This is a genomic window from Saccharopolyspora sp. NPDC002376 (assembly GCF_053593195.1).
On sequence record NZ_JBSFBZ010000009.1, the window covers coordinates 57672 to 115342 of the forward strand.

General features: G+C 69.2%; 44 protein-coding genes. 26 read left to right on the forward strand and 18 right to left on the reverse strand.

The genetic code is table 11. The annotated features are described in order from the left end of the window. Nucleotides 1-11 precede the first annotated feature (11 nt). Nucleotides 12-662, forward strand: coding sequence for a Uma2 family endonuclease (locus tag ACWCO2_RS09200; RefSeq protein ID WP_450127203.1), 651 nt, complete (start codon nt 12-14; stop codon nt 660-662). Here ACWCO2_RS09200 and ACWCO2_RS09205 read toward each other — a convergent pair whose 3' ends face one another. After that, complete coding sequence (locus ACWCO2_RS09205; protein ID WP_450127204.1) at nt 663-1244, reverse strand: peptide deformylase; 582 nt, start codon at nt 1242-1244, stop codon at nt 663-665. Between the two features lie 346 nt (nt 1245-1590). On the opposite strand from ACWCO2_RS09205, the gene ACWCO2_RS09210 reads away from it, so the two are divergent. Together ACWCO2_RS09210 and ACWCO2_RS09215 are read left to right on the forward strand one after the other, a co-directional pair. Then, nucleotides 1591-1854: a DUF3263 domain-containing protein gene (locus tag ACWCO2_RS09210; protein WP_270954470.1), complete on the forward strand. Its 264-nt coding sequence runs from the start codon at nt 1591-1593 to the stop codon at nt 1852-1854. Beyond that, the gene (locus tag ACWCO2_RS09215) at nt 1854-2525 is read left to right on the forward strand and encodes a LytR C-terminal domain-containing protein (protein ID WP_450127205.1); all 672 of its coding nucleotides are present in this window, start codon (nt 1854-1856) and stop codon (nt 2523-2525) included. Before ACWCO2_RS09210 ends, ACWCO2_RS09215 begins: the two co-directional genes overlap by 1 nt. Nucleotides 2526-2714: 189 nt before the next feature. Here ACWCO2_RS09215 and ACWCO2_RS09220 read toward each other — a convergent pair whose 3' ends face one another. The 5 genes from ACWCO2_RS09220 to moeA all read right to left on the reverse strand — a co-directional run bounded on the left by ACWCO2_RS09220 (nt 2715) and on the right by moeA (nt 10645). Then, nucleotides 2715-4919 (reverse strand): AAA family ATPase, encoded by a 2205-nt coding sequence (locus tag ACWCO2_RS09220; RefSeq protein ID WP_450127206.1) that lies wholly within the window; start codon nt 4917-4919, stop codon nt 2715-2717. Nucleotides 4920-5237: 318 nt separating this feature from the next. Next, nucleotides 5238-6170 carry a CDP-diacylglycerol--serine O-phosphatidyltransferase gene (gene pssA / locus ACWCO2_RS09225; RefSeq protein ID WP_450127207.1) on the reverse strand — a complete coding sequence of 311 codons (933 nt, stop codon included), beginning with the start codon at nt 6168-6170 and terminating at the stop codon, nt 5238-5240. After that, the gene (locus ACWCO2_RS09230; RefSeq protein ID WP_450127279.1) at nt 6167-6883 is read right to left on the reverse strand and encodes a phosphatidylserine decarboxylase; all 717 of its coding nucleotides are present in this window, start codon (nt 6881-6883) and stop codon (nt 6167-6169) included. The genes pssA and ACWCO2_RS09230 overlap by 4 nt, the downstream gene beginning before the upstream one ends. A 503-nt stretch (nt 6884-7386) precedes the next feature. Continuing rightward, nucleotides 7387-9336, reverse strand: coding sequence for a M48 family metallopeptidase (locus ACWCO2_RS09235; protein WP_450127208.1), 1950 nt, complete (start codon nt 9334-9336; stop codon nt 7387-7389). 64 nt (nt 9337-9400) lie between these two features. After that, nucleotides 9401-10645 carry a molybdopterin molybdotransferase MoeA gene (moeA, locus tag ACWCO2_RS09240; protein WP_450127280.1) on the reverse strand — a complete coding sequence of 415 codons (1245 nt, stop codon included), beginning with the start codon at nt 10643-10645 and terminating at the stop codon, nt 9401-9403. Between the two features lie 182 nt (nt 10646-10827). Between moeA and ACWCO2_RS09245 the strand changes: the two genes are divergently transcribed. The 5 genes from ACWCO2_RS09245 to ACWCO2_RS09265 all read left to right on the forward strand — a co-directional run bounded on the left by ACWCO2_RS09245 (nt 10828) and on the right by ACWCO2_RS09265 (nt 16393). Further along, complete coding sequence (locus ACWCO2_RS09245) at nt 10828-11511, forward strand: TIGR00266 family protein (protein WP_450127209.1); 684 nt, start codon at nt 10828-10830, stop codon at nt 11509-11511. A 429-nt stretch (nt 11512-11940) separates the two neighbouring features. After that, the gene (locus ACWCO2_RS09250) at nt 11941-12144 is read left to right on the forward strand and encodes a cold-shock protein (protein ID WP_270952855.1); all 204 of its coding nucleotides are present in this window, start codon (nt 11941-11943) and stop codon (nt 12142-12144) included. Between the two features lie 131 nt (nt 12145-12275). Then, nucleotides 12276-13514, forward strand: coding sequence for a protein kinase domain-containing protein (locus ACWCO2_RS09255; RefSeq protein ID WP_450127210.1), 1239 nt, complete (start codon nt 12276-12278; stop codon nt 13512-13514). Nucleotides 13515-13741: 227 nt separating this feature from the next. Continuing rightward, entirely contained in the window at nt 13742-15376 is a 1635-nt protein-coding gene (gene groL, locus ACWCO2_RS09260; RefSeq protein ID WP_450127211.1) for a chaperonin GroEL, read from the forward strand. 354 nt (nt 15377-15730) lie between these two features. Beyond that, nucleotides 15731-16393: a copper homeostasis protein CutC gene (locus ACWCO2_RS09265; RefSeq protein WP_450127212.1), complete on the forward strand. Its 663-nt coding sequence runs from the start codon at nt 15731-15733 to the stop codon at nt 16391-16393. 174 nt (nt 16394-16567) lie between these two features. Here the strand turns inward: ACWCO2_RS09265 and ACWCO2_RS09270 are convergent, their stop codons facing one another. Continuing rightward, nucleotides 16568-18829, reverse strand: coding sequence for an ATP-binding protein (locus tag ACWCO2_RS09270; RefSeq protein ID WP_450127213.1), 2262 nt, complete (start codon nt 18827-18829; stop codon nt 16568-16570). Between the two features lie 142 nt (nt 18830-18971). Between ACWCO2_RS09270 and ACWCO2_RS09275 the strand changes: the two genes are divergently transcribed. Both ACWCO2_RS09275 and ACWCO2_RS09280 read left to right on the forward strand, forming a co-directional pair. Further along, nucleotides 18972-20129, forward strand: a complete 1158-nt coding sequence (locus ACWCO2_RS09275) for a MalY/PatB family protein (protein ID WP_450127214.1) — start codon at nt 18972-18974, stop codon at nt 20127-20129. Between the two features lie 168 nt (nt 20130-20297). Then, nucleotides 20298-22307, forward strand: a complete 2010-nt coding sequence (locus tag ACWCO2_RS09280) for a beta-N-acetylhexosaminidase family protein (RefSeq protein ID WP_450127215.1) — start codon at nt 20298-20300, stop codon at nt 22305-22307. On the opposite strand, the gene ACWCO2_RS09285 is transcribed toward ACWCO2_RS09280, so the two are convergent. Both ACWCO2_RS09285 and ACWCO2_RS09290 read right to left on the reverse strand, forming a co-directional pair. Continuing rightward, nucleotides 22308-22538 (reverse strand): PspC domain-containing protein, encoded by a 231-nt coding sequence (locus ACWCO2_RS09285; protein WP_450127216.1) that lies wholly within the window; start codon nt 22536-22538, stop codon nt 22308-22310. A 302-nt stretch (nt 22539-22840) separates the two neighbouring features. Next, a complete protein-coding gene (locus ACWCO2_RS09290) occupies nt 22841-23398 on the reverse strand; it encodes a suppressor of fused domain protein (RefSeq protein WP_450127217.1) in 558 nt (185 codons plus the stop codon). Nucleotides 23399-23518: 120 nt separating this feature from the next. Between ACWCO2_RS09290 and ACWCO2_RS09295 the strand changes: the two genes are divergently transcribed. The 8 genes from ACWCO2_RS09295 to ACWCO2_RS09330 all read left to right on the forward strand — a co-directional run bounded on the left by ACWCO2_RS09295 (nt 23519) and on the right by ACWCO2_RS09330 (nt 32323). Continuing rightward, entirely contained in the window at nt 23519-23782 is a 264-nt protein-coding gene (locus ACWCO2_RS09295; protein ID WP_450127218.1) for a hypothetical protein, read from the forward strand. Nucleotides 23783-23826: 44 nt separating this feature from the next. After that, complete coding sequence (locus ACWCO2_RS09300; RefSeq protein ID WP_450127219.1) at nt 23827-24720, forward strand: AAA family ATPase; 894 nt, start codon at nt 23827-23829, stop codon at nt 24718-24720. Nucleotides 24721-24797: 77 nt separating this feature from the next. Then, entirely contained in the window at nt 24798-25874 is a 1077-nt protein-coding gene (locus ACWCO2_RS09305) for a vWA domain-containing protein (protein WP_450127281.1), read from the forward strand. Between the two features lie 139 nt (nt 25875-26013). Next, nucleotides 26014-27132, forward strand: a complete 1119-nt coding sequence (locus tag ACWCO2_RS09310) for an XdhC family protein (RefSeq protein WP_450127220.1) — start codon at nt 26014-26016, stop codon at nt 27130-27132. Nucleotides 27133-27477: 345 nt separating this feature from the next. After that, nucleotides 27478-28044, forward strand: coding sequence for a (2Fe-2S)-binding protein (locus ACWCO2_RS09315; protein ID WP_450127221.1), 567 nt, complete (start codon nt 27478-27480; stop codon nt 28042-28044). After that, nucleotides 28041-30473, forward strand: a complete 2433-nt coding sequence (locus ACWCO2_RS09320) for a xanthine dehydrogenase family protein molybdopterin-binding subunit (protein WP_450127222.1) — start codon at nt 28041-28043, stop codon at nt 30471-30473. Before ACWCO2_RS09315 ends, ACWCO2_RS09320 begins: the two co-directional genes overlap by 4 nt. Beyond that, nucleotides 30470-31324 (forward strand): FAD binding domain-containing protein, encoded by an 855-nt coding sequence (locus ACWCO2_RS09325; protein WP_450127223.1) that lies wholly within the window; start codon nt 30470-30472, stop codon nt 31322-31324. The genes ACWCO2_RS09320 and ACWCO2_RS09325 overlap by 4 nt, the downstream gene beginning before the upstream one ends. A gap of 204 nt (nt 31325-31528) precedes the next feature. Then, nucleotides 31529-32323, forward strand: coding sequence for an SRPBCC family protein (locus tag ACWCO2_RS09330; RefSeq protein ID WP_450127224.1), 795 nt, complete (start codon nt 31529-31531; stop codon nt 32321-32323). A 313-nt stretch (nt 32324-32636) separates the two neighbouring features. Here the strand turns inward: ACWCO2_RS09330 and ACWCO2_RS09335 are convergent, their stop codons facing one another. Beyond that, the gene (locus ACWCO2_RS09335) at nt 32637-33623 is read right to left on the reverse strand and encodes an o-succinylbenzoate synthase (RefSeq protein ID WP_450127225.1); all 987 of its coding nucleotides are present in this window, start codon (nt 33621-33623) and stop codon (nt 32637-32639) included. A gap of 257 nt (nt 33624-33880) precedes the next feature. Here ACWCO2_RS09335 and ACWCO2_RS09340 point away from each other — a divergent pair, with 257 nt between their 5' ends. Beyond that, nucleotides 33881-34084 (forward strand): hypothetical protein, encoded by a 204-nt coding sequence (locus ACWCO2_RS09340; protein WP_450127226.1) that lies wholly within the window; start codon nt 33881-33883, stop codon nt 34082-34084. Nucleotides 34085-34107: 23 nt separating this feature from the next. Here ACWCO2_RS09340 and ACWCO2_RS09345 read toward each other — a convergent pair whose 3' ends face one another. The 3 genes from ACWCO2_RS09345 to ACWCO2_RS09355 form a co-directional block, all read right to left on the reverse strand. After that, entirely contained in the window at nt 34108-34701 is a 594-nt protein-coding gene (locus ACWCO2_RS09345) for a suppressor of fused domain protein (protein WP_450127227.1), read from the reverse strand. Nucleotides 34702-34959: 258 nt separating this feature from the next. Next, on the reverse strand, nt 34960-36621 hold the full coding sequence (locus ACWCO2_RS09350; protein ID WP_450127228.1) for a DNA repair helicase XPB: 1662 nt from the start codon (nt 36619-36621) through the stop codon (nt 34960-34962). A 259-nt stretch (nt 36622-36880) separates the two neighbouring features. Then, the gene (locus ACWCO2_RS09355; protein ID WP_450127229.1) at nt 36881-41509 is read right to left on the reverse strand and encodes a DUF6531 domain-containing protein; all 4629 of its coding nucleotides are present in this window, start codon (nt 41507-41509) and stop codon (nt 36881-36883) included. A gap of 393 nt (nt 41510-41902) precedes the next feature. On the opposite strand from ACWCO2_RS09355, the gene ACWCO2_RS09360 reads away from it, so the two are divergent. The 3 genes from ACWCO2_RS09360 (at nt 41903) to mdlC (ending at nt 45321) form a co-directional block, all read left to right on the forward strand. After that, nucleotides 41903-42616 carry a hypothetical protein gene (locus ACWCO2_RS09360; RefSeq protein WP_450127230.1) on the forward strand — a complete coding sequence of 238 codons (714 nt, stop codon included), beginning with the start codon at nt 41903-41905 and terminating at the stop codon, nt 42614-42616. A gap of 248 nt (nt 42617-42864) precedes the next feature. Continuing rightward, the gene (locus ACWCO2_RS09365; RefSeq protein ID WP_450127231.1) at nt 42865-43503 is read left to right on the forward strand and encodes an LppU/SCO3897 family protein; all 639 of its coding nucleotides are present in this window, start codon (nt 42865-42867) and stop codon (nt 43501-43503) included. A gap of 219 nt (nt 43504-43722) precedes the next feature. Next, complete coding sequence (mdlC, locus tag ACWCO2_RS09370; protein WP_450127232.1) at nt 43723-45321, forward strand: benzoylformate decarboxylase; 1599 nt, start codon at nt 43723-43725, stop codon at nt 45319-45321. A gap of 66 nt (nt 45322-45387) precedes the next feature. On the opposite strand, the gene ACWCO2_RS09375 is transcribed toward mdlC, so the two are convergent. The 4 genes from ACWCO2_RS09375 to ACWCO2_RS09390 form a co-directional block, all read right to left on the reverse strand. Further along, entirely contained in the window at nt 45388-46320 is a 933-nt protein-coding gene (locus ACWCO2_RS09375) for an ABC transporter ATP-binding protein (protein ID WP_450127282.1), read from the reverse strand. Between the two features lie 24 nt (nt 46321-46344). Continuing rightward, nucleotides 46345-47160, reverse strand: a complete 816-nt coding sequence (locus ACWCO2_RS09380; protein WP_450127233.1) for an ABC transporter permease — start codon at nt 47158-47160, stop codon at nt 46345-46347. Nucleotides 47161-47270: 110 nt separating this feature from the next. Next, entirely contained in the window at nt 47271-48038 is a 768-nt protein-coding gene (locus tag ACWCO2_RS09385) for an ABC transporter permease (protein ID WP_450127234.1), read from the reverse strand. 210 nt (nt 48039-48248) lie between these two features. Then, the gene (locus ACWCO2_RS09390; protein ID WP_450127235.1) at nt 48249-49472 is read right to left on the reverse strand and encodes an ABC transporter substrate-binding protein; all 1224 of its coding nucleotides are present in this window, start codon (nt 49470-49472) and stop codon (nt 48249-48251) included. Nucleotides 49473-49820: 348 nt separating this feature from the next. Between ACWCO2_RS09390 and ACWCO2_RS09395 the strand changes: the two genes are divergently transcribed. Genes ACWCO2_RS09395 through ACWCO2_RS09410 form a run of 4 tightly spaced genes read left to right on the forward strand, consistent with a single transcriptional unit; the run spans nt 49821 to nt 54823 of the window. Beyond that, a complete protein-coding gene (locus tag ACWCO2_RS09395) occupies nt 49821-53048 on the forward strand; it encodes a sensor histidine kinase (protein WP_450127236.1) in 3228 nt (1075 codons plus the stop codon). A 20-nt stretch (nt 53049-53068) separates the two neighbouring features. Beyond that, a complete protein-coding gene (locus ACWCO2_RS09400; protein ID WP_450127283.1) occupies nt 53069-53476 on the forward strand; it encodes a roadblock/LC7 domain-containing protein in 408 nt (135 codons plus the stop codon). Nucleotides 53477-53508: 32 nt separating this feature from the next. Continuing rightward, nucleotides 53509-54246 carry a DUF742 domain-containing protein gene (locus tag ACWCO2_RS09405; RefSeq protein WP_450127237.1) on the forward strand — a complete coding sequence of 246 codons (738 nt, stop codon included), beginning with the start codon at nt 53509-53511 and terminating at the stop codon, nt 54244-54246. Next, entirely contained in the window at nt 54227-54823 is a 597-nt protein-coding gene (locus tag ACWCO2_RS09410; RefSeq protein WP_450127238.1) for a GTP-binding protein, read from the forward strand. Before ACWCO2_RS09405 ends, ACWCO2_RS09410 begins: the two co-directional genes overlap by 20 nt. 390 nt (nt 54824-55213) lie before the next feature. Here the strand turns inward: ACWCO2_RS09410 and ACWCO2_RS09415 are convergent, their stop codons facing one another. After that, on the reverse strand, nt 55214-57466 hold the full coding sequence (locus ACWCO2_RS09415; RefSeq protein ID WP_450127239.1) for a helicase-associated domain-containing protein: 2253 nt from the start codon (nt 57464-57466) through the stop codon (nt 55214-55216). Nucleotides 57467-57671: the final 205 nt, after the last annotated feature.

The window sequence follows — 57671 nt, forward strand, 5'->3', positions numbered from 1 at the left end:
CCGTTAGGCTCGTGACCAGGGTGATCGCAACATTGTCAGGGGTGGTGAGTACGGTGTGTTACGACATCGATACAGGAGGTGACCGCGCTATGGCTGCCGCCCCGGCGTTCGAAACCGCCACTTGGGAAGAATTGGTCGAGGTTTGGGAGAACATCGACCTTCCCAATGCGGCTTGGCGCGCGGAGATCATCGAAGGAAGGATTGTGATGACGCCGCCGCCGGGATCCACGCATAACCTGATTGCGGACCTTGTTCACGGAGAACTGCGGATGGCGGTTCCCAAGGATTGGGCCATCTTTCAAACCTTCGGAATCAAGATCCCGCAGCGCAAGAGCTTGTGCACGCCTGATGTCGTGGTGATTCCTCGGTGCGACGTTCCCAAGGGACGGAGCTCGCTCTCTGCGGACAAGGCGTTGATGGTCGTGGAGATCACGTCACAAGGCAACGCAGACGATGACCGCACGAGGAAACTCTGGGGTTATGGGCAGGCGGGCGTTCCCTTGTACCTCTTGATCGACCGCTTTGCACTGGATGGTCCGACGGTGACGCTGTTCTCGCAGCCGACTGATGGTCGCTACCTTCACCAACATCGCGTCGCTTTTGGCGAACCGGTCGAGTTGCCCGAGCCGTTCGGCTTCACCTTGGACACCAAGGACTTCTGATCAGTCTTCGTCTTCGGCGAAGGGGTCGCCGTGTTCGGCCGGGTCCCAGGAGAGGCCGGGGACTCCCCATTCGTTGCGCTTGATCATCTTCTTCGCGGCTCGCTTGTGGCGGCCCATCAGGCGGTCCAGGTAGACGTAGCCGTCCAAGTGGTCGGTCTCGTGCTGGAGGCAGCGGGCGAAGAATCCGGTGCCCTCGACCTCGATCGGCTTGCCGTCCACATCGGACCCGGTGACCTTCGCCCAGCTCGCGCGGCCGGTCGGGTAGGACTCGCCGGGCACCGACAGGCAGCCCTCCCAGTCCTCGTCCGGGTCCGGCATCGACTCCGGGATCTCCGAGGTGGTCAGCTCCGGGTTCACCATGACACCGCGGTGCTGGACGCCCTCGTCGTCGGGGCAGTCGTACACGAAAAGCCGCAGGTCGACGCCGATCTGGTTGGCCGCGAGCCCGACCCCGTTCGCGGCGGCCATCGTCTCGAACATGTCCTCGACGAGGGTGCGCAGCTCCTCGTCGAAGTGCTCCACCGGGCGCGTGGGATTGTGCAGCACCGGGTCGCCGTAGACGCAGATCGGGTGAACAGCCATGAGCGGGACTTTATCGGTAAGCCCGGCCGTCGGTTCGGGGTGCTCTTTTCCGGTACCCGCTGGTCCGATCAGCACCCGTCGCGAATCTGGGCATGGTGTAATCAGGGGCGGAATCACAACCATGTGATTCCGCGAACGCGCCGAAGGCCCGGATCGCGAGGCGAGGAGTCGGATGGACGCCGCCCAAATGCTGACCGCGCAGGAGATCGCTCGTCAGTGCGAGCAGTTGGCCCGCCTGCAGGAACAGCAGAGATCGCCGGAGGGACGGCGTTTGCGGCTGGCGGAACCACCGGTGCCTGAGCCCGCCGCTGAACCGGTCGTTGCACCCGAACCGGAGCCGGAGCCGCTGCCGACCGGGGCGCTGACCGACCGGGAGCGCGGGGTGCTGGCCTTCGAAGCGCAGTGGTGGAAGCGGTCGGGCGCGAAGGAGCAGGCGATCCGGGAGCTGTTCGACATGTCGGCGTCTCGGTACTACCAGGTGCTGAACGCGTTGCTGGACAGTCCTGCAGCTTTTCGGGAGGACCCTATGCTGATCAAACGGCTGCGCAAGGCACGGGCGGCTCGGCAGCGCGCACGGGCCGCTCAACGACTGGGAATCGAGTTGCACTGATGACTTCAGGGGAATCCGCCGGACCCGCCAAGGCCAAGATCGTCGGCTACGGATTGATCGGGGCCGGTGTGATCGCGGGCGCCATCGGCGTCGCCACGCTGTTCTCCGGCGGCGACACGTCGAACTCCGCTCAACAGCTGCCCCCCGAGCCGGGGAACTACCCTGCGAAGTCGTCGCTGGTGCAACCGCCGCCCCCGGTGCCGGGCGGCTCTGACCTGGAGCAGAAGCCCGAAGACCAGCAGTCCGCACCGCTGCCGCCGACCGGCGAGAACGGCCAGCCGCCCGGGCAGGACGGCCAGCAGCCGCCGCCTCCGCCGGGACAGCAGCACCAGCAGCGCCCCGGCACGCCGAACGGTTCCGGTCAGGGAACTGAGCAGATCGTGGTGCGGGTCTACAACAACAGCACGATCAGCGGCCTGGCGAACCGAGCCGCGGAGGACTTCCGGAAGGTCGGCTACGACGTGCCCGAGGTGGGCAACTACTCGGCGGGCCTCATCCCGACGACCACGGTCTACTTCCGCCCGGGCACCCCGGAGGAAGCGCAGGCCAAGGACGTCGCAGCCCGCTTCGACGCCCGCGCGGAACCCCGCTTCGACGGCATCCAGGACGCCACACCCGGTCTGATCGCGATCATCACCAACGACTACAAGGGCCCCTCCGCCGCGAAGTAACCCCGGATCGAGTGCCTGGTGAAGGGCACCTTCTAGCAAGCCCACCCGTCGCCCGACCACCGGCCCCCAAGGAGGCGCTTCGCGCCACGGTGCCCACCCGTCGCCCGACCACCGCCCCCCAAGGAGGCGCTTCGCGCCACGGGGTTGAACTGCCTGAAGGTGCCCTTCATCGCGTTCAGGACCGCTCGATCAGGGGCGGTGGGATTGGGCGTAGGACTCGAGGGTTGCGAGTTGGGCGGGGTCGAGGGACGGGCGGACCGCGGAGCGGGCCTTGGCCAGGTGGATTGCTGAGACCTCGGCTGCGGAGAGGGATTCGCGCATTGCCGTAAGGGCTGCTTCGCGGATCAGGGCTGCGCAATCCGCTGCTGAGTAGCCGTCCAGGTCGGCTGCTAGGGCCGGGATGTCCACATCGGACGCTAGTGGGGTGTTCTTGGCGGCTGCGCGAAGGATTGCTTCGCGGGCTTCGGTGTCTGGTGGGGGGACGTAGACGAGGCGTTCTAGACGGCCTGGGCGGAGTAGCGCTGGGTCGACCAGTTCTGGGCGGTTCGTTGCGCCGAGGACTACGACGTCGCGCATCGGCTCGACGCCGTCGAGCTCGGTGAGCAGGGCGGCGACTACGCGGTCGGCTACGCCGGAGTCCGAGGACTGACCACGGCGGGGTGCCAGTGCGTCGACCTCGTCGAGGAACACCAGTGCTGGGGCGGCGTTGGCGGCGCGGAGGAACAGTTCGCGGACCGCTCGCTCGGACTCGCCGACCCACTTGTCCATCAGTTCTGCGCCTTTGACCGCGAGGACGTTGAGCCGTCCGCTGCCGGCCAGGGCTCGGACCAGGAACGTTTTGCCGCAGCCCGGTGGGCCGTAGAGCAGGACGCCGCGCGGGGGTTCCACGCCGAGGCGGGTGAAGGAGTCCGGGTATTGCAGCGGCCAGAGCACCGTTTCGGTGAGGGACTGCTTGACCTCGGTCATGTCGCCGACGTCGTCGAGGGTCAGGCCGCCGGTCTGCAGGTTGTCCGATGTGGACATCGAGATCGGACGGACCGAGGCCAGTGCGTCCAGCAGGTCCTGCTGGCGGATGCGTGCGTCGGCGACGTCGTCCTGGTGGCGCAGTGCCGCGCCGACGGCGGCTTCCCGGCACAGTGCGACGAGGTCCGCGACGACGAAGCCCGGTGCGCGCTCGGCGACCTCGGACAGCTGCACGTCGTCGGCCAGCGGGGCGTTGCGCAGCAGCACCCGCAGCAGGTCGGTTCGGATGGCGTCGTCCGGGAGTCCGAGCGTCAACTCCCGGTCGACGACGCCGGGTTCGCGCAGCCTGGGGTCGATGGCCTGCGGCTGGGAGCTGGTGACGACCACGGCGAGCCGATCGGTACCGATCGCGCCGCGGATCGCGTCCAGCGCAACGGTGGCCAGCGGCGGCGGCTCGGTGCCCGGCAGCAGGCTCTCCACGTCGGTCAGCAGCAGGACTCGGTTGCCTTGGGCGCTGGTGGCGCGGTCGATCGCTTCTTGCAGGCGCTTCGCCGCCATGCCCGGTTCGAGCGCCGCGATGCTCGGTGCGGCGAGTTCGACCAGCTCGGCGCCGATGTCGGCGGTGACCGCCCGGGCCAGCGTCGCCTTGCCGACGCCGGACGGACCGCTGAGCAGCACGCCTAGGTGCGGTTCGGCGCCGAGGCGGCGCAGCAGTTCAGGCTGGTCGAAGGCCAGGCGCAGCCATTCGCTCAGGCGCTTCGCGGTGTCGCGGGAGCCGACCAGATCCGCGACCGGCACCGTCGGTTCGGTGGGCTGCTGCACTGGGGCGGGCGGTGCGGCGGGGACGGGCTGAGCGGCGGGTTGCGGGCTGCTGCCGTCGCGCCATTCGACCACTGTGGACGGTTGGACGGCGACGGCTCCGGCCGGTTCGGTGGCCGCGATGGTGATCAGCTCGTTGGTCCAGGTCAAGCCGATGGCGTTGGACAGCTTGCGCCGCACCTCGCCCGCGTTCGCCGTGGCGCTCGGCGCGACGTCCTGCGGCAGCAGCGAAACGGTGTCCCCGGTGCCGAAGACCTTCCCGGTCAGCGCCAGCCGCAACGTTTCCGGCGCAACGGTGGCCCGCGCGATCTGAGACCCGGAGACGACCACCCGCTTCGCAGCGGTGACCTGCACCGGGGAGACGACGACCTCGGCACCTTCAGCGAGCCCCAGGTTCATCAGCGCAACGTCGTCGAGCAACAGCACGCCGGTCGGGCTACCGGCCTCAGCCGCAGCGGCGAGCGCCACAGTCGCCCGCGCCCCGGTGAGCTGCACGGCGTTCCAGGGCCTCAACCCCAACGCATCGAGGACTTCGGGGTGCAACCGCACCACCCCGCGTCGAGTGTCCTTGGCGGAGGGAGAAACCCGAGCGGTCAACGCAATCGACGGCACCCCGCGAGCTTAACCGCGCCACGGCCCGAGCACGGCCATCCCACAAGCGGGTCTCGGAACCGCCAGATCACCCCTGAACCACCGGCCTCGCGCCGCGGAGGAACGGTCCCCTTCACTCCGCCGTGCGCACCAGGAACCACAGTTTCAATTGAAACTGTAAATCCCACCCACGGCGGATCACAGTTTCAATTGAAACTGTGGACCTCCGGTGTGTCGGGCGCCGGACACACCGGAGGGTGTGGACAACTGGGGTTCGTTGTGGAGAACTTGCGCGATTTCAATGGAAATCAGACATCTGATTTCCATTGAAATCGCGGGTCAGCGGTTGGTGTCGTTGCGGTGGCGGCGGAGCTCGAGGCGGCGCCAGCTGCGGCGGGGGCCGCTCGGGTGGCTGGAGCGGCGGCGGACCCGGCGCGCCGCGCCCGCCACGCTGCGGCGCAGCGGCGGGCGGAGGCCGATGCGGCGCTGGGTGCGGCGGCGGATCGCGCGCCGCTCGCGCGGCGGGGCGCTCCACGCCTCCGGGTGTTTGGCCAGCCAGTTGTGCCGGTAGATCGCGTACGGCACGTGCAGCAGGTAGAGCGCCATGGCGATGGCCAGCGAGAACAGCGGGAACATGATGATCCCGGCCGCCAGCAGCGCCACCAGCACCAGCAGCGGCGCGACCGCTCGCGGCGGCACCTTGACGGTCTTCAGCGACAGCGTGGGAACCCGGCTGACGGCCAGCGCGGCGACCAGCACCATCCAGATCATCACCACGTTCTGGTCCGCCCACCAGCCTTCGTAGCCGAAGAGCGCGGTGAGGGTGATCGGCAGCAGCGCGAGCAGCCCGGCCGCCGGGGCGGGCACGCCGACGAAGAACTCCTTGGCGTACGGGGGCTGCTCGGCGTCGTCCAGCAGCGTGTTGAACCGCGCGAGGCGCAGCACCATGCACACCGCGAAGATCAGCGCGGCGACCCAGCCGATCCGGTTGTCCTGCAGCTGCCAGGCGTAGAGCGTCAGCGCCGGGGCGACGCCGAAGGACATCGCATCGGACAGCGAGTCCAGCTCGGCACCCATCTTCGACGTGGCGTCGAGCAGGCGGGCGATCCGCCCGTCGAGGCCGTCGAGCACCGCGGCGACCGCGATGGAGGCGATGGCGCCGGGCAGGGCGCCGTTGAGGGCGAACTGGACCGCGGACAGTCCGGCGCACATCGCCAACACGGTGATCGCGTTGGGCAGCAGCCGGACGCCGGGTGTGGTTCGCATGCTCATGAGTTGCCCTGGGGGAGTTCGGCGAGCGCCGTCTCGCCGCCGATGGTGCGCTGGCCCGGCTCCACCAGGATCCGGCTGCCGACGGGCACGTACAGGTCGACCCGGGAACCGAACCGGATCAGTCCGTAGGTGCTGCCCGCGCGCACCTCCTGGCCCTCGTCGACCGAGCAGACGATGCGGCGGGCCACCAGGCCGGCGATCTGCACCACGGCCACCCGGGTGCCGTCCTCGCCGCGGATGACCATCGAGTTGCGCTCGTTGTCCTCGCTGGCCTTGTCCAGGTCGGCGGAGAGGAACTTGCCCGGCCGGTAGGCGATGGTCTCGATCTGACCGGCGAGCGGGATGCGCTGGACGTGCACGTCGAAGATGGTCAGGAACGCGCTGATCCGGACCATCGGCTCGTCGCCGAGGCCGAGCTCGGCGGGCGGCACCGCGGGCTCGATGTGCGAGACGGTGCCGTCGGCGGGCGCCACCGCGAGGCCTTCGCGGCTGGGCGTGGTGCGCTCCGGTTCGCGGAAGAACCACGCGCACCAGGCGGTCAGCACGCCGCCGACCACGCCTGCGGGACGCCACTTGCGGCGCAGCAGGAGAGTCGCGGCGGCGGCGCCGAGCACGAACGGACGTCCGGCCGGGTGCATCGGCGGGATGGTGTCCCTGGCCAGCCCGGCGAGGTGGGCCAGCGGGTTCTTCTTCGGTTCTTTCGCGGTGCTCATCGCGGTGCTACGCCCCTGCTTCGGCGGGTCCATGGTGCGGCCGCGCGGTCGCTGGTCCCGCAGGTGTACGGGGCCGTTGACCGGTGCCGTGGTCGGTACAGCATCGCGGACGGCCCGGGCCAACCGACGCCAGGGGGCGTCGTTGATCAAGAACAGCCTAGCTGACCTGCGCATTTGCGCGCTGAGATGTTACCGCCCATGAGATGCCGCAGTCATCCGGCGAGTGCGGAGAAGCATCAGAGGCCGATCGGCGCCTCCCCGTGGACGCCGAACGGCCCCTGATGTGCGGGTCCGTGCGCCCCCCGACGGCGCACGGACCTCAAGTGTCCGCTTCTCACCGGGCAAGCAGTGGTGGATCGGAGCGGACGTCTAGGAGATGCATGTGGGCGACTGTTCGTTACGCGACTTTCAGTGTAATTGAGGTCACAGAAAGTCCGTAGCCGCTTTCGGAGGACCTATCCGGGCAGTTGCATGACGCGGAGTGATCAACTTGCCGTCGTCGCTCACTCGATAGCGGCAAGGGGTTCCTCGACGTTCATCCGCGCGCCCATCAGCTCCCCGAGCCCCCGGTACGGGTCGTCGTGCTCGACGCCGTCGGCGCTGCTGCGCAGCACCAGCTCCGTTTCCCCGTCCACATCGCGCACCAGGTCGTCGTCCAGTTCGGACACCGCGTATTCGTCGAGGTAGAGCTCCAGCGACAGCGACCAGCCGGCGCGCTCCTGGTCGAGTCGGGCGCTGGCCACGTCGCGGCTGTCCACCCACTGCGCGCCGGAGCGCTCGCGGAGTTCGCCGATCGGCGTCGCCGCCAGCTCTCCGAGCTGCTCCAGCTCCGCCTCGCGGAACCGGGCCAGGGTGCCGGCCAGCAGCCGCTTGGTGGTGCTCGCTGAGCTGGGCAGCAGCACCAGGCCGCGGTCGGTGACCAGCAGGTCGTAGCTGCTGCCCGCGCACTGCACCGGGCTGATGATCCCGGCCAGCTCGGGTTCCGGCTCGGCCGCCGGGCGTCGCGCGTGGTGCAGCGGCACGCCGAGGTTGACCAGCGCCCGGTGCAGGCCGGGGATCAGCCGCGGATCGGCGACCGCCGGGCGCACCAGCCGGTCGGCGTCCAGCGGCTGGCCGTTGGTCAGCCGGACCGGCGACGGGCCGCCCCAGTCCAGCTCGTGGTGGGCGCGGCGCGCGCAGATCAGGGCGTCCACCGCGGTGCAGCCGAGCAGGTCGACCAGGGTGTCCTCGGCGGCCTGGTCGACGAGCTCCGGGCTCAGGCCGGGGTTGAGCACCGGGTTGATCAGGTCGCGGCCCTGGCCGCGGTGGATGGCGGCCAGCACGCCGGCGATGGACGGTTCCACCGGCAGCCCGCTCTGCTCCACCGCGGAGCTCAGCAGCGCTGCCTGCTCGGCGACGTGCGCGGCACCGGCCTGCTGGGCCAGCTCCGGCCACGGCATCCGCTCGCCGAGGCCGTCGACCATCAGCCGGTCTTCCAGCTCCGGCACGCTCTTGCGCGGGCTGCGCAGCATGGCGAATGCGGGGCGCTCGTCGAGTTCGCGATCAGCGGTCTTGAGCCGCTTCATCGCCTCGACGCGGCGGCGGGTGCGGCCGTCGGCCTCCTCTGCGATGGTCTGCTTGGCACGCTCGGCCAGCTTCGGCTTGCGCGTCGGGTGCGACATGAACTTGCGGAAGCCCAGCAGCACGTCCGGCGCGTGGCCGATCGAGGTGGCCATGCTCAGGTAGTCGTCGGAGTACTCGCGCCAGCCGATCTCGACGGCCACCGACTTGCGCAGGGACAGCACGGCGGTGCGGGTCCCGGCTTCCCGGACGGCGACCGCGCCGGCGGCCAACTCCAGGTCGTTACCGGTGGTGGCGGCGATCGCGGTGAACAGCCGCGCGTAGCCGGTGAACAGCCACTTGGTCGGACCGCCGGTGAGACCGGCCGCGGTGCGCTCGACGCTGGCCGAGGTGCGGTGGGCGAGCGCGGTCAGCTTGTTGCGACTGGTCAGGCGACCGATCTCGTGGGCCACCACGGACCGCAGCTCGCTGACGTTGAGCGCCGCCAGCAGCGGCAGACCGAGCTCCAGGTACCGGGCCTTGGTGCGCAGGCCGAGCAGGGCGGTGTGCTCGCGGACCGTGACGGTCGGCTCGGAGGTGATTCGGATCTCGTCGGGTTTCGGCGCCTCGGCCGAGGTGGCGATGGATTCGGCCATCCGCCACAGCTGCGGCTGCTCGGAACGGTCCAGCGCCACCCCGCGGATCTGCGTCCGCGAGCGCAGCACGGCGCGCCAGCCGATCGCGAACAGCGCGCCGACGACCAGCGCCGCAGCGGCGGCTTTCAGCCCGCTGGTGTGGTCGTAGCGGAAGGTGACGGCAGCGATCGCGAGCAGGCCGAGGACCAGCGCGATCGGGGCGACGAAGAAGGCGGTGTGCAGCGCCAGTGCTAGGGCGGCGCGCCAGGGGCCACGCACTTGCAGAACTCCGGAGGGGGTGGGCGGGGGTGGTGGTGCAGTCTTCGCGAACAGTCTGGTTCAGTCAATCCAGCAACATCACGTCCACTGTGGACCCGGCGGCGAGTTCGGTGATCTGCTCGGGGATCTCGAGCAGGCAGTTCGCCTTCGCCAATCCAGCGAGCAGGTGCGAACCGGGCGCGCCCTGCAAGCTCACCGATCCGGTGGCCGGGTCGTACTGGCCGCGCCGGTACTGCCGCCGATCGGTCGGTGCGGTGAGAGATTCGGTCAGCGTCGCTCGGCGCGTCGGCCGCTGCGTGGCCAGGTGTCCGGCGGCGGCGCGCAGCGCGGGGCGCACGAAGATCTCGAACGACACCATCGCGCTGACCGGGTTGCCCGGCAGCGTCACGACGGCCACCTGGTCCCGGTAGCGGCCGCAGCCCTGCGGCATGCCCGGCTGCATCGCGACCTTGGTGAACTCGACGCCGGTCCCGGTCAGCGCGTCCTTGACCACCTCGTACGCGCCGGCGCTCACGCCGCCGGAGGTGATCAGCAGGTCAGTGTTCTCCAGGTGCGGGGCGAGCGCCTGGTGGAAGGCGTCGACGTCGTCGGGCACGAAGCGCAGCAAGGTCGCCTCGCCACCGGCCTCGCGCACCGCGGCGGCGAGCATCAGGCCGTTGGACTCGTAGATCTGGCCGGGCTCCAGCGTCGCGCCAGGCTCGACCAGCTCCGAACCGGTGGACAGCACGAGCACCCGCACCGGGCGGTGCACCGGGAGCTGTCCCGCACCGACCGCCGCGGCCACTCCGAGCTGCGAAGCCGAGAGCGTGGTGCCCGCGGTGAGCACCGTCGCCCCGGCCGTGACGTCCTCACCGGCCCGGCGCACGTGCTGCCCCGGCTGCACCGAGGCGAACATCAGCACCTGCTCGGTGCCGCCGTCGGTGCGCTCCACCGGGATCACCGCGTCGGCACCCGGCGGCATCTGAGCGCCGGTCATGATCCGGTGCGCGGTTCCGGGCTGCAGCGGCGGCACGTCGACCCGACCGGCCGGGATGTCCTCGTGGACCGGCAGCTTCACCGGCTGCTCGGGGGTGGCGCCGACCAGGTCCACCGAGCGCACCGCGTAGCCGTCCATCGCCGAGTTGTCGAACGGCGGCAGCGGGATCGGCGAGGTCAGGTCCTCGGCCAGCGCGTGGCCCAGGCAGTCCGCCAGCGGCGCGACCAGCACCGGGGTCGGCGGCAGCAGCGCCGCGACCTTCGCCTGGTGATCGGCGACCGCGGTCAGGTCGGGGGTTCCGGTTCCGTGCGACACGCCTCGATCATCGGCCATCACCACCCCCGTTGTCGTCACCGGCGTGTGAATCGACACCGGATGCCGCCGTGGCAAACTCCTTCGAGACCGTTCGGGTCGATCTCCCCGGTGCTGCCGGACCTGATGACGTCCGCAGAAACCGCAGTTCAGAACCTCGTGCGCGGCGGGCGGGTCGAGCGGTCCCGAGACAGGAGGTATTCGTGCAGGTTCGGACTCGTCACACGCCGTCGTTCGGGGTGGCCCGGTTGATCCTGGCACCGGGCGAGCCGGTGCAGGTCGAGAGCGGTGCGATGCTCGCGACCAGCTACGGGGTGACCGTCGAAGCCCGCGCCCAGGGCGGCTTCATGAAGTCGCTGGCCCGCGCCGCGCTGGGCGGCGAGTCGTTCTTCATGTCCACCTTCACCGCGCCGCAGCAGGGCGGCTGGGTGGACTTGGCGGCGAACCTGCCCGGCGACCTCAACGTGATCGAGCTCGACGGCCGGGTCGGCTGGTGCGTCACCCGGGGCTGCTGGCTCGCCTCGGCGAGCACGGTGCAGCTGGAGACCCAGTGGGGCGGGTTCCAGAACCTCTTCGGCGGCGAGGGCGGGTTCATGAGCCACGCCGTCGGCCAGGGACCGATGGTGGTCTCCTGCTACGGCGCGCTGGACGTGGTCACCCTGCAGCCCGGCGAGTACGTCACGATCGACACCGGTCACGTGGTGGCATATGCCGACACGGTTCAGAGCCGATTGCGGCAGATGAACCAGGGCATGATGCAGTCCCTCAAGAGCGGTGAAGGTCTGGTCTTCGATTTCGCCGGTCCGGGTCAGGTCCTGACCCAAACCCGCAATCCGCGAGGACTGGTCACCTGGCTCCAGGCGAATGGACTCGGTGCTCGGTCTTGACCGGAACTCACTGGGAAGTGGAACGGGTCCGGCGGCTATTCGAGTGACGGCGAAAGTCAATGCCGAACACCGAAAGGATTGCCCGTTTCACCATCCCGGCCCGCCGAAGCGGGAACGACTCGACTAATCCTTGTCAACAGGAAGAAGGTTGAGCCCTGCTCAGCGGCAGGTGGCTTCCTGTTCTGGCCGCGGCGCAAGCCGCGCACCCATTCCATTAAACGGGGTTCGCTCTGGGCGGAATTGGCTAGTGCAGTTGGGGGAATATTCCGCCGCGATGACGGACGGTGTTCAGTTGTGGCACCCATTCGGCCCAGTGTTTAACGGAAAAGTTGCATTGCCGAACCCGCGACGAGGCCCGAATTCGGGGGTAGTGTGGCCGTTGCTCCAGCGGCGCTCGCGCCGTGCATCACTTTTCATGAGGAGGACGCCGTGGCGGTCGGCACGGTCAAATGGTTCAACTCGGAGAAGGGCTATGGATTCATCGCTGCGGACGGTGGATCTGATGTTTTCGTCCATTACTCCGCCATCAACATGTCGGGCTTCCGCACCCTTTCCGAAGGGGACCGGGTGGAATTCGAGGTCAAGGCGGGGCGCGACGGCCGCACCCAGGCGGACGGCGTCCGCAAGGTCTGACTGAGCTTCATCCGCACGGCCCGGCCCCGCCGCAGGGGCCGGGCCGTTGTGCTGGGTCTCACCAGGTCGGATCACGACCGGCTAGGTCAACCGTGAGACGAGCGTGATCTCCGCCGGTTACGCTGCTCAGCGTGTCGGAAGACCTCACCGGGAAACGCCTCGGCCACTACAAGATCGACGGAGTGCTCGGTCGCGGTGGCATGAGCGTGATGTACCGCGCCACCGATATCCGGCTCGGCCGCAAGGTCGCCCTCAAAGTCATGGGCGAGCACATCACCGGTGATGCCGAGTTCCGCGAGCGATTCGTCGACGAGGCGCGCAACACCTCGGCCATCGACCACGCCAACATCGTGCCGCTGTACGACTTCGGCGAGGTCGACGGCATGCTCTACATCGCGATGCGGCTGGTCGACGGCTCCGACCTGGCCAGCCTGATCAAGGACGGCCCGATCTCGCCCAAGCGCACCCTGGAGCTGCTGGCGCAGATCGCTGAGGCGCTGGACATGCTGGCCGAGCGCGGGCTGGTGCACCTCGACCTGAAGCCGGCCAACGTGCTGGTGACCTCGCGCGAGTCCGTGCACGAGCACGTCTACCTGGCCGACTTCGGCCTGACCCGGCGCGGCGCGACCGGCCACCGCACGGCCAGCGGCGACTTCCTCGGCTCGCCGACCTACGCGGCGCCCGAGCACCTGCGCGGCGAGCCGGTGGACGGCCGCACCGACCAGTACGCGCTGGCCTGCATGCTCTTCGCCTGCCTGACCGGCCGACCGCCGTTCCAGGGCCACGTGCAGGAGGTCATCCAGGGCCACCTCGGCGCCGAGCCGCCGCCCGCCACCTCGCTGATGGTGCTGCCCGGCGGCATCGACGAGGTGCTGCGCCGCGGCATGGCCAAGAACCCCGAACAGCGCTTCAAGACCTGCCAGGAGCTCGTCGCCGCCGCGCGCACCGCGCTCGGGCAGGCCACTGGAGAGGCCCCGCCGCAGCCGCGCCCGGCCGCCCCGGCGCCGATGTCCGGGCCGCAGCCGGTGCAGTACCCGCCGAGCCAGCCGATCCCGGCGCAGGGCTACCGCCCGCCGTACCCGCCGCAGCAGACGCCACATCCGCTGCCGCCGCCGAGCAACGACCCGGTGCGCCTGCGCCCGCCGATGCCCGCCGGTTCGTCGTCGTTCGCGACCAGCTCGGGCAGCTCGGCGAAGTGGATCGTGCCGGTGCTGGTGGGTGTGGCGCTGGTCGTCATCGTGGTCGTCTTCGTTGTGATGGCCAACTCCATGGGCGGCTCCAGCAGCACCACGGACACCAGCCCGACCAGCTCGGAATCCTCGTCGTACAACAACAACGACCTGCCCACGACGGTCCCCACAGGCGACTGAGTCTCAGGTGAGTCGCTTGCACTCGCCTGGGGAGAGTGCTAAACACGGTATTGGCACTCACCAAGGTTGAGTGCCAGGTCGGGACGGTGAGGTCGTTCCGGCGGTACCACCAGACGGTATCGCCGCACGGTCGTCCGTCGCGGGCACCGAGCCTGGCCGAGCAGAGTCTTGCCGTGGGGTGCGTACCCACCGCCGCGGCGTCCAGACAGGTGGAGGACCACACCGCAATGGCCAAGATGATCGCGTTCGACGAGGACGCCCGCCGCGGTCTTGAGCGCGGCATGAACACCCTCGCCGACGCCGTCAAGGTGACGCTCGGCCCGAAGGGCCGCAACGTTGTGCTCGAGAAGAAGTGGGGCGCACCCACCATCACCAACGACGGCGTCTCCATCGCCAAGGAGATCGAGCTCGAGGACCCGTGGGAGAAGATCGGGGCCGAGCTGGTCAAGGAGGTGGCGAAGAAGACCGATGACGTCGCGGGTGACGGCACCACCACCGCCACCGTGCTGGCCCAGGCCCTGGTTCGCGAGGGTCTGCGCAACGTCGCGGCCGGCGCCAACCCGATCGCCCTGAAGCGGGGCATCGAGAAGGCCACCGAGGCGATCGCCGAGCAGCTGCTCAAGAACGCCAAGGAGATCGAGACCAAGGACCAGATCGCGGCCACCGCGGCGATCTCGGCTGGCGACCGCCAGATCGGTGAGCTGATCGCCGAGGCCATGGACAAGGTCGGCAAGGAAGGCGTCATCACCGTCGAGGAGAGCAACACCTTCGGGCTCGAACTCGAGCTCACCGAGGGCATGCGCTTCGACAAGGGCTACATCTCGCCCTACTTCGTGACCGACTCGGAGCGGATGGAGGCGGTCCTGGAGGACCCGTACATCCTGCTGCTGAGCGGCAAGGTCTCGAACGTCAAGGACCTGCTCCCGCTGCTGGAGAAGGTCATGCAGGCCAACAAGCCGCTGCTGATCATCTCCGAGGACGTCGAGGGCGAGGCGCTGGCCACCCTGGTCGTCAACAAGATCCGCGGCACCTTCAAGTCCGTCGCCGTCAAGGCGCCGGGCTTCGGCGACCGCCGCAAGGCGATGCTGCAGGACATGGCGATCCTGACCGGCGGCCAGGTCATCAGCGAAGAGGTCGGCCTCAAGCTGGACACCGCCGACCTGAACCTGCTGGGCCGCGCCCGCAAGATCGTCGTGACCAAGGACGAGACCACCATCGTCGAGGGCTCCGGTGACGACGAGCAGATCGCCGGCCGGGTCAACGAGATCCGCGCCGAGATCGAGCGCTCGGACTCCGACTACGACCGCGAGAAGCTGCAGGAGCGCCTGGCCAAGCTGGCCGGCGGCGTGGCCGTCATCAAGGCGGGCGCGGCGACCGAGGTCGAGCTCAAGGAGCGCAAGCACCGCATCGAGGACGCAGTCCGCAACGCCAAGGCCGCGGTCGAGGAGGGCATCGTCGCCGGTGGCGGCGTCGCGCTGCTGCAGGCCGCGCAGGCTGCCTTCGACGGCCTCAAGCTCGAGGGCGACGAGGCGACCGGTGCCAAGAGCGTGAAGATCGCTGTTGAGGCTCCGCTGAAGCAGATCGCCATCAACGCCGGCCTCGAGGGTGGCGTTGTCGCGGAGAAGGTCAAGAACCTGACCTCGGGCCACGGCCTGAACGCCGCGACCGGCGAGTACGAGGACCTGGTCCAGGCCGGTGTCCTGGACCCGGCGAAGGTCACCCGTTCGGCGCTGCAGAACGCCGCTTCCATCGCCGCACTGTTCCTGACCACCGAAGCCGTGGTCGCGGACAAGCCGGAGAAGGAGGCTGCGGGCGCAGGTGCCGCTGCCGACCCGATGGGCGGCATGGGCGGCATGATGTAAGTCCTGCCCCTGGCAACGAAGGGCCGTCCCCACTCGGGGGCGGCCCTTCGCCATGTCCGGGGTCAGTTCGAGTTTTAGGCAAAACTGACCGCCACCTGGCCGGGCTGAGAGCCTGTTTTTGATCCTTTGCTTTTGATGCGCCGCCAGGCACATAGCCCACCCTCGCAACCGGCACCGCCGCGGGTTCTCAGCGTTCGTCTGGCGAGGACGGCCCAGCCGCCGTGTATTGGCATACATAAGGCTGGGCACCCGCAGTCCAGGCGGGCGCTGAGGTTCCGCTACCCGCACCGCCACGCAAAACGAGTTTAAAAAACAGGTTCTGAGGTCGCCGGGCGTCGCGGTTACGGTGCTGGGGTGGGTGCTTTGCTGGAAGTCATTGCGCTGGACGCCGCTGATGTCGAGGTGGCGCAGGCCGGCGGTGCGGATCGGGTTGAGCTGTGCCGGGATCTAGACGCCGATGGGCTGACTCCTGAGCTCGCGACCGTGCGCAGCGTGCTGGCGGTTGCCGATGTCCCGGTGCGCGTGATGGTGCGTGATCAGGCGGGTTTCGGGGCTGACGTCGACGCGCTGCGGCGGCAGGTCGGTGAGCTGCTGGATGCTGGGGCGCGGGAGTTCGTGCTCGGGTTTCTGGACGAGCACGGGCAGGTCGACGTGGGCGCTACGCGCGCGGTGGTCACTGAGCTGGCTGGTTGTCCTTGGACCTTTCACCGGGCCGTGGACCACGCTGCTCAGTACCGGTTGGCCTGGAACCAGGCGGTCGCGCTCGGACCGAGCACCATCCTGACCGCTGGCGATCCCGACGGAGTCGATGAGGGCCTTTCCAACCTGCGAGAACGTGCTGAAACGCAGGACATCGACGAGGTCGAGCTGCTCGTCGGCGGAGGCCTCCGGCAGGAGCACGTCCCGGTCCTGCAGGCAGCGGGAGTCCGCGCCTTCCACATCGGCAGCGGCGCTCGGATGTCCGGCTCCGTCTTCGCCGACCGCGTCCGCGCCTGGCGAGAACTCCTGGACTCCTGAGTGGTGGGGGCGCGACCGGGTGCGGACTTGCCGCGCCCCCACCTTCATCAACGCCGCCAGCTCCCCCTTGCTGCGGCGTACCGAGAAGATCATTTCTCGTCGTGCGCGTGGCGCGGTAGTGGAACCGCAGTGGAATTCCTGCCGGATCGGTTGGATCGGGGGTGGATCCGGGCGTCACAGCTGCGCGTACCACTCCCGCAGCTCGTCGCGGCCCGAGACGTCGACCGTGGCGTAGATCTTGGTCAGCGATTTGGCGACGGTGTTCTCGACGCGGTCCAGCCTCGCGGCGATCTGCACGTTCGACAGCCCCTGCGCGACCAGCCGCACAATGTCCCGCTCGCGCTCGGTCAGCTGTGCCCATCCTGGCCACAGCAGCTCGGCAGTCGCCAGGCGGCAGTCGCGTCCTCGCTGGTAGGCGGGGTTGTAGATCTCGGCGTAGGTGGTTTCGCCGAGGTGCTGGCGGGCGACGTTCTGCGCGCGACCCACCGTCTCCCACAGCCCCCGCATCCCGTGCATCGCGACACCGGTGCTGTGCGTCATCCCGTCGAGCAGGCCTGATCGCTCGGCCACCAGACGGTGATCACCGGTCGCACCGGCGAGCCCTGAGGCAACCCAAGTCCAGCCGGCCGGGCCCCACCGGTCATCGAGTCCTCGCTGCACGGGGAGCGCCGCGTGCAGCAGAGATTCCGCTTCGATCCGGGCAGCGGGGTCGTGGGGCCGGTGCAGCACCAAGTACGCCGCTCTCGCCCACTGCGACCACGTGATGTGCCAGGTCGCCTGGCTGGCCTGGGCGTCTGCCAGGAACTCGGCGGTGACGGCGTCGGCGATCTCCTCCTCGCCGGTGATCGCGGCGCCGAAGGACCGGAACATCGCCAGCAGGCCCATGTCGCTGCGGAACTCGGGTTGCGCGAAAACCGGGCTGGTGCAGAGCTTTTCCATCGCCGCCATGCTCTCGGCGGGGTCGACGGAGTCGCGGTGTCCCAGCGAAATCGCGATCGCTTCAGCGAGAACGGGCAGGGGCAGGGCTGCTCCGAGCTCGTCGGTGAGCGCCTGTGCCTCGGACAGGAACTTGTCGGCGGTGTCCTTGTCACCGCGGCAGACCGCGAGGACGGACACCGCCGCCAACGCCATGGCCCGCAGTTCGTCTCGCTCGGTGTAGGCGGTCAGCAGCCGTTCGAAGTGCTCCTGGGTTTCCGGCTGCCTGCCGGACAGGAACGGCACGCGCGTGCGGACGATGTGCAGCAACAACTCGATCCCGGCGGCGCTTTGGCCCCGCCGCGCGCACCAGGCGATCGCGCTGTGCGCGTCGTCCTGCAGGTCGCGGCAGAGCGTGAGCCAGTGCGCCTCGTCCGGACCCAACCACTGCTGCGCGGCTTCGCGGTAGGTGCGCAGGAGCCAGTTGTAGTGGCGTTGCCGGACTTCCTCGGCTTCGCCGGCCTGCGCGGCGCGGGAATCGCCGTGCTGGCGGATGGGCTCCAGCAGCCGGTAGCGGGAGTGCCCGTCCCGAGGCGATTCCACCGTCACGATGGACTGCCACTTCAGGGCGCCGAGAACGCGCGCGACGGCGGATTCGGGCAGGTCCTCGAACCCGCACACCGCTTCCGCGGCCTCCAGCGTGAAGCCGCCCGCGAACACGCTGAGGCGCTGCCACAACGTCCGTTCCTGCGGCGTGCACAGCTCCCAGGACAGCTCCATGACCTGGTGGAACGACCGGTGGGATCGGTCGGCGTCGGTGTCCTGCTGCTGGCGGTCGGTGGGGCGATCGGCGTGCAGGAGCGTGGCCAACCGGCGCTCGACGTCGCTGGGGGACAGGTTCGAGGAGGCGACCGCGAGGATCTCGATCGCGAGGGGGAGGTTGTCGCCTGCCCTGCACAGGCGCGTGATCTCGGCTTCGTGCTCGGCAACGGGGAAGTCGCCGCGGACGTCGAGCAGCCGGTCCTCGAACAGCTCCTTCGCGGCGCTCGCTGCCAGCGGTGTGAGCGGGTTGAGGTGCTCCCCTCCCAGCGCCAGGCCGTGGCGGGAGGTGGCCAGCACGGTGACCCCGGGTTCGGTGAGCAGGGTTTGGAGCAGGTCCCGGACCGCGCTGAGGAGGTGCTCGCAGTTGTCGAGCACGATCAGCAGATCCTTCCCCGCCACCTCGTCCATCAGGACCTGCACGGGCTCCCGGGTGGCGACGTGCGTGCTGCCGAGCGCGGCGGCCAGGCGCCGGGGCAGTTGGTGGTCCTCGCCGAACGGCCGGAGATCCATCCACACGACACCATCGCGCCAGGTCCCGTCCGCGTGGGCAGCGTGCGCGATCTCCAGCGCCAGGCGGGTCTTGCCGACGCCGCCCGGCCCAGTCAACGTGACCAGGCGCTTCTTTGCCAGCAGGTCGCGCAACTGCGTGAACTCGGTGTCCCGCCCGATGAACGCGTTGATGTTGATCGGCAGCGCCATTCGTCCCCCTAGACCCCGAATTCGGCCGCGTCGATGGTAATCGCGAGCTGGTGTCGTCCGGGGCTCACGACTCTGGCGGTGTTGCGGAGCCGACTGGACGACGATGATCGGCGGAAGTGGTTCGGGCTGGGGAAGGGGCAGGATGGGGCACGCTTTCGACGCCATCACCGTTGACGAGCTGCGCGCCCGTGGTGGTTTGAAGTGGACGTTGCATCCGGACGCGCTCGGTGCTTTCGTCGCGGAGATGGACTTCCCCGCCGCGCCGCCGGTCATGCGGGCGGTGCGTTCCGCGGTGGAGGCGATGAACTTCGGCTACACGCCGCCGCGGCTGACCGATGAGATGACGCGGGCCTGCGCCGACTGGCAGGCGCGGCGGCACGGCTGGCAGGTGGATCCCGAGTGGATCACCGCGATTCCTGACGTGCACCGGGCCTTGGCCATCGCGGTGAACCACTTCTCCCGGCCCGGCAGCGCGGTGATCATGCCGACGCCCGGTTACATGCCGTTCCTGGACGTGCCTGGCGAGCTCGGCCGCGAGGTCATCGCGGTGCCGATGGTTCGCGACGGCGCGCGGTTCGTCCTCGACCTGGACGCGTTGGACGCGGCGTTCCGGGCCGGTGGCCACCTGCTGGTGCTGTGCAACCCGCACAATCCGCTCGGCCGGGTGTTCACGCCGGAGGAGCTGGCCGCGGTCTGCGAGGTGGTGGACCGGCACGGCGGCCGGGTGTTCGCCGACGAGATCCACGCTCCGCTGGTCTACCCCGGGCACCAGCACGTTCCCTACGCGTCGCTGTCGGAGACCGCTGCCGGGCACGCGGTGACCGCCACCGCGGCGACCAAGGCGTGGAACGTGCCCGGGTTGAAGTGCGCCCAGTTCATCGTGAGCAACGACGCGGACGCTGCGACCTTGGCTGCTGCGGGCGACCTCGCGGTGCTCGGAGCGGGTACGCACGGCGTGCTCGCCACCACCGCCGCCTACGCCGAGGGCGAGCCGTGGCTGGCCGAGGTGATCGACTACCTCGACGGCAATAGGCACGCAGTGGCGGAACTGCTCGCTGAGCACCTGCCCGAGGTCGGCTACCTCGTGCCGGAGGGCACCTACCTGGGCTGGCTGGACTTCCGCGCGCTCGACCTCGGCGATCACCCGGCCGAGTTCTTCCTGGCGAAGGCGCGGATCGCGCTCACCGATGGAGCGGCGTGCGGTGTGGAGGGGCGCGGTCACGCGCGGCTGACGTTCGCCACGCCTCGACCGGTCCTGGAGCAGATCATCACCGGGCTGGCCGAGGCGGTGCACGCCTGATGCTGTGAAGGGTCCCGACACACCGGGGCGTGTTGGGAAATGACGGGAAGCGCCGGGTCAGGCGCGCACCTTAGGGGCTTCCGGCGGGGTCGGGGTGCACCCTGCCAGCGATCGAGACCGCGATGTGATCTCCTTGATTCCGTTCGGAGTCCAGGCGAGGTAGGGGTCATGTTCGGTCGAAATGCCCGGTCGCGTTCCATCGCGGTCGCAACGCTGATGTGCGCCGTGCTGGCGGGTTGCACCAACGCCCCGCAGCCACCGCAGCAGGGCGCGCCGGCGACGGCGGAGTCGCTGCCCGGGACCGGGGTGCCGCAGGTGACGCCGCAGCCGAAGGAGATCCGGCGGATCGGCGACGACATCGCCGTGCGGGACAAGGTCGAGCTGGTGGTCGACGAGTTGGTTGACAAGCCCACCCGCGACCTGGCCACCCAGGTGCTGAAGATGGCCGGGGCGAGCGAGGTCGTGGTGCGCGAGCCGGGGCAGGAGCCCGCGAGCGACGCTGCGCTGCGCATCCAGATCGGCGGCCGGAGCTCGCAGGCCGTGGCGGAGGGTCTGCGCGCCCTGGACTTCGACGCTCCGGAGAAGGTGCCAGCCGAGGGTTACGTGCTGGCTGGGCGCGGCGGTACGGACCCGGCCATGGTCATCGGCGCTTCCGACGCGGCGGGCGCGTACTACGGCGTGCAGACGCTGCGCCAGCTCGCCTCGCCAGGTCGGCTCGCCGGTGTCGGCATCTCCGACCACCCGGACATGCCGGTGCGCGGCAGCGTCGAGGGCTTCTACGGTCCACCGTGGACGCACCAGCAGCGCATGGACCAGCTGGCCTTCTACGGCGACGTCAAGTTCAACACCTACATCTACGCGCCCAAGGACGACCCGTACCACCGGGAGAAGTGGCGCGAGCCGTACCCGGCGGACGAGTTCGCCTCGGTGCAGCAGCTGATCGGGCAGGCCGCCGCGCACCACGTGAAGTTCACCTTCGCGCTCTCACCGGGTGTTTCGATCTGCTACACCGACGAGTCGGACTTCCGGGCGCTGGTGGCCAAGCTGCAGGCCGTCTACGACGCCGGCGTGCGGGACTTCTCCGTGCCGCTGGACGACATCACCTACACGCGGTGGAACTGCGACGGCGACCAGTCCAAGTACGGCAGCCCGTCGCAGGGCGCGGCCGGTCAGGCGCAGGCGGATCTGCTCAACCGCGTGCAGCACGAGTTCGTCGACACCCACCCCGGGGTGGCGCCGCTGCAGTTCGTGCCGACCGAGTACTCCGACGTGGAGGACTCGCCGTACAAGACAGCGATCCGCGAGGCGCTGGACCCGCGGGTGCTGACGATGTGGACCGGGGATGGCGTGATTCCGCGCCAGATCACGGTTTCCGATGCGCAGCAGGCCGAAAAGGTCTGGGGCCGCAAGCTCTTCCTGTGGGACAACTACCCGGTCAACGACTTCGACGGCTCGGTCGGCCGCGTGCTGCTCGGCACGTACGAGAAGCGCGAGCCAGGGCTGAACCAGCAGCTCACCGGCGGCGTGGTGAACCCGATGAACTTGGCTGCGGCGAGCAAGGTCGTGGAGTTCGGGGCGGCCGATTTCTACTGGAACGACAAGGATTTCGACGCGCAGCGGGCCTGGAAGGCAGCGGCTGACTACCTGGCGGGCCAGCGCGCGGCGGGTGAGAACCCAGCCCTGGTCGCCGACCCGGCGACCGCGGATGCGCTGCTGGTGTTCTTCGACCTGGAGCACATGGGGCCGCTGCCCAGCGGGCGCGCGTGGCTGCCGCAGGCGCCGGAACTGTCCCGCCGCATCGAGCAGTTCCAGGCGGCGTGGGGCAGCGGCGACCGCGCGAAGGCGGTGCGCGAGCTGCGCGACTACGCGCAGGCGATCGCCGACGCACCTGGCCGCATCAAGCAGGGAGCGCCGAAGGACTTCGTCTCGGACGTCGAACCCTGGCTGACCGCCACCGGGCTCTGGGGCCAGGCGATGGTGGCCTCGCTCGACGGGTTGCAGGCGCGGGTGGACGGCGACGAGTCGGCCGCGACCGGGCACTTCGCCGAGGCCAAGCAGTTCGCCTCGCGCGCCGGGCAGATCCGGACCGTGCCGGGCAAGGTCCGTCCCCAGGGGACGGTCTACGTGGGCGACGGTGTGCTGGACACCTTCGTCGAACAGGCGCCAGGCCTGCGCTGATCACTCCTCCGGGACGACCAGCCAGCAGGCCAGGTAGAGGATGGTGCCCGCGCCGAAGCCGAACAGCGTCGCGGCGATGAGCCCCACCCGGACCAGGACGGGGTCCACGCCGAGAGCCTTGGCGGCTCCGCCGCACAGCCCGGCGATCATCCGCTCGTCGCGGCTGCGCCGGAACTTCTTGCTCGAGGTGTCGGCGTTCGCGGCGGTGATGCTGGGGATCTCTTCGGGCATACCGAGATCCTGCGCCGCGAACGCCTCCGCCAGGTCCGGGAACAACCCCGAGTGACCCCTGATCCAGCCCTGACGCCCCCCCGGACCTGGCCGACTGGTCTTTGTCTTTGAAACGCCGGAGGCGTTTAGCCCACCCTCGCAGCTTGCACCGCCGCGGGTTCTCAGCGTTCGCCTGGCGAGGACTGCCAATCCGCCGTGTATTGGCATGCATAAGGGTTGGCACCCGGAGTCCAGGCGGGCGCTGAGGTTCCGCTACCGGCACCGCCACGCAAAAGGACCACTGGAATTCCAAAAATGGGGGTTCAGGCGGTGCAGGGGCGGTGGATGTTCAGGAGATTGGCGGAGGTTTGCTCCCAGCGGTCGTACAGGGCGTCGCGGCCGTAGCGGGCGACCAGCTGGGCTTCACCTCGGGTGATCGGGACGAGGGTGATGAGCTGCAGGACCGGTTGCCCGGAGGCGTCGATCAGGACGTCGAACTCATCGCCCAGGTAGGGGTGCGGCGCGGCCAGGGCTCCGGCGATCTCGGACTCCGGCAGCAGGATCCGGTCGTTCATGATCAGCGCGCCGTATCCGACGCGGCTGTCCGACTCGGTCAGCAGCTCGGCGATCACCCCGGCCAGGTGCCGGGCGTGCAGTTGTTGATCCGCCTGCAGCGTGCACACCAGCTCCTGCGGCAGTGGCGCACCGGCGGTGCGGTCGCGCAACCCGCTGGTCAGTACGGTGACGTGCGCGCCGCCCGGGTGGTCGCAGTAGACCAGGTCGTAGCCCCGGTCGCGCCCACCGGCCATCCGGCTGTCCGCACCGCGAACTCGACCGACGTGCTTCTCGATGTGCTCAGGAAACCCGCTGAACCGACTCAATGCGCCCCCTTCCGAACCACGTCGAGATCCTATCGGCGAGGTTCGGCGACCCTGCCCCGCGCTGAGGCCAGCACGCGCACCCACCACGACCAGTGGGCCGGTTTCCGCACCGTGCCGGTGGTGGCCCGTTCGGCGCGGTCGAGGCAGTCCTCGCGCAACGCGTCGTGCAGCGGGCGCCACACCAGCGGCCAAGTGATCCGGGCCGGTCCGTGGCTGTGGATCGAGCGAGGTGCGGTCGTCTTCGCGTTGGACCGCGAACTCGGGCTGGCTGTGGTGGATCTGCCCTACGCCGTCGTCCGGCGGTACTTGGGACGCGGTGCGCCGATCCCGGACTTGGAGGTTGGCACAGTCACCGACGCGGTCCGGGAACTGCTAGCCGGATGATCGGATGATCGCCTTCGCAGTGGTTGTTCGCATACGCTCGCGGTATGGCGGTGGATGACGCGTTCGACCTGAAGTCCCCGGCCGCGGTCGCCGAAGCGCTGGACGGCACCGGCTACCTACCCGACGACGGCATCGCCACTGCGGCGTTCCTGGCGATGCGGATGCAGCGCCCGCTGCTGTGCGAGGGCGAGCCGGGCACCGGAAAGACCGCGCTGGCGCAGGCCCTGGCCACCGCGCTCGGGGTGGACCTGATCCGGTTGCAGTGCCACGAGGGCATCGACGCGGCGCAGGCGCTCTACGACTGGGACTTCCCGCGGCAGCTGCTGCACCTGCGCACCTTGGAGGCCGCCGCCGGGGGCGAGCTGGACGCCGAGGCCGCCGAATCCTCCCTCTACACCCGCAGGTTCCTGCTCGCGAGGCCGTTGTTGCGGGCGTTGCAAGAGTCGCCGTGCGTGCTGCTGGTCGACGAGATCGACCGCGCCGACGACGAGTTCGAGGCCTTTCTGCTCGAGGTGCTGTCGGAATACGCCGTCACCATTCCGGAGTTCGGAGTGGTGTCGGCGGTCCAGCCGCCGATCGTCGTCCTCACGTCCAACCGGACCCGCGAGGTGCACGACGCGTTGAAGCGCCGCTGCCTCTACCACTGGCTGGAGCACCCGGACCTGGAGCGCGAGGTGGCGATCCTGCGGCGCCGACTGCCGGGGCTCGACCAGCGGCTGGCCGAGCAGGTGGCCGCGACCGTGCAGCGGATGCGGCAGATGGAACTGCTCAAACCGCCGGGCGTGGCCGAGGCGCTGGACTGGGCGCAGGCCTTGCAGGCGCTGGAGCAGGACGAACTGGACACCGAGGTGGCTGCGACGACGCTGGGCGCGGTGCTCAAGTACCGCGAGGACGCGGAGCGGGTGCGAGCTTCGGGCGTCCTCACCGCCGAGCGCTGAGCGGATCCCGAAGGGGGGCGGAATTGCACACCGTGACTGGTCTGGTCGGGTTCGCGCGTGCCCTGCGGCATTCAGGCATGGCCTGCGGACCGACGCGCGTGCAGGCCTTCCTCGCCGCCGTCGAGCAGGTCGGCTTCGACCGCGACGCGGTCTACTGGGCGGGCCGCCTGACGCTGTGCTCCGACCCGGACGACCTGCCGCGCTACGACGCAGCCTTCGAATCCTGGTTCGGTTCCGCTGACGCGCCTGCGGAGCCAGTGGGCCGTCCGCTTCCGCGCCCTTCGCAGATCGCCGCGTTGACCGCGGTCGACTCCGGTGACCAGGACGGCGACGCGGACCGGCCGCTGGCGGCCGCGGCCAGCGACGCCGAAGTCCTGCGCCGACGCGACCTGTCCGAACTCGGCGTGCCGGAGCGCGAACACCTGCGGCGGATGCTCGCGGTGCTGCGCCCCGAACCACCGTCTCGCCCAGCACTCCGGCGGCGCGGCAGCAAGCGCGGCTCGTTGAGCTCCCGCGCCACGCTGCGCGAGATGCTGCGTTCCGGTGGTGAGCCGGTGCGGCTGCGGAGGCAGCGTCGTTCCCGAAGGCCGCGACGGGTCGTGCTGCTGGTCGACGTCTCGGGCTCGATGAGTCCGTACGCGGACGCGCTGCTGCGGTTCGCCCACGTCGTGGTGCGCAGATCGCCCGCCAGCACCGAGGTTTTCACGCTCGGCACGCGGATGACGCGGGTGAGCAGGCAGCTACGACAGCGAGATCCGGAAGCCGCGTTGCTCGCCGCTTCCCGCGCGGTACCGGACTTCTCCGGCGGCACCCGTCTCGGCGAGACGCTCCGGGTGTTCCTGGACCGGTGGGGGCAGCGGGGCGTCGCGCGAGGATCGGTGGTCGTGCTGTTCTCCGACGGCTGGGAGCGCGGCGACGCCACCGAACTCGCCGACCAGATGCGTCGGCTGCGGCGCTTGGCCCGCGCGGTGATCTGGGTGAACCCGCACGCCGGCCACGACGGCTACCAGCCCGTCCAATCCGGGATCGTCGCGGCAATGCCGCACGTCGACAGGATGGTCGCCGGGCACAGCTTGCGTTCGCTGGAGGACGTCTGGTCCTGGGTCCGCCGGCTGTCCCAACCAGGTTCCGGAGGCGCGAAGTGCCAGAACTAGCAACGGTTCCCCGCGGTCCCGACGCAATTTCCATTGAACTTGCGGACGCGATTTCAATGGAAATTGGACGTGAGATTTCCATTGAACTTGCGGACGTACGCGGCGTCGATGGCCGCGCCGGTGAGAGCGGAGGTGCGCTGTGCGCGACGTGCTGGACGAGTTGACCAAGCGGTGGGAGTCGGGCGAGTCCATCGGGCTGGGCACCGTGGTCGCGACGTTCCGCTCGGCACCCCGACCGCCGGGGGCTTCGATGCTGGTGACCAGCGAGGGCGAGGCGTTCGGCAGCGTCTCGGGCGGCTGCGTCGAGGGCGCCGTCTACGAAGAGGCGACGGCGGTGCTGGAGGGTTCCGAGCCGGTCGTGCGCCGCTACGGCGTCAGCGATGACGATGCCTTCGCGGTAGGTCTGACCTGCGGCGGGATCTTGGACGTCTTCGTGGAGAAGGTCGATCGCGAGACCTTCCCCGAGCTGGACGAGGTCGCCGCGTCGGTGCGCGCCGAGGAACCGGTCGCCGTCGTCACCGTCGTGGAGCACCCGGACGAGTCGAAGGTCGGCGCGCACCTGCTGGTCTGGCGCGACCGCAGCAGCGGCGGCCTGGGCTCCTCGCGGATCGACGACGCGGTGCTCGACGACGCGCGCGGCATGCTGGCCAGCGGTCGCAGCGGAGTCATCGAGTACGGCCCCGAAGGCCAGCGCCGCGGCGAGGGACTGCGGGTGTTCGTGAACTCCTTCGAGCCGCCGCCGCGGATGCTGGTGTTCGGCGCGATCGACTTCGCCGCAGCGATGGCCCGCATGGGCGCCTTCCTCGGCTACCGCGTGACAGTGTGCGACGCGCGCCCGGTGTTCGCCACGCACAGCAGATTCCCGGGTGTGGACGACGTCGTCGTGGACTGGCCGCACCGCTACCTCGCGGCCGAGGCAGCGGCGGGCCGGGTCGACGAGCGCACCGCGGTCATGGTCCTCACCCACGACCCGAAGTTCGACGTGCCGGTGCTGGAGGCAGCGCTGCGCCTGAACCTCGGCTACGTCGGCGCGATGGGTTCCCGCCGAACCCACGACGACCGCCTCCGCAGACTCCGCGAACAAGGCCTCACCGACGAGGACCTGGCCAAGCTGTCCTCCCCGATCGGCCTCGACCTGGGCGCCCGCACCCCGGAGGAAACAGCGGTCTCCATCGCAGCGGAACTGATCGCCCTCCGCTGGGGAGGCAAGGGCGTTCGCCTGACCGAGCTAGAAGGCCCCATCCACCACCACTCCTAACCCACTCAAGGTCACGAAAACCCCTGGTCGGCACGGGGGGGTGTCAATTTCGCGAGAAATTGACCGTCACCCGGGTGAACGTCAATTTCTCGCGAAATTGGGCCAGCCCTTCGCCCGACCGCCGCCCCTACGGTGGCGCTTCGCGCCGCTGTCATTCAGACCCGGGTGACGGCGTGCGGCCGGAAGGCTGAACGAAGGGACTCAACGGCCAGCCTTTTGCGCGCTTGCTCGGGTCCGTGTGGCGTAGCAGGCTCTATCGGTGTGACTCCCGTCACCCAGGCGGAGTAGTCCTTGTTCCCGACCGTCCGCGCACCGCGGGCCAGTCCCTCCGAGGAGGCCGCCCAAATGCCGCGCATCACCGTCAACGTCGACGGCACCAAGTACACCGACGAGGTCGAGCCGCGCCTGCTGCTCGTCCAGTACCTCCGCGAACGACTAGGCAAGGTGGGCACCGTCATCGGTTGCGACACCAGCAACTGCGGCGCGTGCACCGTCCACCTGAACGGCCACAGCGTGAAGTCCTGCTCCGTCCTCGCCGTGCAGGCCGACGGGCACGACGTGACCACCATCGAGGGCCTCGCCCAGGACGGCAAGCTGCACCCGCTGCAGCAGGCCTTCCACGACAACCACGCCCTGCAGTGCGGGTTCTGCACCCCCGGGATGATCATGCAGGCGCTCGACCTGCTCGCCGAGGTGCGCGACCCCGACGACCAGCAGATCCGGGAGGGCATGGAGGGCAACCTCTGCCGCTGCACCGGGTACCAGAACATCGTCCGCGCGGTCTCCGACGCCGCGCAGCGCATGCAGCCGGGCGCCGGGCCGGAGGCCGAGCACACCGAGGACACCCCGGCGCCGCGAACACCCGCCGACGCCCACGTTCAGCCGAAGGTGACAGGAGGACGGCAGTCATGACCTCGGTCCTGGAACCCGAACTGGGGCGCGCTCGAAAGCGCAAGGAGGACGCGCGGCTGATCACCGGCCGCACCCGCTGGACCGACAACCTCAACCCCGCCGGCACCCTGCACCTGGCGATCCTGCGCAGCCCCGTCGCGCACGCCCGGATCAGGTCGATCGACACCGACGCCGCGCGGCAGATGTCCGGCGTGACCGCGGTGTTCACCGGCCGGGACATCGCCGATGAGCAGGGCAGCCTGCCGTGCGCGTGGCCGATCACCGAGGACATGAAGGTCCCGCCAGCCCCGCCGATGGCGGTCGACGAGGTGCGCTTCGCCGGGGAGGCGGTGGCGGTCGTCGCGGCCCGCAGCCCGGCCGAGGCGCGCGACGCGCTGGACGCCATCGACGTCGACTACGACGACCTGCCCGTGGTGCTGGACATGGAAGCCGCGCTGCAGGCGGAATCCCCGCTGGTGCACGAAGATCTGGGCACCAACCGCAACGCCACCTGGACGTTCGACTCGGCGGAAGCCGGTACCGGTGGTGACGTCGAGGAGGCGCTGCGCAACTCGGAGGTGCGCGTCGAGCGGACCTTCCGGCAGCAGCGGCTGATCCCGGCGTTCATGGAGCCGCGCTCGGTGGTCGTCGACCCGACGGGCGAGCAGATCACCATGTGGTCGGCCACCCAGGTGCCGCACATCTTGCGGCTGATGCTGGCCATGTCGCTGGGCGTGCCGGAGCACAAGATCCGGGTCATCGCCCCGGACGTGGGCGGCGGGTTCGGCGGCAAGCTGCAGGTGACGCCGGAGGAGTTCATCGCCTTCGTGCTGGCCCGCAAGCTCGGCAAACCGGTGAAGTGGACCGAATCCCGTTCCGAGACCATGGTTTCCGGGCACCACGGCCGCGACCAGATCCAGAAGCTGTCGATGTCGGCCACCCGCGATGGCCGGATCACCGGGCTGAAGGTCGAGCTGCTCGCCGACATGGGCGCCTACCTGCGCCTGGTCACGCCGGGCATCCCGATCCTCGGCGCGTTCATGTTCAACTCGATCTACAAGATCCCCGCCTACCACTTCAGCTGCACCAACGTGTTCACCAACAAGACGCCGACCGACGCCTACCGCGGCGCGGGTCGTCCGGAGGCGACGTTCGCCATCGAGCGGATGATGGACGAGCTCGCCGCCGAACTCGGCGTGGATCCGATGGAGGTGCGGCGCGAGAATTGGATCGCGCACGAGGAGTTCCCCTACGACACGGTCGCCGGGCTGACCTACGACTCCGGCAACTACGAGGCCGCCACCGATAAGGCGGTGGAGTTGTTCGGCTACCGGGCGCTGCGCGCGGAGCAGGAGGAGCGGCGGCGCACAGGTGATCCGGTGCAGCTGGGCATCGGCATCTCGACGTTCACCGAGATGTGCGGGCTGGCCCCGTCGAGGGTGCTGGGATCGCTGTCCTACGGTGCGGGCGGTTGGGAGCACGCCTCGATCCGCGTGCTGCCAACGGGAAAGGTCGAGGTCGTCACCGGGACCTCCCCGCACGGGCAGGGGCACGAGACGGCGTGGAGCCAGATCGTGGCCGACCGGCTGGGCGTGCCGTTCGAGGACGTCGAGGTGCTGCACGGCGACACCCAGATCTCGCCGAAGGGCCTGGACACCTACGGTTCCCGATCGCTGGCGGTCGGCGGAATGGCGGTGGTGCAGGCGGCCGACAAGGTCGTGGAGAAGGCCAAGAAGATCGCCGCGCACATGCTGGAGTGCAGCGAGGACGACGTGGAGTTCACCTCCGGTCGCTTCGGCGTCCGCGGCACCGACCGCGGAACAGCTCTCGGCGAGGTCGCACTGGCCGCGTTCGCGGCGCACGACCTGCCCGACGGGGTGGAGCCGAACCTCGACGCCGACGCCACTTTCGACCCGGAGAACTTCTCCTTCCCGCACGGAACCCACCTGTGCGCGGCGGAAGTGGACACCGAGACCGGGCAGGTGAAGATCCGCGACTACGTCTGCGTGGACGACATCGGCGCGGTGATCAACCCGTTGATCGTGGAGGGTCAGGTACACGGCGGCCTGGCGCAGGGCATCGCGCAGGCGCTGTTCGAGGAGGCCGTGTACGACGAGACCGGCACCCTCACCACCGGCACGCTGGCCGACTACCTGGTGCCGTCGGCGGCCGACCTGCCGGAGTTCACCACCGACCGCACCGAAACCCGTGCGACGTCGAACGCGTTGGGGGTCAAGGGCGTTGGCGAGGCGGGCACGATCGCCTCGACACCCGCGGTGGTGAACGCCGTGGTCGACGCGCTGCGGCCGATGGGCGTCGACGACGTGGAGATGCCGTGCTCGCCGCAGCGGGTGTGGCGCGCCATCACCGGTGCGCGCGAAAGCGGTGTCACCGCACCGGAAGCCGGTGGCGGACTCGGTTCGACGAACCCCCAGGGAGGTGCCCGGTGATCCCCGCCCAGTTCGAATACCTCGCACCCTCCACAGTGGAGGAAGCGGTGACCGCGCTCGCCGAACTCGGCGACGACGCCAAGGTGCTGGCCGGTGGGCAGAGCCTGCTGCCGGTGCTGCGAATGCGGCTGGCCGACCCGCAACTGCTGGTCGACCTCAACCGCATCGAGGAACTGCGCGGCGTCCGCGAGGACGGCGACTCGCTGGTGATCGGCGCGATGACGACTCACCACGACGTGCTGCGGGATCCACTGGTGCAGCAGCACGCCGAGCTGATCGCGCTGGCCACCCGCACGGTCGCCGACCCGCAAGTCCGCCACCGCGGCACCTTCGGCGGGTCCCTCGCCCACGCCGACCCGGCCGGTGACCTGCCGGCCCCGGCGCTGGCGCTGGACGCGTCGATGGTGCTGGTCGGTCCGTCCGGGCGGCGCACCGTGCCCGCGGCGGAGTTCTTCGTCGACTACTTCACGACCGCGCTGGAACCCGGTGAACTGCTGGTCGAGGTGCGGATGCCGAAGTGGACCGGCTGGCGCGCGCACTACGAGAAGTTCAACCGGGTCGCGCAGGCGTGGTCCATAGTCGGCGTGGCGGCAGCGGTGCGAGTCGTCGACGGCCGCATCTCGGAAGCCCGCATCGGCCTGACCAACATGGGCCCGACGCCGATCCGCGCGACCGGAGTCGAACAAGCCCTGGTCGGCCAGCCCGCGACGCCGGAAGCCATCCGCGAAGCGGCGCGCCACGCGGCGGAGGGCGCCAGCCCGATGGCGGACGCCAGCGCCGATGTCGACTACCGCGAACACCTCGCGGAGGTGCTCACCGGTAGAGCGGTCCTCGCGGCTGCTGGCGGATAGATCCCCAGTCGTGAGTGGCGATGGTGGTAGGGGCTGCCATCGCCACTCACGACTTCTCGGCGGGTATTGGGCCGGTCGGATGCTGCGCAATGATCCGAACGGGGTACCCCTCGGGCGTTGAGGCTGGGAAGCTGGACGGTGCAGCCTCACAGCAGGACGGCCCGTTCCGCCGGGCCGAGCTCGTTCGAACCAGGAGGACTCCCCGTGCAGATGCAGCACCAGTTCAGCGTTCCGGTGCCGGTCGAGGTGGCCTGGCAGGCGCTGCTCGACCCGGAGCGGGTCGCACCGTGCATGCCCGGCGCCACGCTCACCAAAGCCGAGGGCAACGAGTTCTCCGGCTCGGTGAAGGTCAAGCTCGGCCCGGTCACCCTGCTCTACAAGGGGAAGGGTGCCTTCAAGGAGGTCGACGAGGAAGCCCGCCGGGTGGTCATCGACGCCAGCGGCAAGGACTCCCGCGGCAGCGGCACCGCCGCTGCGACCGTGGCCGCAGTCCTCAAGTCCGAAGGTGAAAGCACCGCGGTCACCGTCGACACCGACCTGAAGGTCACCGGAAAGCCCGCGCAGCTGGGCCGCGGCCTGATCTCCGAGGTCGGCGGCAAGATCCTGAACCAGTTCGCCGCCAACCTGGCCAAGCAGCTCACCGAGGAGGGCGCACCGGCAGCAGCCGGGGAGCCCGAAGCGGCCAGCGAAGCCGCAGCGGCGAAGCCCGCGACAGCGGCCGCCGGCGAGGCGAGCGTCGCAGGCGCGGAGAAGCCGAGCTGGCGGGTCACGCCGGCAGGCGCCGGGAACGGCGCGTCCGCAGGCGCGGCGACGGCGGAGCCGCCGCGGACGGCGGACGCCGTCGTCAAGGCCGACGCCGTCCCGGACAACGAGGCGATCGACCTCCTCGGCACTGCGGGCGCCCCGGTCCTCAAGCGCCTGGCCCCAGCCGCAATCGCCGTCGTAGCCCTAGCCGTCGTCTTCCGTCTCATCCGCCGCCGTCGTCGCCGCCGCGCCTGACCTCCGCCGTCATCCCGGGGAGTGGTCAATTTCGCGAGAAATTGGGCCAGCCCTTCGCCCGACCGCCACCCCCCAAGGTGGCGCTATGCGCCGCTGTCATTTAGACCCGGGTGGCGGTCAATTTCTCGCGAAATTGACCGCCACACCCAGGCGGAACCCCAGAACCTCCACCCAGCTCGAACCAGAAGGACCTTTCCTACCTGCGGAAACACGGTTCGGTGCCGTATGGTGTTCCGAATTTCCCTAAAACTGGGACGTCCCCCGGTCGGGTAGGGGGCTGGGCAGTTCTAGGCAAAACTGCCACCCGGTGGGGTCAGGCACGGGTGAGGGCGTTGACGCGGACGAGGCGTTCGAGCCAGCGGTTCTGGACGTCGGCGGTGGGGGTGGCCGCCGCGACCAGGGCCGGGGCCGGTTCCGGCGGGCGCCGGAGCACCGGGAGGTGCCCGTCCACCGGGAGCAGGGAGTCGGCGACGACATCGCCGTCCAGCAGCGCCATCGTGCCCAGCCCGCACGCGAAGGGGAGTTCCGGCAGCGCCCCGGCCAGGGCCAACTGCGCGGCGAGCCCGATGCTCGTCTCCACCGCCGAAGACACCACGCACGGAAGCCCGCACGCCTCGGCCACGCGCAGCGCCTGGCGCACACCACCCAACGGCGTCGCCTTGATGATCGCCACGTCCGCAGCCCCAGCCACCGCAACGCGCAGCGGATCCTCAGCCCGGCGGATGCTCTCGTCAGCCGCAATGCGCACGTCGACCTGACGCCTAACCGCGGCGAGCTCCTCCACCGACGGGCAAGGCTGCTCGGCGTACTCCAGACCCCCGGCGGCCCGGTCCAGCTCGCGGATCCGGGCGACTGCCGTGTCGACGTCCCAGGCGGCGTTGGCGTCCACCCGGATCGCACCGTCCGGACCCAGCGCGTCGCGCACGGCGGCAACCCGCTCGACGTCCTCACCGAGCTCCTGCCCGGGCTCAGCGACCTTGACCTTCGCCGTGCGACAACCGGACGCTGCGACGATCGCGTACGCCTTGTCCGCGCCCACCGCCGGAACGGTGCAGTTCACCGGAATGCTCGTGCGCACCGGCTCTGGCCATGGCTCGCTGCACGGCTCCAAGGCGGCCTTCAACCACGGCACCGACTGAGCGTCGTCGTAATCCTCGAACGGGCAGAACTCACCCCATCCGGCAGGACCGCTGAGCAGAACCCCGCGCCGAACCGTCACCCCGCGGAACTTGTTGCGCATCGGCAACGCGTAAACCCGAACCGCATCCAGTTCCGCCAGCTCGATCGTCGCAGGATCCATACCCCGATCCTTTCACCCCGCCGCCACTCCGGCGTGCCGAGGGATCAGCTCGCCGCGGAAACGGCCGAATCCGATCGGCGCAAGCAACGATGTCCTGCTCAGCGCAGGTGCTTCGTGCTGGTTCACCCGTGCGGTCCAACGGATCGGAAATGCATTGAACAAGTTCTCGAGCATTAGTCCATTTCGCCCGTGTTGAGCTGATCGCGTTGGTAACTTCGCCTGCTGCCAAGACCGGATGAGCATCCGGTGCACACCGAATGCCCGACTGGAACCCGGGCATGACCGTGGTGGACGGCGATTTCGTCTTCTCCACGTCCCCAACTCGTAAAGACGAAGAGCCGGGCAAGCGCAGCTACCTCTACGTGGTGACGTCGTGCGGACATGGAGGGAAACCGCTTCCTGGGCTCCTTGACCGGGTGCGACGTCCACAACTGCGCCCGAGCGGTACGGCGGGGTGTTGAACCGGCACCCCGCCACCTGCAGCTCAGGCGACGCTGGGGCGGCCGAGGTCGAAGACGTCGACTTCGAAGCGGGCCCACTGCTGACGCAGGGCCGTCACTCCGTTGTCGAGGATGTAGTTCAGCTCGCCGAGGGTCACCGGGAGCAGGGTGAAGACCTGGAGCTGCTCGATGCCGTCCGGGTCGGTGAACCTGGTGAACTCCGGCGGGAACATCGGGTGGCCGCTGGCCAGCACGCCGTGGAACTCGGTGCCCGGCAGCAGCGGCTCCTCGTTCGGCACGATCTGGTCGGGCACCAGGTAGGTGCGCTGCTGCACCAGCACCTCGGCGGTGAGGTCGACCAGGTGTTTCGCCGCCTCGGCCTGCTCCTTGTAGACCGTGCAGGCCAGCTCCTGGGCCGGTTCGGCGCCCAGCGGCTGGAAGCGCAGCCCGCTGCTGATCACCGTGGTCAGGTGGTACTGCTCGAGTTGGAAGAAGACCAGCCCGTAACCGCGGTTCCGGCCTTGCGCGTTCGGGGGCTCGGCCGCGGTCGGGGCCCCGGCGTGGCGTTCGAGGTTCTCCGCGAGTCCGACGAACCGGTGCGCCCCGCCCAGCGCGGTGCGTTCCTGCTCGGTGGTCATCCGATCTCCAGTGTCCTGCTTGCGGTGCTCGCCCGCACTCGTCTGCCTCTCGTGCGCCCGGGCCCGATCAGCGGTCACCCGTTGCGGTGACCAAACCACAGTTTCAATTGAAACTGTGTTCACCACCGACCCCCGATTGCCGCATCCGGCCGGACGTGCCTGGTCGGCTCGCGTGCGTCGACCGCAACCGTATCGGCTACCGGTCCCACCGTGGACACATTTGGGTGACAGCTAACCGGGTGTTTCCTAAAAATGTTGTCACCCGACGTCCGGAATCGCGGGACCGAGCAGGTCGTCGGCGTCCATGATCCGGTAGGCGTAGCCCTGCTCGGCGAGGAACCGCTGCCGGTGCGCCGCGTAGTCGGTGTCCAGCGTGTCCCGCGAGACCACCGAGTAGAAGTGCGCCTGCTTGCCGTCGGCCTTCGGCCGCAGCAGCCGGCCGAGCCGCTGCGCCTCCTCCTGCCGCGACCCGAAGGTGCCCGACACCTGCACCGCCACCGACGCCTCCGGTAGGTCGATGGAGAAGTTCGCGACCTTCGACACCACCAGCCGGCTGATCTCGCCGTTCCGGAAGGCGTCGAACAGCGCCTCGCGCTCCTTGTTCTTCGTCGAGCCCTCCACGATCGGCGCGTCCAGCGCCGCGCCGAGGTCGTGCAGCTGGTCCAGGTAGGCGCCGATGACCAGGGCCGGTTCGCCGGGGTGCTGGTCCAGGATCGCCTTTACCACCGGAGCCTTGGTGCGCGCTGTGGAGCACAGCTTGTAGCGCTCCTCGGCCTCCGCGGTGGCGTACTCCAGGCGCTCGTTGTCGGTCAGCGTCACGCGGACCTCGACGCAGTCGGCCGGCGCGATCCAGCCCTGCGCCTCGATGTCCTTCCACGGCGCGTCGTAGCGCTTGGGGCCGATCAGCGAGAACACATCGCCTTCGCGGCCGTCCTCGCGGACCAGCGTCGCGGTCAGCCCGAGTCGGCGCCGGGACTGCAGGTCGGCGGTCATCCGGAACACCGGCGCAGGCAGCAGGTGCACCTCGTCGTAGACCACCAGGCCCCAGTCGCGGGAGTCGAACAGCTCCAGGTGCTTGTACTCGCCCTTGGTGCGGCGGGTGATCACCTGGTAGGTGGCGATGGTGACCGGCCGGATCTCCTTCTTCTCGCCGGAGTACTCGCCGATCTCCTCCTCGGTCAGCGAGGTCCGCTCGATCAGCTCCCGCTTCCACTGCCGACCCGCGACGGTGTTGGTGACCAGGATCAACGTGGTCGCCTGCGCCTCGGCCATGGCCGCCGCACCGACCAGCGTCTTGCCAGCGCCGCAGGGCAGCACCACGACGCCCGAGCCACCGGCCCAGAACGACTGCACCGCCTGCGCCTGGTAGTCGCGCAGCACCCAACCGTCCTGCTCCAGGTTGATCGGGTGAGCCTCGCCGTCGACGTAACCGGCCAGGTCCTCGGCGGGCCAGCTGACCTTGAGCAGCATCTGCTTGAGCCGCCCGCGCTCGCTGGGGTGCACCACGACGGTGTCGTCATCGATGCGCTGGCCCAGCATCGGGATGATCTTCTTGTTCCGCAGGATCTCCTCTAGCACGGCCCGGTCGAACGACTTCAGCACCAGGCCGTGCGCCGGGTCGTTGACCAGCTGCAACCGCCCGAAGCGCCCCATCGTCTCGACGATGTCGACCAGCAGCGGCTGCGGCACCGGGTAGCGCGAGAAGCGCACCAGCCCGTCCACCACCTGCTCCGCGTCGTGCCCGGCGGCGCGCGCGTTCCACAGCGCCAGCGGGGTGATGCGATAGGTGTGCACGTGCTCGGGAGCCCGCTCCAGCTCCGCGAACGGAGCGATGGCGGTGCGCGCCTCGTCGGCGAGGGCGTGGTCGACTTCGAGCAGAAGCGTCTTGTCGGACTGGACGATCAGGGGTCCGTCGGTCACGGGTGCGCAGCTCCCTCGGGTCCGCAGGTGATCAGTGACCTCGCCGACACGCCCGCCGCGGGGTGTGTGCGCTGGTCACGCGACACCGACGAGGGTACTTGCCCCGTCGGCGGCGTGACGCCGGTGCGGGCTCCCGGGAACCCGCACCGCGATCCTTCTTGGCGGGCGGCTGCCCGGTGCCGTCGTCGCCGCTCCACTTCCCGTCCCCGCGGGAACTCGGACTTGAACTTCTCGTGAGGCGTGGTCGTTCGGCCGCCTGCTACTTCCGCCACGCCGGCTTCTCGAAGTTCGCATTCGCAACGTTGCTCCAGTCGAGCCTGGTATTCGCCATCCCCGTGCCACCGGGCGGTTTGATCAGGTTCAGCTCGATCGGATGGCCGCTTTGCACCGCAGCGGCGAAGGTGTGGTGCTTGTCGCCGTAGAGGGAGAGCTGACCCTGCGGAGGCGCGTAGTAGACCGGGATCTTGGCGGGATTGCCGCTGGCCTTCAAAGCGTCGATCTTCTCCTGGATGATGTTCGGGTTAACGCTGCTCTGCATGGGTGCGACGTCCGAATACTTCGACCCGGCGACCGTTTGCTTATCCGGTTTGTAGTCGAAGGTGCCCTCGACCTTCAAATTGCCGAACTTCGTGCCCTCCGGCGCGGGCGTGAATTCGTTCTTGCCCGCAGGCGGCTTGGACGAGGGGAACGGCTTGCCCTCCGGCCAGTTCTGCATCCACAGCGGCTTCTCCTTCTTCGGAGGAGGCGGCGGCTTCGGCTTGTCGGCACTTCCGCCGGTGTTGCCGGGGTTGTGCTTGGAACCAGGCGCTCCGGGAGCTCCGCCCGGTGGTGTTCCACCGCAGTTCATCAGCCCCAACGGGTCCGATTCGGCGTACGGATCCGCTGGGTAGGCGACCGGGTTCGGCCCCGCTTCCAGCCCGAGCGGGTCCTGGCTGAGATAGCGCGCGGTCTCCGGGTCGTAGTAGCGGTGAACGTTGTAGTGCAGACCGCTCTCGTCGTCGGCGTACTGACCGGGGAACCGCAGCGGAGTGCTCGTCTTCGAGTGCGTCGCAGGAAGGTGGCGTCCCCACAAGGTGCGGCGCCCGTACCACGCCACCTCGCCAGCACCGTCCACCAGTTCGGTCGGAGTGCCGACAGCATCGGTGATCACCGAGTAGAAGCCGTCACCGCGTGGTCCCCGCTCCCGCTGGGCCACCGGTGCGTCGCTGCGCGGATGGTGATCCCAGGTCACGACGTGCCGTGCGCCGAAGGCATCGGTGTGCACCTGCTCGATGAGCACATCGCCGTCCCAGGCGAACTCCACCAGTTCGGCAACGGCACCGTCCGGGCTCAGCCGTTGCTTGGTGGTTCGGCGGCCGAGCGGGTCGTAGCGGTACCGCCAGCGCTGACCATCAGGTGTGTCGACGCCGATCAACCGGTCTGCCGCATCCCAGATGTAGTCCCAGACCCGGTCCTGCTCGCGGCGCGACACCCGACGGCCCAGTTGATCGGTGCGGTAGGTGACCGCACCGGCAGCGGTGACGGTGTTGTGCGCGTAGTGCCGAGCCCCCCGCTCCGCCGTGGCCGCCGATTGCCCTTCCACCACGTTGCCCGCCCGGTCGTAGCGGAAGTCTTCCCGCATCCCAGGTGCCTGGACTGCGGTGATGCGGCCCAGCCCATCCCGGGTGAGCGAGGTCTGCCCGGCGATCGAGTCGCGCATACCGGCGAGGGCTCCATCGGGGGAGTAGTCGAACACGCGATGCTGGCGCGGAGCGCCGTTGGCGGTCAGCATCTGCACCGCGAGTCGGCCACCACTCCCGAAGGACTGTTCGAGCAGGTAGGCGTCGTCCACCGATCGCCGGACCGGTTGTCCTGCATCGTCGTAGCCGAAGCGCACGGTGTGCCCCTGGCCGACGAGTTCGACCGGCCGGTCCTCGATGTCGAAGACCCACTCGCTCTCGGCACCGGAAGGGGTTCGGCGCTGAATGGTGTTGCGCTCGGCGTCGTAGCTGAAGGTGACCGAACGTCCGTCGATCGTCTCGCGCACGACGCGACCGAAGCGGTCTCGTTCGAACTCCAGCACCGAATCCGCTGAAGCGACGCGGAGCAGCTCGCCCACCGGGTCGTAGGTGTATCGGGTGGAGCCGGCAGGGCCGTGCGATTCGACCAAGTTGCCGAGAAGGTCGTAGTGGTACTCGGTGATCCGGCCCTCCGGATCGACCGAACGCACCAGTTGCCCGGCCGCGTCGTAGCCGTACCGCCGGATGCGGCCGTCGAAATCGATCTGCTCGGTGAGTAACCCGGTGGCGTCGTAGGCATAGTGCCAGGTCAGACCATTCGGGTTGGTGATCGACACCAGACGCAGCTCGGTGTCGTAGCGGTAGGTGGTGCGCCCGCCAGCCGGGTCGATGGTGGCGGTCGGCATGTCGAACGGCCCGTATTCGGTCCTGCTCACCCGACCGAGCTCATCCATCCGCTCGACTTCGTTGCCCTCGCCGTCGTAGCGCCACGTCGTGCGTTCGTTGCGCTCACTGATCCGCTGCGAAGGCATGCCGCCCACGGTCCAAGCGAGCTGAACACGACCACCGGCGCCGTCGGGCACTGATCGGGGCCTGCCGAACTGGTCCCGGTCGGTCGCGTCTGGCAGCGGACCCGCCGCATCGCCGCGTGCGGTCATGAGCTGCGAAGCCACACCGATCGGGTCGGTCAGGGGATCGGGACCGGATTCCTGCCCCGATGCCGAACCGTAGAAGCGCCGCCACGACCGGTCGGCATCGGCGACCGTGATCGAGTGGAGCAATCCTCCGTGGTCGTAGTCGAGCGAGACGAGACTTCCGTCCGGGCGGATGAGTTGCCAGGGCCGACCGTCGGCGTCGTAGTCGAACCGGGTGGTGCGCCCCAGCGCGTCCGTGCGCGAGAGCAGCCGATCGTAGCGATCCCACTCGAAGGACGTCGTGTGTCCGAGCGGGTTGGTCTCCTGGACGGTCTGGTTCTCCTCGTTGAGCTGGATGACCGTGCTGTTGCCCAGCGAATCCGTGTGCGTGGTGAGCATCCGCTCGCGGTCGTAGCTGAACGTGGCGTCGAGGAATCCGTCCGCACCGACCGTGCGCACGCATCGACCGCTCTGGTCGTAGACGTATCGGTACCAAACACCGTTGCGGTCTTGCCAGCCGGTCAGGCGGCCTTCGGCGTCGTAGTCGAACAGAAGCGGCAAGCCGGACGCGTTGATGACCTCGATCAGCCTTCCGGCCTCGTCATAGCGGTAGCGCATCACCACGACATCGACTGCCGCCTCGCCGCCGAGGACGCGCAGTTCGGTGATCCTCGCGTGTTCGGTGCGGAATCCAACCGCGACACCCGCCGAATGCCGTGCTGATGTCGGTGCACCGGACTCGTCGTACTCGAAATCGATCCGCTGGTCGTTGCTCTCGATCGTGCGGAGGTGCAGCACCTGCCCGCGTGGGGCGGCGAAGTGCAGCGTCCGTCCCCGGAAGTCATCGGTGATCGTGGCCGTGCCGTCGGCGTTGCGGGTCAGCGGCCAGCGGGGACCCTCCACCGGCAGCACCGTCTGATCGAGCCCAGGCAGCGGGTAGACCAGGATCATTCCGTCCGGAGTGAGGTAGCGGACGTTCGCGTCGTCCGTCTCAAGGCGCTGATCCACTGTGGACGTCCAGGACGAGCCGAACCAACGTCCTGTTCGGTAGGACGAGATGTGGGTCCGCTCCAGCACCAGATCGAGCCGGTCCGGCAGCGTCAAGTCCTGTTGCACGAGCACCACGTCGCCGGTCGCCACGTCGACGGGATCGCCCTTGCAGTTGCGCTTATCGGTCCCCACGGCGTCATCCCGGGCAGAACGCCCGTTGTTGCCCGCGGACTCGGTCCGGGTGGGCGGCGGATTTCCTCCCGGGGAGCGGGAATTCGATCCCGATGGCCCGCCGCCGTCGACCGAGCGGTCCGTGTTCTGCGAACCGCCGTTGCCCCCCGGGCGGTCTGGCGTCGGGCCGTTCCCGCCGCCCTGGCCGCCGTTTCCGCCCGTGCTCTGCGAATGGGTGGACGCGGGGTCGTCGTTGTTGTCGGACTTCTTGTTGGGGCCGTCGTTGCCCCGCGGGCGGTCCGGAGTGGGGCTATCGGGCTTGTTGCCGGAGCCGCCGTTGTCCTTCTTGATCTTGTCGAGGGCCTTCTTCGCGTCGCCGAAGCCGTCGCCGAGCTTCTTCATCAGCTTGCCCAGCGCCTTCATCGCCTTGACCAGCTTCGTGGTCACATCAGCGATCTTCGCGACGGTCTTGGCCACCGCCGCCACCACCTGCGGCACCACCCACGCCATCGCGATGCCCAGCGTCGCCAGGACCTGCAACGCCCAGGACACCAGACGGCCGACCAGCTCGGCGATGATGTCGCGCACCAGCGTGCGCACCGCCGCCACAACCTCGCCCGCGGTACCGATCCCGTCCGAGGCGCCCTCGGCAGCCTTCTGAGCCGCTTCGATCAGCTTTCCGGTGTCCTCGCTGCGCTGCCGATAAGAATCCGCGGCATCCCCGGTCCAGTCCGCGACATCACTGCTGACCAGGTTGGCCATCTCGGTGTTGATCTCACCGAGTTCGGCGGCGACGTTCTTCCACGTCTCCGAGTGGGCCTTGATCTGATCCGCATCACCGGTCAACTCATCCAGCGCATCCGACAACGGACCAACATGCTCCATCAGCCAGCCGACACCAGCCGCCAGGATCGACCCGAACGGATCCAACGCCATCGTCAGCGCATCCAGCCCGGTCCCGACCGCGCCCATCACTCCGGACGCCCAGTCCCCGGACTCGATCGCCTTCTTCGTCTCGTCGACCGATTCCAGGATCGGCACACCGCTGAACGCCTGCGTCGAATCCTTCCGCTCAGCCACCAACGGATTACTCACGTGACTCCCCCAAGCTGGAAAACGATTTCAAGATCTGCTGGTCTGGCGTTGCGTCGAGCACTCCCGCACTGCCGAGTCGAGCGGTTGTCAAGTCGCCTGAACTGCGATGATTCGGGCGCATCCGCCGTCCGAGCCATCCGCCGGTCCTGGCCGGCCTCGCTGCGGTTCCCCCCGTTGCACGACCACACCTGCGTTCGATGTTCACGGGAACCGCCAACGCAGGGCCAACGTCGTACCAATCCGGAGGGGTGGTCGGGGGAGCGAGATGCGGGCGATCGCGCTGGATCAGCGGGGCCGCGGGGTGGGTCAAAACCCTGCACATCGCCCCGTTCTCGCACCTGAGTCGGGGTGGGCGGCTAGCCTCCTTGCGGTGAACGAATATTCGGAGGAGCAGTGAGCTACCCACCGCAAGACCCCTACGGTTCTCAGTCCGGGCCGTACTCGGGGCAGTACCCCAGCGGGCAGTACCCGACCGGCGGCTACCAGCAGCAGGGCGGCTCGGACGACTTCTGGCGGCAGGTCGCTGGGAGCCAGCCGACGCCGCCGCCGCAGAAGAAGCGCACCGGGCTGATCCTCGGCCTGGTCGGCGCCGGGGTCGCGGTGGTCGCTGTGATCGTCCTCGTGGTCGTGCTGAGCATCAACGCCGGCAACAAGAAGAACGAGGCAGATCCGAAGCAGGGCGGGAACGTCACCCCGAGCAAGACCTCGGAGGCCAAGGACGCCCCGGTCACGGTGGGGGACTGCATCGGGCTGGCCGACCAGAGCGGCGGCGAGATGACCTCGGAGACCTGCGGGACCCTCGACTCCGACTACGAGGTCGTGAAGGTCTCCAACGGCACCAGCCGCGACGTGTGCGGGGACGACTACAGCAACGTCATCGACGGCATGACCTACTGCATCGTCCTCGACGTGGTGGAGGGCGACTGCGTCACGCCCTACAACGAGGCGGACGACCGGATTCCGCTGAAGCTGGACTGCTCCGAGGCCCAGGACCAGATCACGAAGGTCGCGCCCCGCGGCGACCCGGCGGTGGTCTGCGGCCAGGGCGACGGGTACTACAACTTCGCCGACAAGATGTTCTGCTTCAACGACGTCAAGGGAGCCTGAGGGCCCGGCGTTCGTGGTCGAAGTGCCCGGCGAGTTTCGTCTCGCCGGGCACTTCTGCGTCTCGGTCTCGCGTGACTTGCGTTGCAGTGCGGTCAAATAGATCACGCCAGGGCAGTGGATTCGTTAGATTCGCGCCGTTTTCAGCCCGATCGACTGGGGATTTCGTGACTCAGCCTCCGCAATTCGGCCAATACCCGCAGCAGCCTCAGTGGGGTCCGCCGCAGCAAGTTCCCGGTGGTCCGCCGCCGATGCCGCAACAGCCGATGCCCCCGCAGGGATGGGCGCCGCAGCAGCCGATGCAGCAGCCGATGCCGCCGCAGGGCGGCTACCCGGGTGGCCCGCCGCCGCAGCTCCCGCAGGGCGGCTTCGGCCCGCCGCCGATGCCTCCGCCGCAGAAGTCGAGCGCCAGCACGATGAAAGTCCTGAAGATCGTCGGCACCGTGGTCCTCGGCATCGTCGTGATCGGCGGCGGGGCGTTGCTGAAGAACATCGACGGCGGCGGGATCCCTGTGGGCGACTGCGTCGACATCACCAACGCGAGCACGACGCGCTTGAAGTGGGACACTGCCACCTGCGGCACGCCGGAGTCCGACTACAAGGTCGCCGAGCAGCACGACGGGCGGGCCACCTGCGCAGACGAGTACGCGTCGGTGGAGAAGCGCGGCGACTACGTGCTGTGCATGGTGCCGGACGTCAAGGTCGGCGACTGCACGGACGACCCGATCAGCAGCATCGCCGTGAAGCTCGAGTGCTCCGACCCGAAGGCCGAGCTGGAGGTCACCACCGTCGTCAACGACAGCACCGGCGACCCCGCGTGCACCGACGACGCCGACCACTACCAGTCCTGGAACGAGCCGGCGCTCACCGTCTGCTGGAAGTCGATCTGACCGGTGAGGGTGGCGGTTTCGCGAAATCGCCACCCCCGCGGGTGTCTTAGGACACCCCGACCGGCCGCGCGACCGGTGCGTCGCAGGTCCGCGCGGACGAGCCGCGGCGGACGCTCCGCACAGTGACCAACGCGATCTAGTTCCGGGCTTCCCGATGTGTTGTCGTTGCAGGGCAACCTCGCAGGTGAGCGGGGGTGTTGCACGATGAGGGAGGCTTCGATGCGCAGCGAGGACCGCACGGTCCGTAACATCACCCGGGCGCTGATGCGGGAACTCGGGTTGACCACCGTGTTCGGCAATCCGGGCACGACCGAGGTGCCGTTCCTGACGGGCTGGCCGGACGACTTCCGGTACGTGCTCGGCCTGCAGGAGTCCGCGGTGGTCGCGATGGCCGACGGTTACGCGCAGGCGCGCCGCGAGCCGGTGCTGGTCAACCTGCACTCCGCGGGCGGGGTGGGGCACGCGCTGGGCGCGATCTTCACCGCCTACCGCAACCGAACGCCGATGATCATCACGGCCGGTCAGCAGACCCGCAGCCTGATGTTCGGCGAACCGTTCCTCGGCGCCACCGACGCGCCGAACTTCCCGCAGCCGTACGTGAAGTGGAGCTACGAGCCCGCTCGCGCCGAGGACGTGCCGGCCGCGCTGGTGCGCGCCTACCAGCTGGCCACCACGCCGCCGTACGGCCCGGTGTTCCTGTCCATCCCGGCCGACGACTGGGACCAGCCCGGCGTCCCGGTGCCCGCGCGTCCGCGGACCCCCGGCTTCGCGCCGGATCCGGCGGTGGTCTCGGAGCTGGCCGAGGCGCTGAGCAAGTGCGAGCGTCCGGCGTTCGTGGTCGGACCGGCGGTGGACGGCGACCAGGTGGTCGGCGAGATGGTGGAGCTCGCGGAGAAGTCGAAGGCAGCCGTGCTGGTGGCGCCGATGTCGCCGCGCTGCTCCTTCCCCGAGGACCACCCGCAGTTCTCCGGTTTCCTGCAGCCCGAGCAGCGGGCGCTCACCGCGGAGCTGGCCGAGTACGACCTGGCCGTGGTGTGGGGCGCCCCGGCGTTCACCTACCACGTGTACCGCGGGGAGAGCGAGGTCGAGCTGCCGGAGATGTTCCTGGTGCACGACGATCCCGAGGTGCTGGCCCGCGCCCGCGAGGGGCGTGGTGTGCTGGGCACCCTGGGGCACACGATCCGCCAGGTCAACGCGCAGGTCGAGGACGCGCAGCGCAGCGCGCCGAAGGGCTACTCCCGGCCGGAGAAGCCGTCGGCGGGGGCGCCGATGTCGGCGGCGTACGTGTTCGACGCGATCGCCGACGCGCTGCCCGCGGACGCGGCGGTGGTGGAGGAAACCCCCAGCCACCGCAACGATCTCCACGAGCACTTCCCGATCCGCTCGACCGACGGCGGGTTCTTCACCGGCTTCTCCGGTGCGCTCGGTTACGGCATTTGCGCGGCGGTAGGCGTCGGGATGGCCGACATGAACCGCCGCACGGTGGCGCTGCTGGGCGACGGCTCCAGCATGTACGGCATCCAGTCGGTCTGGACGGCGGTTCAGGAGCAGGCCCCGGTCACCTTCGTGATCATGGACAACTCCCGCTACGCGGCGGTGGCGGTCCTGGGTGAGGCGGCGGGCGGCAGCAAGCTCCCCGGCGTCGAGCTCGGCGGCATCGACTTCGCAGCCCTGGCAACGAGTCTCGGCTGCCCGTCCAAGCTGATCGAAACCCCGGAGCAGCTCTCCGAGGCCCTGGCCGCGGAGTTCGCCGACGCCAAGGAGGGCCCGACCCTCCTCCACGTCAAGGTCGACCCGGGCCAGCGCTACCTCTACTGATCTGGTGAAAGGTGACGGGCACCTCCGGGCAACTGAGTTGCCCGGAGGTGCCCGTCACCGTTTTCGTCAGCCGCGCTTCGCGCTCTCGACCTGCTCCGCTTTCTCGGCCTCCGTCCACTGCTCCGCAGCGGACTTCGCCGATTCGTCCACATCGGACTCAGCGGCGTCCGCCGCTTCGCCCTCGGACTCCGCCGCGGCCTTCGGCTCCGCCGGCTCCGGAGCGGTGGGCTTGGCTGCGCCTGCGGTGCGGACGTTGAGAAGGCGGGCCACCTCGCTGCGGAGGTGGACGAAGGTTTCCGACTCACGGGTGGTGATCTGGTCTCGCTCGTCGCCGAGCGGGATCTCTAGGTCCGACACGATGCTGGCCGGGGACTTCGACAGGACGAACACGCGGTCCGCCAGGTAGATGCTCTCGTCGATGTCGTGGGTGACCAGCAGGACCGTGCTGTCGAACTGCTTGCGGACGCGCAGCAGCAGGTCCTCCAGCTCGAAGCGGGTCTGGGCGTCCACCGAGGCGAACGGTTCGTCCATCAGCAGCAGGGCCGGGCGGCAGGCCAGGGCGCGGGCGATGGACACCCGCTGCTGCATGCCACCGGAGAGCTGCCACGGGTACTTCTTCGCGGCCGCAGACAGGCCGACCCACTCCAACACCTCGTCGGCGCGCTCACGGCGCTCGGCCTTGCTCACGCCGCGGGACCGCAGCGGGAACTCCACATTGGACCGCACCGACAGCCAGGGGAACAGCGAGCGGCTGTAGTCCTGGAACACCACGGCGAGGTCCTCGGGCACGCCCTGCACCGGGCTGCCGTTGAGCTTGACCTGGCCGTCGGTCGGCTTGATCAGCCCGGAGATGGAACGGAGCATGGTGGACTTGCCGCAGCCGGACGGGCCGACGATGCACGCCAGCTCACCGGTGCGCACCTGGAAGGTCAGGTCGGCGATGGCCTGGTGGCCGTTCGCGCCTCCGTAGCGGTGGCCGAGCCCGGAGACTTCCAGCATGGTCTTGGTTTCGGTCATCGAGATTCAGCCTCCGACTACGTTCGCCGACGCTTGCGACGGTTGCCAGCTCAGCGCGCGGCGTTCCACTGCGAGCAGCAGGGTGTTGAGCAGGTATCCGAGGATGCCCAGCAGGACGATGCCGGCCCACATGCCGGGCAGGTCGAAGGCCCGCTGGTCGAAGACCAGCCGGTAACCGATGCCGTTGGTGGAGCCGACGAGCTCCGAGACGACCATCAGCACCAGCGCCAGCGACAGGCTCACCCGCAGGCCCGCGAAGATCTTCGGGGTCGCGGCGGGCAGCACCACGCCGAACACCCAGTGCGAGCGGGGGATCCGGAACGACTTTGCGGTGTCGACCTTGACCTGGTCGACCGAGCGCACGCCGTCCACGGTGTTGAGCAGGATCGGCCACACCACGCCGAACACGATCACGGTGATCTGCATTTCGGTGCCGATGCCCAGCAGCACCAGGAACACCGGGACCAGCACCGGCGGCGGGATGGCGCGCATGAACGCCATCAGCGGTCCGAAGTAGTCCATGCCGGTGCGGGAGCGGCCGAGCAGGGTGCCCAGCCCGACGCCGATCACCACCGCGATCAGCCAGCCGGCGAAGACGCGGCCGAGGCTGGCCAGCAGGTCGGTGTAGACCTCCTCGGTCAGGAACAGCGAGGAGGCCGGGCCGCTGAACCACTTCTCGGCAGCGGCTTCGGCGATCCGGGTCGGCGGTGGGAAGAACGGGTTCTGCCCGAAGCGCGTCACCAGTTCCCAGGCCACGATCGCGATGATGAAAACCAGCCAGCGGCGCAAGAATCCCTGCAGTACCGCCTCTCCGCGATTCACAGTCCCGCCTCTCCGCGATTCGATCTCGCGTTTCGAGGTTTCTTGTGGCTGGTTTGCGTCGCGGTCCCCTGAGGTGCGGTTGTGCACGACTCGGCCTGATACGGGGTTGCTCATGCCGCCTCCCGATCGACTGTGCTCCAGCGCAGCCCGCGCCGGTGCAGCAGTTCCAGCGCCTCGTTGATCAGGTAGCCGATGATGCCCGCGACCAGCGTGCCGGCCAGCACCAGGTCCATCCGGCCGGCGCCGGAGCTGGCGTCGAGCACGAAGTTGCCCAGCCCGCCGCTACCGCCGGCCAGGAACTCGGTGCTTACCACCAGGATCAGCGCGACGGCGGCCGACATCCGGATGCCGGTGAGCACGAACGGAGCTGCGTTGGGCAGCGCCACGGTGAACATGATGCGGCCGCGGCCGAGCCCGAAGGAGCGCGCGGTGTCGACCATGACCGGGTCGATCTCGTCCAGCGCGTAGATGGTGTTGAACAGGATCGGCCACACCGCGGCGTACACCGCGAGCGTGATCTTGGTCTCCGGACCGGCGCCGACCAGCATGATCGCCAGCGGGATCAGCGCCACCGACGGAATCGGGCGGAGGAACTCGATGATCGAGCGGGTGGCCACCCGGAGGCTGCGGACGCTGCCGAGCAGCAGCCCGGCCGGGACCGCGATCGCGATGGCGATGCCCAGCGCGATCGCCCAGGCCAGCGCGCTGGCGATTACGTCGAGCAGGAAGTCGCTGTCACCGAGCAGCTCGGCGAGCTGCGTGAGCACTGTGGACGGTGGTGGAAAGTATTGCTGGGGAACGGCTCCGGATCGGCTGAAGACTTCCCAGACGAGCAGGAAGCCCAGCAACCCGAGAAGACCCCTGATTATTTTCGTCATTTCCCGAATCAGCTCTGTCGCGGTGCGGTGCGCCCGGCGGTGTGCGTTGGTGCGTCCGAATTCCAGCACCTGCGGTGCGCGGTGCGGTGATCGGGGCCGGGAATGCCGAAATCGGCACCGGAGCGCCGATTTCGGGGAAATTCCAGGAGAACTGGCGAAGTCAGGAGGGTGAAATCTGGCCTCGGCCCGATCTCACCCTCGCCGCTCGGCTCAGGCCTTGGGAGTGACGATCATCTCTTCGACGTTGATGTCGTTGTCGATGAAGCCGTATTGCTTCATCAGCCGCGGCACCCGCTGCAGACGGGTGGCGTCCGCGCGGGAGTTGAAATTCAGCAGCGTGATGATCTTCGCGGTTTCCTCGTCGATCTTGGCGAACTCCGGCAGCAGCGGCTCGATCTTGCTGCGGTCCTGCGCCTCGGTCACCGCGCGGTCCATCGCCTTCTGGAACGCGGCGACGGTCTTCGGGTGCTCGTCGCAGAACTTCGCGGTCGCGCCGTAGCCGGTCAGCGGCAGGTCCTCCAGCGGACCGGTGGCGGTGTCGACCACCGGCACCGCGCCGCTGCGGGAGGCCATGGTCAGGAAGGGCTCGGTGACGATCGCGGCGTCGACGCGGTCCTGCTCCAGCGCGGCGGGCATGTTCATGAACGGCACCTGCGCGAGCTCGACTCCCTTCCAGTCCACGCCGTGGGCGTCGAGGGTGGCCTTGACCAGCAGATCGGAGATCGTGTTCGTAGCGCTGATGGCGATGGTCTTGCCTTCCAGGTCCTTCGGGGCCCGGATGCCGGACTTCGAAGGCGAGGTCATGATCACCGTGGTGTTCGGCGCGGCGGACGCGCAGTCGGCCACGACCCGCAGCGGTGTGGTGCCGCTGTCCTGGGCTTTGAAGAACGGCACGTAGCTGCTGTAGGTGATGTCGTAGTCGCCGCCGATGGTGCTGGTCAGGGCCGCGCTGCCGTCGTTGGCGTTGATGATCTCGACGTTGAGGCCGACTTCCTTGAAGTAGCCGTTGCGCACCGCCAAGTGCAGCGGCGCCAGGTCGTTGATCGGCAGCGCGCCTACCCGCAGGTTCTGCTTCTCCACCAGCTCGTTCCCACCGCCGTCCGACTCTGAGCCGCCGAGGAGGCCACAACCGCTCGTGCCCAGCAGCGCGCCGGCTGTGACCGCTCCGCCTGCGAGTTTCAGCAGGCTCCTGCGCGGGAGGGCGCGGTGGACGGGGCTCATGTGTTCCTCCTCGGATTCGGGGTGCGACATGCTGAAGAACCGCGCCGGGTTGTCCGGTGCGCGGCAACCGAGCGCATGCGTGCCCCTCGAGCGCCGGACCTGATTCGCGGCGCCGATGATCACCGTCTGCTCTGGGATGCGAGTGAGGAACAGTCGGCGCGCCTCCGGCAGTGCGTTGGCGGTGGCGGGGCACCCGAACTGTAGAACGTTCATGAAACGGTCACAACCAGCTGTAACTAGCTCGTTGTCACACTATCGACCCATTTGTTGTTCATACCACTCGATCGCGTGGCGAACGCGAGCCTTAGGGGCCTGACTTGTGACGCCCAGTTAAGTATAGTCTCGCCCGTCGAGGTGACTGGCCTCTTGCTTCGGGGGATGCACGTTGTGACCAGGGAGTGTGATGGCAAGCCCGGCTGACAGAGTCAGGGTCATCGACTGCTCGGCGGAAGTCGAGGAATCGTCGGCCTGCTCGTGGGTTCTCGGCGTGGTGACGCCGCTTCGCGGGCGCGCTCCCCGCACCATGATCAACACCGCCGCGGCGCGGAGAGGTAGCTAGCCGTGGCGAGGTCGCACATGTCCGCCGCAGCGCAGGAAACAGGGATGCTCAACAACGACCCCGCTACCGGAGCCGGTGCGCCCAACCAACCGGGTGCTACCCGGACCAAGACGTGGTGGCTGCGCAACTGGCGCCTCCGGTACAAGATGGCCGCCGTTCTGCTGGTGCCGACGCTGGCCGCGCTGGCGGTCGGTGGCACCCGCGTCTACGACGGCGTGACCACCCAGAACCAGCTCAGCACCATCGTCGAACAGGTGGAACTGGCCCAGCAGTCCGCCGAACTGACCCACGAACTGCAGCGCGAACGCGACTTCGCGGCGGTCTTCACCACGGCCGGCCATCAGCAGGCCAAGGACGACTACGCGGCGCAGAGCAGCAGGGTCGACGGTGCCGTGCGGAAGCTGCGCGACTTCGAGGACCGCGTTGGCGAGTTCTCGCCAGAAGTGCGCGACGCCTACAACAGCGCGGTGCACCGCGTCGGCAGCCTCGGCGCGCTGCGCAACACCATCAACGGCCAGTTCACCAGCCCGCAGACGCTGGTCGCCTACAACTCGGTCATCGACACCCTGCTGCAGGTCAACCGCACGGTGTCCACCTCCGCGGTGAACACGCAGGTCAGCCAGACCGCGCGAGCCTCCGAGGCGCTCGGCCGGGCCAAGGAACAGCTCGCCCAGCAGCGCTCGATCCTGCTCAGCGCCGCGCTGCGCGAGCACTTCCTCACCGGGCAGACCGAGGCGATGCGCGCCGCGAACGCCCGGTTCGAAGCCGCCTACTCCGAGTTCCTGAACTCGGCCAACCCCGACCAGCGCGCCCTCTACGCGGCCCGCGTCGCCGGGGCCGCTGTCGACGCCACCGAGCAGATCGAGCAGACCGCGCTGATCCGTGCGGAGAGCGACCAGTCCTCCTCGCTGGGCATCAGCGCGCAGAACTGGGGTCAGGTTGCCGGTGAGCGGACCGACTTGGTGCGCTCCGTCGAGGAATCGGTCCTCAACGATTTCCATACCGATGCCACCGACCTCGCCGACTCCGCCTGGTGGACGCTGGTCCGCGACGCGCTCCTGCTGCTGCTCCTGTTGGTGGTCGCCTTCGGCGTGGCGGCGTTCATCGCCCGCTCGATCCTGCGCCCGCTGCGCACCCTGCGCTACAGCGCGCTGGAGATCGCACAGGATAGCCTGCCCGACGCGATCAGCCGGGTGAACGAGAACCCGAGCGCGGCCAGCCAGATCACGGTGCCGCCGGTCCCGGTGCACACCGAGGAGGAGATCGGTCAGGTCGCCCGGACCTTCGACACGGTCAACCAGCAGGCGCTGCGCCTGGCCTCCGAGCAGGCGCTGCTGCGGAACAACATCAACGACCTGTTCGTCAACCTCGCCCGCCGGAGCCAGACCCTGGTGCAGCGCCAGCTGTCCCTGATCGACCGGCTGGAGCAGGACGAGCAGGACCCGGACCAGCTGAGCAGCCTGTTCGAGCTGGACCACCTCGCCACCCGCATGCGGCGGAACAACGAGAACCTGCTGATCCTCGGCGGCACCGACCTCACCCGGCGGATGATGCGCCCGGTTCCGCTCAACGAGGTCCTCGGCGCCGCGGTGTCCGAGGTCGAGCAGTACGCGCGGATCGCCGTGGTGGACACACTGGACCTGGCCATCCAGGGCCGCGTGGTCAACGACTTCGTGCACCTGATCGCCGAGCTGCTGGAGAACGCCACGGTGTTCTCCAACCCGGACACCGAGGTCACCGTCCGCGCCGCCTACCGCAGGCAGGAACTCGTCATCGAGATCCGCGACCGCGGCGTGGGCATCGACGCCGAAGAGATCGACGAGATCAACGAGCGGCTCACCCGGCCGCCGGAGATCGACGTCGCGGTGTCCCGCCGGATGGGTCTGTTCGTGGTCGGCCAGCTGTCCCGCCGCCACAACATCCGCGTCGAGCTGCACAACAACGACGGCCTCGAGGGCGGCGCGACCGCCACGGTCGGCCTCTCCGGCGAGCTCGTGGTGCAGCTCACCCCGGACGGCCCGATGCCGATGCCCGACGTGCCGCGCGGCGGCCGCGGCGACGAGCGCCGCGACTCGCTCGGCGAGACCGGCACCCACCTCGGGCTGGCCGCTGCCTTCGGCGGACGCCCCGACCGGGCGGCCGAGCCGCCCACCGAGCACGCCCCGCTGCCGCAGCTCGGCCTCGACCAGGCCACCGCGTTCACCGCGCTGCCGCAACGCGAGCCGCAGCCGGAACAGGACGAGGCGGACACCGAGCTGTCGACCGAGTACTCGGTGACCATGTCCACCGGCAATTCGTTCGGCGCCACCGACGTCCCCCAGTGGGAGGATGAGCGGACGGCGCCCGCGGACGACGACGTCCGCGCCGAGGAATGGCCCAGCAACGAGATCCTCAACGGCTTCGACGGCCAGTGCGGCGCGCCCGCCGCAGCGGCAGACCTGTTCCACAGCCCGTTCGAGGCGGAGAAGACCGCTCGGTTCACCCCGACGGTATTCTCGGACGAGCTGAAGGAACCGGCGCACGACAACAGTGTGCTGAACGGGTTCGCCCACGAACCCGCCGAAGTCGAGAGCAGGGTCAATTCCGAGCGCGCCGCCGGCAACGGAACCCGGCTGGACGCGGTCGCGGACTCTTTGCCCCGGAGGGGGAGTCCCGAGCAGAGCACCCAAGGCCAGCCGGCGTTCGCCGACGATGAGCCGAGAGGGGCGGCCTGGGACATGGACGACGCGCCGACCCAACGCCTGCCGATCTACGAAGCCGTGCTGTCGCAGTGGTTCCGCGAGTCCGATGTGGACGATTCGCCGCTGGGCTCCGAGCCGAAGTCGTCCCAGCCCGCGTCGTCCCAGCCCGTCGCGGCGGGACCGGCCCCCGAGCCCGCGGCCGAACCCGTCGCCGAGGTGCCCCGCACCACCACGCCCGACCCGGGCTGGGGCGGCGCCGACGTGGGTTGGAAGGCAGCCGAAGCGCTGCTGCAGTCCCCGGAGGTCCAGGAGACCACCTCAGCGGGACTGCCCAAGCGGGTGCCCAAGACCAACCTGGTGCCGGGCTCGGCGACCCCGCGCTCGTCGCAGGCCCCCGGGCGCAAGCCTGCCACCCCGCGTTCGGCCGATGCCGTGCGCGGTCGGATGGCGAACTTTCAGCAGGGTGTCAAACGGGGTAGGCACTCCAAGGCCGAACCGGTTTCCACCGAACCTCGCTCGAACGCGAGCCGTCCCGAGGAGCAGGAGTGAACGGGTCCGTGCAGCAACCGATGAGCAGCAACAGCTTCAGTTGGCTGATCACCGACTTCGTGCGTCGGGTTCCCGGCGTGGCGCACTCGGTGGTCGTGTCCGCGGACGGCCTGCTGCTCGCCGGCTCCCAAGGTCTGCCGCGCGACCGCGCCGAGCAGCTGTCCGCGGTCTCCTCGGGCCTGGTCAGCCTCACCCAGGGCGCCGCGCGCTGCTTCGAAGCCGGTGAGGTCACCCAGACCGTGGTCGAGATGGAGCAGGGCTACCTGTTCCTGATGTCCATCAGCGACGGCTCCTGCCTGGCGGTGCTCGCCGCGCCCAACGCCGACATCGGCCTGGTCGCCTACGAGATGACGCTGCTCGTGGAGCGGGTCGGCCGGCAGCTCACGCCGGAACTGCGCGCACAGCTGCAGGGCATGGGGCGTCGGTGACTCCGGTTGGGGAACGCTGAGGGGAGCTCGCCATGACCACCGGTTCCGAGCCAAGCTGGGACGGTGACCTGTTCCGCCTCTACAACAAGAGGTCGAGCGCGGAATCCTGGCAGGACGACTTCGTCGACGACGCGGCCGGGCAGAACTCGGACTCGCTCGGCGGCTACGACCGGGCGCTGTTCGGGGGCCCGGGCGCCGACCTGTTCGGTTCCGGTTACGACGCGCCCCCGGAGGCGTCGGACCTGCCCCGCCCGGTCGAGGGCAGCGGTCCGCCGTCGGTTTCGATGCCGTCGATCTCCGGGTCGATGGGACCGATCTCCCACTCGATGCCGTCGATCTCGCAGCCGATGGCACCGATCTCGCAGTCCATGCCGTCGATCTCCGGATCGATGCCGGCGATCCCCAGCATCGACGTGCCGGAAGACGACGGGCTCGACAGCGGTTCGCTGGTGCGGCCCTACGCTCGCACCAGGGGGCGGACCCGCACCGATTACGATCTTGCTATCGAAACGCTGGTCACCACCAGCGAACGCGGCCGCACCCAGGCGGCCAGGTCCGAGCACCGCTCGATCTCCGAGTTGTGCATGGAGGCCCGCTCCGTCGCCGAGGTCGCCGCGCACCTGCGGCTGCCGTTGGGCGTGGTGCGCGTGCTGATCGGCGACATGGCCGACACCGGACTGGTTCTGATTCACGACAGCGGCATGGTCGTCGGTGATCGGCCGTCCATGGAGTTCTTGGAGAGGGTGCTCAGTGGGCTTCGCAGGCTCTGATCCTCGTGCCACGCCGAGCGGCCGGAAGACCTCGACGAAGATCGTGGTCGCTGGTGGTTTCGGCGTCGGGAAGACGACGTTCGTCGGCTCGGTTTCCGAAATCGTGCCGCTGACGACCGAAGCGGTCATGACCGAGGCCAGCGTCGGGGTCGACGACCTCAGCGCCACGCCGGGCAAGGTCACCACCACGGTGGCGATGGACTTCGGCCGCGTCTCGCTGGACCAGGACCTGATCCTGTACCTGTTCGGCACGCCCGGCCAGCACCGGTTCTGGTTCATGTGGGACGACTTGGTGCGCGGCGCGATCGGCGCGGTGGTGCTGGTCGACACCCGCCGCCTGGCGGACGCGTTCGCCTCGATCGACTTCTTCGACGACCGGGGCCTCCCGTACATCGTCGCGGTGAACACCTTCGACGGAGTCCACCACCACCGCATGGAAGACGTCCGAGAAGCCCTCACCATCGACCCCTCGGTCCCGATGATCTCCTGCGACGCCCGAAACCGGGACAGCACCAAGCAGGCCCTGATCACCCTGGTCCAACACGCCATGAGCCAACGCATGGCCACCGCTCGCTGAGTCCCCGCCGGCGTGTTGGGCGCCTGACACGCCGACACCCCGATCACAGTTTCAATTGAAACTGTGATCGGCAGTGGGTGGGATTTACAGTTTCAATTGAAACTGTGGTTCCCCGGTGTGTCGGGACCCGGCGTGTCGGGGCCTGTGGACAACTCCGACTCCCTGTGGACAACTTCCGCAATTTCAATGGAAATCAGACGTCTGATTTCCATTGAAATTGCGTGCTGGACCCTGGGAGTCCGGGCGTCCACCCGGGATCAGGAAAACTGTGCCGCAGTCGACCTCGATCTTCACGATGCTGCTCCGCTTTCGACCAGGGCGGTCGGGGCGTCGGCGACCGAACCCCAGTCTTCGAAGAAACCCAGGTCCTCGTGGCAAAGTGTTGATCGGTCAGTCTTCGACGACGGCGACGGTCATGATCCGGTGGAGCGGGTAGTGGCCGAGCTCGTCGCTCGTCGTGTCCACTCCTTGGAGGACTCCGCCTCCGACGCTGACCGGGCGCACCACGCGCTCGCTGCGCACGCCGCGCGTGTCCACGAAGCCCAGCCACACGCTCCGGCGCTCCCGCGCCGCGTCGCGCAGCAGCTGCAGCGTCGCTTCGGCGCTCGGCCGTCCGCGTTCGGGGCTCACGGCGCTGCCGCGCCGCGCTGCCCCTGCGCGGTCTCCCGCGCGCAGCTGCGCAACCAGCTCCGCCAGTTGCTCCGCGTTGGGTCGCGCGATCCCCGCCGGCTGCGCCGGACGGCTCTTGCCGCGCACGCGGCGCCCGCTCTCGCGGAGGTCGATGACGTTGCCGTCGGGGCCTTCGGCCACCGGCGTGAAGCCTGACGCTCGCAGGGTTTCCACCACGTCGGCCAGCGGCAGCGTACTGACCAGGACGGTCGGCGCGATGCGCCGGAGTTCGAGCTCTTCGCTCTCCGGTTTGGCCATGATCTCGGCCAGCAGCAGCTGGTCGTCGCAGCGCAGGAATGCCGAGGCGGTGCCCGCGCGGAGTCGGCCGTGGCGGCGGGCGACGTCGTCGATCAGGTAGGTCAGGGACTGCGGGATCGGCGTGCGCGAGCGGGTGCGGAACAGCGCGTGCAGGTCGTCGGCGGTGTGCCCGGCGTCGAGCGCGCGGCGGACGCTGGCGTCGCTGATCCGGTAAACCGTTGCGCTGCCTGCGGATTCGACGTCGGCGACGAGCTTCATCTCGATCGCCAGGTCCGGTTCGAGGCGCCCCGGTGCGACGACCGTCAGGTCGGCCTGCACCAGCACGTGGTCCAGCGGTTCGGGCAGCGCGTCGGCGACCACGCGGGCCGCTTCGGCGCCGCCGTCGGCGAGCAGCACGCGACCGGCGGTGGTCAGCGCGTGCAGCGCCACGATCCCGAGCGCCGTCGCCTCGGCGAGGGTCCAGCGCACCAGGTCGTCGCGGAGTCGCCCGCCGCGGCGCGGAGCTCGCCAGGCCAGCACGGCGGCGACGTCGTCCGGCCGTGCGCCGTAACCGCCGGGGAGTTCGTCCAGGTAGTCGAGGACGCGACGGCGGTCCTTCGGTGCGAGCGGACGGCGGAGGTCTTCGGACAGCGGGCCGAGCAGGCGGTCCTTCTCGTCGCGGGCGCCGATCAGACCGGGCAGCCGCGGCAGGTCGAGCCAGGCCTGCGCGAGCGCGGCCCAGCGCTGCTCGGGCGGGGAGGCCAGCCAGGTGTCGGACGGGTAGGTCGGGATCCACTGCGGCTCGGTGGCTTCGCTGTTGGCGACGAGATTGGCCGCGACGGCGAGCTCCACCAGCAGGCCGAGCCGGTTCTCGTCGACGTCGATCGCTTTGGCGGTGCGGCGAAGATCGCGCACCCCGACGCCCCCGGAACGCAGCACGTCCGGCGGGTCCTCGCCCCAGACGTTGAGCAGTTCTTCCACGTGTCGAAGGAGTTCCAGCACCTCGCCAGCAGCGGTGCCGTCCACTGTGGACCGCTCGGATTCGATGAGATCCAGGATCGGCTCGTCCGGCTCGACCTCACCCATCGGCTCGTCCCCGCGCACGGCGAGCGCGAGTTGCCGGGGCAGTTCGACGGTCTCGGCGTCGCGGCGCAGCAGCAGTCCCTTGGCCAGCAGGCGCTGCACCGGATTCGTCGCCTGCGCCAGCGGCACGTCCTTGGCCGCGTCCTTGGTCCGGCCGATCGGTGACCCGGTGGCGAGCTTGCCGACCAGTCGCTGCTCCTCCTCGTCGAGGTCGGCCAGCGCGGCTTTCGCGGCGTCCTCGGTCAGGTGCTCGGCCCGCCGGCCGAGCCCGGCCGGGAAGTTCGGCAGCACCTCGCGCACGGCCGGCGAGGTGGTCAACGCGTCGTCATCCCCCCAGGCCAGCGCCAGGTGGCGCAGCTTCTCGACGGCCCGCCGGGCCTGCTGCGGGGTGATCTCGCTGCCGAGCATCCCGGCGACGTCGTCGAGCCGGACCGGCGCGAGGTCGGCGCCGAGCAGCACCAGCGCTTCCAATGCGGCGAGGGTGAACGAGTCCAGGTCTTCGCAGGCCCGCGCCGTCGAGGAGCGCACGCCGATGCGCGTGGCCAGCACCGCGGTATCCGGGGGCGGCGGCGTCGCGAGGTCGGGACGAGCGCGCAGCAGTGCCACGAGGGTCTCGTCGCTGCGTTCCCGCAGCCAATCCGCTAGCGAAGACATCCCCACCACGATACCCAGCGAACCACCAGCGCGGACGTGGTCGAGAACCCCGGCTGGACATACCTGAGGAGGGGCGCCCGCAGTCCAGGGAACCCCTGAGGTTCCGCTGCTGGCACCGCCACGCAAAGGGACCACTGGAATATGGGCATGCACACCCTTGGGTGAGGTTGACCTCCGCATCCGGCAAACTGGACCTGGACCGTTA

Coding starts and splice junctions, on each gene's coding strand:
- ACWCO2_RS09205 (WP_450127204.1), bottom strand. CDS start 1,244: ATGGCTGTTCACCCGATCTGCGTCTACGGCGACCCGGTGCTGCACAAT.
- ACWCO2_RS09215 (WP_450127205.1), top strand. CDS start 1,854: ATGACTTCAGGGGAATCCGCCGGACCCGCCAAGGCCAAGATCGTCGGC.
- pssA (WP_450127207.1), bottom strand. CDS start 6,170: ATGAGCATGCGAACCACACCCGGCGTCCGGCTGCTGCCCAACGCGATC.
- ACWCO2_RS09230 (WP_450127279.1), bottom strand. CDS start 6,883: ATGAGCACCGCGAAAGAACCGAAGAAGAACCCGCTGGCCCACCTCGCC.
- moeA (WP_450127280.1), bottom strand. CDS start 10,645: ATGGCCGATGATCGAGGCGTGTCGCACGGAACCGGAACCCCCGACCTG.
- groL (WP_450127211.1), top strand. CDS start 13,742: ATGGCCAAGATGATCGCGTTCGACGAGGACGCCCGCCGCGGTCTTGAG.
- ACWCO2_RS09270 (WP_450127213.1), bottom strand. CDS start 18,829: ATGGCGCTGCCGATCAACATCAACGCGTTCATCGGGCGGGACACCGAG.
- ACWCO2_RS09275 (WP_450127214.1), top strand. CDS start 18,972: ATGGGGCACGCTTTCGACGCCATCACCGTTGACGAGCTGCGCGCCCGT.
- ACWCO2_RS09280 (WP_450127215.1), top strand. CDS start 20,298: ATGTTCGGTCGAAATGCCCGGTCGCGTTCCATCGCGGTCGCAACGCTG.
- ACWCO2_RS09285 (WP_450127216.1), bottom strand. CDS start 22,538: ATGCCCGAAGAGATCCCCAGCATCACCGCCGCGAACGCCGACACCTCG.
- ACWCO2_RS09300 (WP_450127219.1), top strand. CDS start 23,827: ATGGCGGTGGATGACGCGTTCGACCTGAAGTCCCCGGCCGCGGTCGCC.
- ACWCO2_RS09305 (WP_450127281.1), top strand. CDS start 24,798: ATGGCCTGCGGACCGACGCGCGTGCAGGCCTTCCTCGCCGCCGTCGAG.
- ACWCO2_RS09315 (WP_450127221.1), top strand. CDS start 27,478: ATGCCGCGCATCACCGTCAACGTCGACGGCACCAAGTACACCGACGAG.
- ACWCO2_RS09320 (WP_450127222.1), top strand. CDS start 28,041: ATGACCTCGGTCCTGGAACCCGAACTGGGGCGCGCTCGAAAGCGCAAG.
- ACWCO2_RS09335 (WP_450127225.1), bottom strand. CDS start 33,623: ATGGATCCTGCGACGATCGAGCTGGCGGAACTGGATGCGGTTCGGGTT.
- ACWCO2_RS09340 (WP_450127226.1), top strand. CDS start 33,881: ATGCCCGACTGGAACCCGGGCATGACCGTGGTGGACGGCGATTTCGTC.
- ACWCO2_RS09345 (WP_450127227.1), bottom strand. CDS start 34,701: ATGACCACCGAGCAGGAACGCACCGCGCTGGGCGGGGCGCACCGGTTC.
- ACWCO2_RS09365 (WP_450127231.1), top strand. CDS start 42,865: ATGCCGCAACAGCCGATGCCCCCGCAGGGATGGGCGCCGCAGCAGCCG.
- mdlC (WP_450127232.1), top strand. CDS start 43,723: ATGCGCAGCGAGGACCGCACGGTCCGTAACATCACCCGGGCGCTGATG.
- ACWCO2_RS09375 (WP_450127282.1), bottom strand. CDS start 46,320: ATGCTGGAAGTCTCCGGGCTCGGCCACCGCTACGGAGGCGCGAACGGC.
- ACWCO2_RS09385 (WP_450127234.1), bottom strand. CDS start 48,038: ATGACGAAAATAATCAGGGGTCTTCTCGGGTTGCTGGGCTTCCTGCTC.
- ACWCO2_RS09390 (WP_450127235.1), bottom strand. CDS start 49,472: ATGAACGTTCTACAGTTCGGGTGCCCCGCCACCGCCAACGCACTGCCG.
- ACWCO2_RS09400 (WP_450127283.1), top strand. CDS start 53,069: ATGAGCAGCAACAGCTTCAGTTGGCTGATCACCGACTTCGTGCGTCGG.
- ACWCO2_RS09405 (WP_450127237.1), top strand. CDS start 53,509: ATGACCACCGGTTCCGAGCCAAGCTGGGACGGTGACCTGTTCCGCCTC.
- ACWCO2_RS09415 (WP_450127239.1), bottom strand. CDS start 57,466: ATGTCTTCGCTAGCGGATTGGCTGCGGGAACGCAGCGACGAGACCCTC.